Origin of the sequence: Kitasatospora sp. NPDC101447, from assembly GCF_044767225.1 — a bacterium.
Taxonomy (GTDB): domain Bacteria; phylum Actinomycetota; class Actinomycetes; order Streptomycetales; family Streptomycetaceae; genus Kitasatospora.
The window spans coordinates 1-45,111 of sequence record NZ_JBIWNL010000057.1 but is presented as its reverse complement, the minus strand read 5'-3'; the positions used below and the strand labels follow the sequence as shown (position 1 = coordinate 45,111).

Here is a 45,111-nt window from a genome sequence, read left to right as displayed (position 1 = left end):
CCGCCTTCCAGCGGACCCTCCGGGCTTCGTTCTTTCGTGTTTCCAGCTTATCAGACGTTTTCCGCTCCGTTTTCCGGAGTTTCATTCATCCGATTCCCGCTGGCGGGATTTCCTGCAAACTTCGCTCCGAAGCTTATCAAAGCATTCGGTGTGCTCAGTCCGTGGGATTTGCTTCGTCGGAGGGCGCGCATTTCGTGAAACGCGCTCGCCTCGATTCGGCGGTGTCGTAGACACTAACGCCCGGGCCCGACCGTTGTCCAGTCAGTCCCAACCGTTCAAACCTACTAGCCCACCCTCACCACGTCAATGGTTTGGCCGGGATGAGGGAAGAGTAGCAGCTCAGAGGGGTGTCGATCACGCGGCTCACGCCGCGACAGGCTGCAGGTCGGCCCGGTCGGCCGCGTCCACATCGCCGAACTCGCCGTCCTCGGCGGCCTTTCGCCCCAGCACCAGCGCATAGAGGAGGAAGCCCACCTCCGCCAGGACACCGATGGCGATTCGTGCCCAGGTGGGCAGGCCGGACGGGGTCACGAAGGCTTCGAGGACGCCGGAGACCGCCAGCACGGTGGCCAGCCCCATCGACATCCCGATGATCGAGCGGCCCTGTTCGGCGAGGGCCACGGCGCGCGTGCGCGGACCGGGGTCGATGACGGTCCAGCCCAGGCGCAGGCCCAGGCCGCCGGCCACGAACACCGCGGTCAGTTCCAGCAGGCCGTGCGGGATGAGCAGACCGAGGAATACGTCGAGGCGCCCGGCGGAGGCCATCAGCCCGACGCCGATGCCGAGGTTCACCACGTTGGTCCACATCACGTAGACCACCGGAATGCCCAGCGCGATCCCGTAGAGCAGGCACTGCACGGCGATCCAGGCATTGTTCGTCCAGACCTGCGCAGCGAAGGAGCTGGCCGGCCGGTCCGAGTAGTAGGCCTCGTACTGTCCGCCGGGGCGGGTCAGCTCCCGCAGGCGGTCGGGGGCGACGAGGCTGTTGCGGACCTCCGGGTGGGTGGCCATCCACCAGGCGAGCAGTACGGTGCCGAGCAGCGAGAGGACCGCGACCGGCACCCACCAGCGGCGCGCGCGGTAGAGGGCGGCCGGGAAGCTCACCGTGTAGTAGCGGGCGACGTCCTGCCAGCCGTTGGTGCGGGAGCCGGTCACCGCGCTGCGGGCGCGCGAGACCAGGCCGGTCAGGCGGCTCAGCACGGCCGGGTCGGGCGCGGCGGCCTGGACCTTGGCGAGGTGGCCGGTGGTGCGCTGGTAGAGGGTGACCAGTTCGTCCGCCTCCTCGCCGTTGAGCCGGCGCCGGCGGGCGAGGGCGTCCAGCCGTGCCCACTCCCCCTGGTGGGTGGCGACGAAGACGTCCAGGTCCATTCGGCGGCTCCATGATCGGCGGTGGGCGCGGACGTGCGTGCGCGGGCGGGTACGGACGGACACGTGCGGCCCAGCATGCCAGCAGCGCCCCGGGCGACCGCCCCCGGGGATCTCACTTCCCGCGCGCCCGCCGGGCCCCGTATGTTGGCGACTGCGGATCAGACTGCGGAGAGCGGGGCGTTGGGGGGCCGGTCCGGGCCGATTCCCTCCACAGCGCTGCCGCCCCCGGCGGTCCCGGGTCCCCAAGGGCGAGCCGCAGGGGCTCCAAGAGCGTGAACGGACAGGTGTCTTGAGCGACCTGGTGACGGGTGAGGCGGTCGTCCTCGGCCTGCAGACGGCGAAGCTGCCGAGTCGGGCACTGGCGATCGTGCTCGACCTGCTCGTGGAGTTCGCCGCCCTGCTGGTGGTCACGCTGCTGCTGAGCGTCGCGCTGGTCGGCCTCGACGGCGCCGCCCTGGCGGCGACCGTGATCGGCATGATGGTGTTCTTCCTGGTCGCCGTCCCGGTGATGGTCGAGACCTTCAGCCACGGGCGCTCGCTGGGCAAGGCCGCGCTCGGCCTGCGGGTGGTGCGCACCGACGGTGGCCCGGTGCGGTTCCGGCACTCGCTGGTGCGCGGGCTGGTCGGGTTCTTCGAGCTGATCGCGCTGTCCGGCTCCCCGGCCGTGATCACCTCGGCGGTGAACTCGGAGGGCAGGCGGCTCGGCGACATCTTCGCCGGGACGGTGGTCGTCCGGGAACGCACCCCGGGCGCGGGCGGCTCCGCCACCCCGCTGCCGCCGGTGCACCCGCACCTGCTCCAGACGATGGGCCCCGAGCTGGTCGCGATGGACTTCTCGGCCGTTCCGGAGCCGCTCTGGCTCGCTGTGCGCCAACTGCTCGGCCGGATCGGCCAGTTGGACCCTGCGGTGATGAACCGGATGACCGCCCGGCTGGCCGAGGACCTGTCCGCCCGGATCGGCCACCCCGTTCCCCCGGGGCTGCACCCGGCGGCGTACCTCGGCGCGGTGCTCACCGAGCGCCAGCGGCGGGAGTGGACGCGCGCCCAGCAGCAGCTGTGGGCGGCCGGGCCGGTGCCCCCGCAGGTCCCGGCGCCCCGCCCGGCTTCCGGACCGGTGCCCGGCACCGCCGACGGACGGCCGCTCCGGGTCCTCGGCGTTCCGACCGCCCCCGCACCGACCTCCCCGGTACCCACGGCACCGGTACCCATGGCACCGGCGCCCGTGCCGGCCGCCCCCACCCCGGTCGCGCCGGCCGTCCCGTCCTTCGACAAGCCCGCCGCGGGCACCGGCTTCGCCCCGCCCTCCTGAGCCACGGGCCGGCCCCAGCCGCGGCCCGGCCCGGCCCGGCCACCGGCGGTCCCGCGGCCCGCTACTCCTCGTCCTCCCCCACCCGCCAGGCGTTCGGCGGCGACTCCAGCTCCTCCAGCTCGATCCCGCCCGCCGCCAGCACCACGTCCCCCGCCAGGTGGACGACCTGCTGCTCCCCCGTCTCCAGGTCCGCGACCTGGTACCGCTCGACGAGCAGCGGCCCCGAGTCCGTCTCGTGGGTGTCGACGCCCTCCAGCAACCACCCCTGGTCGAGCGTGCGCGGCGCCAGGACCGGTTCGGTGAACGCCACCAGCCGTACCCGTGCGCTCGCCCCCTCCCGCAGCCGCAGCAGCCGGGCGGTGGCGACCAGGAAGCCGGGCGAACGGCCGGTGAAGGCGTGCGCCCGGTCGTGCCCCTCCGCCGCGTGCTCGCCGCCCGGGTCCGCCGGGTCGGTCCGCACCCAGGCCACCCCGTCCACAGCGCCGCCACGCACCTGCCAGCCCCCGGCCCGCAGCTCCATCCGCAGCGGCCGGGCCCGCGAGTCCAGCGTGAGGTCGACGCCGCCGATCACCCGGCCGTCCGGCGCGTAGGTCTTGGACACGTACCGCCACCCGGCCGCCCCGGGAGCGCAGCTGAAACGCTCCTCGCCGAGCAGGACGTGGTCGTGGGTGTCGTGGAGCGAGTACCGGCCATTGGGCATGCCCGAAAGACTACGTGCGCGTTTCCGGGTCCGACTCACGTGCAACGTTCCGCGGTGCCCCGCGCATTAGGGGGGTGGACGGCACCGGATCGGTGCCGCCGCCACTACGAGAGGGGGTGCAGATGGCGAAGCAGACGCGCGACGCGGAGTTCACGGAGTACGTGGCCTCCAGGAGCGGCTGGCTGCGGAAGGTCGCCTATCTGCTGTGCGGGGACTGGCACCGGGCCGACGACCTGGTCCAGGAGACGATCACCAAGCTGTACGTGAACTGGGCGCGGGCCGCACGGATGGAGAACCGGGACGGCTACGCCCGCCGGGTCCTGGTGAACACGTTCCTGGCCGAGCAGCGCTCCCCGTGGTGGCGCCGCACCGTCCGCTCGGAGGCCGACCCGGACGCGGTGGCCGGCGGCGTCGACCTGGACGCCTCCCTCGACCTGCGCCGGGCGCTCGCCGCGCTCCCGCCCCGCCAGCGGGCCACGGTGGTGCTCCGCTACTACTGCGACCTGTCGATCGAGCAGGCCGCCGAGGCCCTGGGCTGCTCCTCCGGGAACGTCAAGAGCCAGAGCTCCCGTGCGCTGGACACCCTCCGCAGCAGGCTCACCGCCCGTCCCGCCGTCGCCGAGAGGATGTCATGACCACCACGGATCCCCACGACCTGGCCAACCGTCTGGCGGCGCTGGCCGACGAACCGGCTCCGCCTCCGGGTTTCGACGCCGGCCGCTCCCTGGCCGAGGGCGCGACGCGGCTTCGCCGGCGCAGGCTGGCCGTGCTCGGCAGCGTCGCGGGCGCGACGGCCGCGGTGGTGGCCGGCGCCGCCCTCCTGCTTCCGGGCTCCGGCACCGCCGCACCCGTGCTGCCCGCCGGACCCGCGGTGGCCACCACCGCGCCCCCGACGCTCGTGCCGTCACCGACCGCCGCACCGACCCGGGCCGGGGCCGACCCCCTGACCCCTGAGCTCCGGTTCGGTTGGCTGCCGGAGTGGGCCGACGGTGACAACGGTGTCGGGTACCAATCCGCCTTCCACGGGTTCGATTTGGAGGCGAACGGCCGGGGCGGGAACGCCCCGCGGCTGCAGCTCAGGCTGTACCCGGCCGGGGCGCGGCCCTCGATGACCGGGACGCCCGGAAGCACGGTCCGGGCGGAGGAGGCCGAGCCGGTCGACGGCCGGAGCGCCTACTGGGTGGTCTCCGACGCGCCGCCGTACGACCACCAGCCCACCCTGCGGTGGCTGACGCCCTCGGGCCGCTGGGCGGAGCTCGCGGGCACCGACGGCCGGCCCGCCGACATCGCCCGGGAGGTCCTGCACAAGGTGGCCGCCGGGGTCCGGTACGGCACGTGGGACGTCCCGCTGCCGGTGCGGATCACCGGACTGCCCGCGGCGTTCGAGGTCACCAACGTCCAGCTGGCGCGTCCGGACGCGAACGCCAAGGTCCCCTGGAGCATGTGGCTGATGCTGGAGGCGGAGGGCAAAACCGTCTGGTTGTCCGTGAAGCCGTCCGTCGCCGGGTCAACGGCGTCGCCGACCGGGAAGGACGGGTCGCCGATCACCGGCCCGTGCTCCGCGGACAACGGGGTGCAGGTGTGCGTCGGAGCCGGGGCCGAGCTGCCGCCCTCGCTGGCGCAGCTCGGCGGGCTGCCGTGGCTACTCGCCCACACCAAAGCCCTCGGCCCGGACCCGAGCACCTGGACCTCCGACGTGATCGTCCGCTGAACGAGCCGGAACGCCGGTGGCCGGCACCCCCGGGCGGGGGTGCCGGCCACCGGCGTCAGAGCATCAGCGCGTCAGCGACACCGCATCAGTAGCGGTACTGCTCCGGCTTGTACGGGCCCTCGACCGGAACGCCGATGTAGTCGGCCTGGTCCTTGGTCAGGGTGGTCAGCTTCACGCCCAGCGCGTCGAGGTGCAGGCGCGCGACCTTCTCGTCCAGGTGCTTCGGCAGCACGTAGACGCCGATCGGGTACTGCTCGGTCTTCGTGAACAGCTCGATCTGGGCGATCGTCTGGTTGGCGAAGGAGTTGGACATCACGAAGGACGGGTGGCCGGTCGCGTTGCCCAGGTTCAGCAGGCGGCCCTCGGACAGCATGATGATGGTGTGGCCGTCGGCGAAGCGCCACTCGTGGACCTGCGGCTTGACCTCGGTCTTCACGATGCCGGGCAGCTTCGCCAGGCCGGCGATGTCGATCTCGTTGTCGAAGTGGCCGATGTTGCCGACGATCGCCTGGTGCTTCATCTTCTCCATGTGCGAGGCAAGGATGATGTCCTTGTTGCCCGTGGTGGTGATGAAGATGTCCGCGATCGAGACGACGTCCTCCAGGGTGGTGACCTGGTAGCCGTCCATCGCCGCCTGCAGCGCGCAGATCGGGTCGATCTCGGTGATGATCACGCGGGCGCCCTGGCCACGCAGCGACTCGGCGCAGCCCTTGCCCACGTCGCCGTAGCCGGCGACGACGGCGACCTTGCCGCCGATCAGCACGTCGGTGGCGCGGTTGATGCCGTCGATCAGCGAGTGGCGGCAGCCGTACTTGTTGTCGAACTTCGACTTGGTGACGGCGTCGTTGACGTTGATCGCCGGGAACAGCAGCTGGCCGTCACGGTGCATCTCGTACAGGCGGTGGACACCGGTGGTGGTCTCCTCGGTCACGCCCTTGATGGTGGCGGCGACCTCGGTCCACTTGTTCGGGGTGTCCTTGAGGGTGCGGTTCAGCAGCTCCAGGATGATCCGGAACTCGTCGTTGTCCGCGGTGGACGGGTCCGGCGCGGCACCGGCCTTCTCGAACTCGACGCCCTTGTGGATCAGCAGGGTGGCGTCGCCGCCGTCGTCCAGGATCATGTTCGGGGTCTTGCCGTCGGGCCAGGTCAGCGCCTGCTCGGTGCACCACCAGTACTCGTCCAGGGTCTCGCCCTTCCAGGCGAAGACCGGGATGCCCTGCGGGTTCTCCGGGGTGCCCTCCGGGCCGACGGCGATGGCGGCGGCCGCGTGGTCCTGGGTGGAGAAGATGTTGCAGGAGCACCAGCGGACCTCGGCACCGAGCGCCGTCAGGGTCTCGATCAGCACGGCGGTCTGGATCGTCATGTGCAGCGAGCCGGTGATGCGCGCGCCGGCCAGCGGCTTCGACTCGGCGTACTCCGCGCGGATCGCCATCAGACCGGGCATCTCGTGCTCGGCCAGCTGGATCTCCTTGCGGCCGAACGGCGCCAGGGAAAGGTCGGCGACCTTGAAGTCACCGGTGATGTCGGTCGACATGCGTCTGCTCCTCGCTGATGGGGGTGGGGCCGAAGGTCCGGATGTGCATCGCGCATGGCAGGCCGTACGGGTGCACGGCCACGCCGGGACCACCGGATCCCCGCGGTGGCGGACCGGCTCCCTGCGCAGCACAAACCGTCGGAGGACCTCTCTCCCTCGACCGGCGCACACCCTACGGGGGCGGGCCGCCGATCGACCGCCATCAGCAGCGACGTTCTGGCTCTGGTGACGAATCTACACCGCCGGCCCCACGAGCCGTCTGCCGATGACCGATTTCGGCCCCCGATCCGACCGGGTCTCAAGCCCGGCCCCAGGGCCTCGGCGAGGCCTCCGGTCGCCCGGGGCCGAAGCCCCGGCCCGGCCCGTCAGTGGCCCGTCAGTGCGAGGCCTCCGGGCCCGGCCCGCCGGGCGTGGCGGCCGGGTCCTCGCCCGCCGCGGCCTTCTCGGCGCTGTAGACGTCGGGCTCCAGGTAGATCGCCCGCGCGATCGGGACGGCCGCCCGGACCCGCTCCTCCGCCGCGTCGATCGCCTCCGCCACCCGGGCGGCGCTGTCCTCGGCGTTGACGGCGATCTTGGCGGCGATCAGCAGCTCCTCCGGGCCGAGGTGCATGGTCCGCATGTGGATCACCCCGGTGACGGACCGGCCGTCCACCAGCGCCTCGCGGATCCGTCGCACCGAGTCCTTGTCGGCGGACTCGCCGAGCAGCAGCGACTTGGTCTCCAGGGCGAGCACCACGGCGATCACCACCAGCAGGACGCCGATGCACAGGGTGCCGATGCCGTCCCAGACGCCGTCACCGGTGATCACCGTGAGCGAGACGCCGAACAGCGCGAGCACCAGGCCGATCAGCGCGCCGGTGTCCTCCAGCAGCACCACCGGCAGCTCCGGCGCCTTGGCGGTGCGGATGAACTGGGTCCAGCTCTGCCGGCCCTTGAGCTTCGCCGACTCGCGCATCGCGGTGAGGAAGGACCAGCCCTCCATCGCGAGCGCGAAGATCAGCACGCCGACCGCCCAGACCCAGGAGTCGAGCGCCTCGGGGTGGTTGACCTTGTGCCAGCCCTCGTAGATCGCGAAGAGACCACCGACGCTGAACAGCACGATCGCCACCAGGAAGGCGTACACGTAGCGCTCGCGGCCGTACCCGAAGGGGTGCTCCTCGTCCGCCTCCCGGCGCGCCCGCTTGCTGCCGACCAGCAGCAGCACCTGGTTGCCGGAGTCGGCCACCGAGTGCACACCCTCGGCCAGCATCGACGAGGAACCGGTGAAGCCGAAGGCGGTGAACTTGGCCGCCGCGATCGCCAGATTCGCGGACAGCGCCGCCACCAGTGCCTTGGTGCCGCCTTCGGTACTCATGCCTGAATGTCCTTCACGGGTTCGGGTCAGCGTCCTCGACCGCTTACCGTACCGGCCGCACGGCCCGGCCCGGTCGACCGTCTCAGGACTGCGCGGCAGCCAGGCCCAGGTAGACGGCGGCGAAATCGGTCAGCGCGACCAGGTCTGCCAGCCCGAGCAGCGCGTCCGGCCGGGTGCTGGCGTACTCGGTCAGCCGGACGTCGTGCGCGGCGGCCAGCCGGTGCGCCCTGGTCACCCCGAAGCTGCGCGGGCCCGCGTCCTCCTCCGACACCTCGACCGGGCCGTCCTGCTCGCCCTGCGTCCCGGCCGCGCCCGGGGTGTGCCGCAGCAGCAGGACCTGCAGGTGCAGCGGGTCCGGCTCCTCGACGCGGTCGCGGAAGAAGTCGTCCGGGTCCGCACCCGCGCCCAACTGCCCGGTGAACATGCCGCGGTGGGCGGTGAGCACCTGCGGCAGCTCCCCGGCCAGCGCCGGCCGCCCGGCCCGGTCGGCCAGCTGGGCGGCGAAGCGGGCGGCGGCGGCCCCGGCGATCGGGTCCTCCGCCCACAGCAGCGGGACCGTCCCGGCCAGCCGCGCCGCCAGGCCCTTCGCCGGGTTGGTGTACGCGGCGGCGTCCGGGCGGCAGCGCACGGCGGTGGCGTCCAGCAGGTCGGCCACGCCCGGCAGCGCGTCGTACGGCAGCTGGGTGAGGCCGATCTTCTGGGCGAGCGCCAGCAGCGGGGTGAGGTGGGACCACAGCGCGGCCGGGTCCTCGGCCGGGAGGTCCGGCTCGGCGGCCGCGGCGGGCGGGCCGTCCTCGGGCAGCACCGAGGTCACGTACGGCAGCGGCAGTGCGCGCACCTGCAGTGCGGCCTCGGCCAGCGGGCTGCCCGCCGGGGCGGTGACGACGATCGAGCAGCCGCGCGCGTAGGCCTGTTCGGCGAGGGCGACCAGGCCCTGCTCGCCGCCGTCGGCGGAGCTGATCGCCAGCAGGTCGAGCGGGCCGGCCCAGCCGGGCAGCTGCCAGCCGAGCCCGGTGGTGAAGGCGGGCGGGGCGCCGGCCCGGTCGCTGCGCGGGGCGGCCGCCTCGGTCGGCGGCAGTGCGACCACCAGGCTCGCCGTGCCGGCCAGCGCGGCCAGCATCCCGGCCGCGGTCAGCGCGCTGCCGTGCCCGGCGACCAGGACGGCCCGCGGGCGGCCGTCCGGGCGCAGCCGGTCGAGGCCGGCCGCGTCGGCCTGGCGCAGCGCGGTCCGGACCCGGGCGCCGGCGCCGGCCAGAGCCAGCAGGGCGCGGTCCTGGTCGGCGCGCTGGAGGGCGGCCGGGTCGTCGAGCAGGGTGTCGTCGAGCATGCGGCGGGCCTCCGGCTGCGGTCCTGAGCGGCTGGCGGGGTGGGGGCTTCGCCCCAAGGATCAGGCCGGGCGGCGGGCCTCGTCCACCAGGAGGACCGGAATGCCGTCGCGGACCGGGTACGCGAGGCCGCAGTCCGCACCGGTGCAGACCAGCTCGGGCTGCTCCTCGGTGCCGCCCTCGGTGAGCGCGGCCCGGCACTGCGGGCAGACCAGGATCTCCAGCAGGAAGGATTCGAGCTTCATGGGGGCTCTCCAAAGTTCGGTGGTGGCGCGGAGGTGCCCCGGCCGATAGGAAACCCTACCGGCCGGGGCACCGGGCGCCGAGGTCAGGCGCGTCCGCTCAGGTGCGTCCGCTCAGCCGCGGACGACGGCGAGCACGCCGTCGCGCAGCTCGGCCATCTTCGCCGGGTCCTTGGCCTCGACGTTCAGGCGCAGCAGCGGCTCGGTGTTGGAGGCGCGCAGGTTGAACCACCAGTCCGGCCCGGCCACGGTCAGGCCGTCCAGCTCGTCCACCTCGGTGCCCTCCAGGCCGGCGTACGCGGCGCGGACGGCGGCGGTGCTGGCGGCCTGGTCGGCGACGGTGCTGTTGATCTCGCCGGAGGCGGCGTAGCGGTCGTACTCGGCGGTGAGCGCGGACAGCGTGCCCGGCTGCCCGCCCAGCGCGGCCAGCACGTGCAGCGCAGCCAGCATGCCGGTGTCGGCGCGCCAGAAGTCGCGGAAGTAGTAGTGGGCCGAGTGCTCGCCGCCGAAGACGGCGTCCGTGACGGCCATCTCCTGCTTGATGAAGGAGTGGCCGACCCGGGTGCGCACCGGCTTGGCGCCCAGCTCGCGGACCACCTCGGGGACGGTCCAGGAGGTGATCAGGTTGTGGATGATCGTGGGCTCGTCCTCGCCGGCGGCGCGGGCGCGGGCGATCTCGCGGGCGGCGACCAGGGCGGTGATCGCGGACGGGGAGACCGGCTCGCCGCGCTCGTCGACGACGAAGCAGCGGTCGGCGTCGCCGTCGAAGGCCAGGCCCACGTCGGCGCCGACCTCGCGCACCTTGGCCTGCAGGTCGACCAGGTTCTTCGGGTCGAGCGGGTTGGCCTCGTGGTTCGGGAAGGTGCCGTCCAGCTCGAAGTACATCGGGACGAGCTCGATCGGCAGGCCGTCGAAGACGGTCGGCACGGTGTGGCCGCCCATGCCGTTGCCGGCGTCGACCGCGACCTTCAGCGGGCGGATCCCGGTGAGGTCGACCAGGCCCAGCAGGTGGTCGGCGTAGCCGCGCAGGGTCTCCTGCGCGGAGAGCGCGCCGGGCTTCACGTCCTTGGCCGGGATCGTGACGGTGTCGTCCTCGGCGGTCCAGGACTCGACCAGCTCGCGGATCTCGGACAGGCCGGTGTCCTGGCCGACCGGGGCGGCGCCGGCCCGGCACAGCTTGATGCCGTTGTACTGGGCCGGGTTGTGGCTGGCCGTGAACATCGCGCCGGGCAGGTCGAGCTTGCCGCTGGCGTAGTACAGCTGGTCGGTCGAGCAGAGCCCGATCTGCACCACGTCGGCGCCGTAGGCCGCGGCGCCCTCGGCGAAGGCCAGGCTGAGCGACGGGGAGGAGGGGCGCATGTCGTGGCCGACGACGATCGCGGACGCGCCGGTGACCTGCACGAACGCGGCACCGAAGGCCCGGGACAGGCTCTCGTCCCACTGGTCCGGGACGACGCCTCGGACGTCGTACGCCTTCACGAGCTGCTTGAGGTCGCGCACTGCGGCTCCACCCTGGTCTCTGTACTGGTCGGTCACGGTACGGCCACCGCCCGTCCGATCGACGGGCGCGGTGGCGGTAGACCGGCAGCGTACCCGGGCCGGACGAACGCCCCGTGCCGGGACAGGCGTCAGTTGTCGGGCGAGCGCAGCACCCGGAGGTGGCCGCGGCGGCTTCCCTCGGTGGACTCGCCCTCGGGCGCGCGGCCCTGACGGGGGGTCTGCGGGCGGGCGGCCTCGCGCACGGCGTTGGCGAGGGCCTCCAGGTCGTCGCTGCTGCGGCGCAGCGGCCCGGCCTCGGCGGCGAGCCGGACGACCTCCCAGCCGCGCGGGGCGGTGAGGCGCTCGGCGTGCTCGGCGCACAGGTCGTAGCAGTGCGGCTCGGCGTAGGTGGCGAGCGGGCCGAGGACGGCGGTCGAGTCCGCGTAGACGTACGTCAGCGTCGCGACGGCCGGCCGGCCGCACGCGGTCCGCGAACAACGACGTACAGAGCTCACGAGGGTGGACGGTACCGCACTCCCCGCCGGGGAGCGAAGACCGCCTGCCCGGAGGGTGTGCCGTGTCGCCCTCCGGGCGCCGGGGACGCGTATCGGCCGCCCCGGGCGATTCCCCGCCGGAGTGGTCCACTTCCGACCGTCCAAGGACTACTCTCGGCAGTGATATGGACAGCTCCGCACCGCAGTCATCGACAGGCCCAGCGCGCCGCCCCCGGCACCGCGACCGGCACGGCAGGGGGATGCGCGGCCCGCTGGCGCCGCCGCAGGTGCCGATCTCGCTCACCCGTTCCGAACTGTTCGACGACTACGTGCGCGAGTCGGTCGAGCGGCTGGAGCGGCGGTGGCCGCAACTGATCGAGGTGGAGTTCGCCGTCCAGGAGGTGCCGCTGCACGAGCCGGACGGCGCCGACGCCGAGGACGGCGTGCCGCTGGGGCGGGTGTCGCCGGGCAAGCAGGGACGCAAGAGCCAGATCGTGGTCTACCGGCGGCCGGTGGAGATCCGGGCGAAGACCCGGGAGGACCGCGCGGCGCTGGTACACGAGATCCTGATCGAGCAGGTCGCCGAGCTGCTGGGGCTCTCGCCGGACGCCATCGACCCGCGCTACGACGAGGACTGACGCGGGGGCGGCACCGCACCGGTGCCGCCCCCCGTCGTCCTCGCCGTCCCGGCCGCGCCGGCCGTCCTCGCTCAGTTCAGGACGACGCCCGGGTCCTGGGCGGCCTGCGGGACCTTGACGGTGCTGCGGTCGTCGCGCAGCGCCTGGACGGTGAACATCGGCACGTCCTTGGTGGGGATGGACAGCATCCGGGCCGCGACCACCGGGCCGCCCGAGACGGTCTCCACGCTGAGCGCGAAGACGCCGTTCAGCCCGGCGGGCTCGGGCGCCGGGAGGGCGACCGTGCCGCCGGCCGGGAGCTGGACCTCCTTGGTGGCCGGGGTGCCGCCGCCGCTGCCCGCCGAGGCGGTGACCCGGACGGTGGCCGCGTCGCCGGTGGAGGTCAGGTAGAGCGTGGAGCCGCCGGCCCGGTTGTCGGCGACGCTGCCGCGGGCGCCGACCGGGTCGCTGCCGGTGAGCCAGGCCGCGTCGGTCTTGCCGTTGGCGGCCGCCCGGTCGATCCGCAGCCCGGCCACGATCGGGGTCGGGTGCTTGGGGTCGCTGGGCGACAGCCGCAGCCCGGCGACCTCGTCCCGGGTGACCTTGCCGAGGTCGACGGCGGCCACCATGCCCGCCTTGACGTGGATCGACTCGTTGCCGGCCGGGGAGAACCAGCCGTTCTTGCCGGAGAGCTGGATCTTCAGGTCGGCGTCGTCCTCCGGCGGCGCCCAGACCACCAGTCGGGCGGCGGAGGTGTCGGCGGGCAGGCCGGCCATCGCCTGGGTGGCGGCCGGGGCGGCCGAGGCCGGGATCCAGTCGGCTCCCTTGCCGCCGTCGGCGGCGTGCAGCGCCGCGCCGACCCGGCCGGAGCGGACCACCACGTGCACCGCGAGGTCGGTGACGGCGCCCTTGCTGAGGGTCGACAGCAGGACGGACTGGGAGCTGCCGGGGGCGACGGTCAGGCCGTTGGCGGCGTCGTTGTCGATCAGGCCCTTGTCGCCGTACAGCTTGATGTCGACCACCGCGGCGGAGGACTCGGTGTTGACCAGGCTCAGGTAGTCGACCCGGTCGGCGGCGGTGCTGGCCCCGGCGAACCAGAAGCTCGTGCCCGCCGGGGTGCAGGTGAGTCCGGACAGGCCGAGGCCGCGCGGCTCGGTGACGACGGTGGTCTGGGTGACGGTGAAGCCTGGGGCGAGGGCGCCGGTGGCGAGCGCCCCGGTGCCGGGTGCGGTGTCCCCGTTGCCCGCCGGTCCGGTGGCCGGGGTGCCGGGCTTGGCCAGCGTCAGCCGGGCGTCGGCGGGCGCGGCGTTCTTGTCCTTGGCCTGGGCGGTCGGGGCGCCCGAGCCGGTCGGGGCCGGGGTCGCGGTCGCCGTCGCCGTCGGGGTGGCCGCGGCGGAGGGGGTGCCGGAGGGCTGGGCGGCCACCGCGGGCGCGGCCGCGTCGGAGAGCCAGCCGGCGCCGCCGGTGGCGGAGCCCGTCCCGGGCGGGGTGTAGGCGGTGAGCGTGGTCGAGCCGGTCAGGCCCTGCAGCGGCTGCGGACAGACCGCCCCCGTCCGCTCGACCTGCGCGGTGGTCGCGGCCGCTCCCCCGGCCGAGGCGGCCGGGGGAGCGGCCGGCGGGCGCACCTGGGCGATGCCGAACACCGCCGCGAGCACCACGGCCGCGGCGAGCAGGGACGGGGTGGTCCTCGTCCCGCCGGCCTTCCCGGCGAACCGGCCGGGACCGGCGGCCGGTTCGGACGCGGCCGGCTCCGGCGCGAAGGCCGTCCCGACGGGCTCGGGGGCCTCGTCGGCGCCGGACTTCTTCCTGAATGCGGGCTTCTTCATCGCGGGTCAGCTCCCCGATCCGGGCTGGTGCGGGTACCGGCCGGTGCCGTTGGGGTCGTTCGGGTCGTAGTAGGGCTGCTCGGACGGCGGCTGCCCCGGCTGCCAGGGCTGCTGGTGGTCCGGCTGCCCGTACGCGTCGTAGCCGTACTGCTGCTCCGACCCGTACGGCTGCTCGTAGCCCTGCTGGGGGTAGGCCTGCTGCCCGTGGCCGTCGTAGCCCTGGCCGTCGTACCCCTGGGTCTCGTAGCCCTGGCCGCCGTACGGCGCGGCCACCGGCGGCTGGGCCGCGTACTGGTCGTAGCTGTACGGGTCGGCCTGCTGGTACGTCTGGTACGGGTCGGTGTACGGCTCGGCCTCCTGGACGGCGGCGGCCGCCTGGACCGCCTCGGTCACCGGTTCGGCGGCCGGCTGCGCCGGGATCGCACCCGGCCGGCCCTCGTACACCCCGGTGTCGTCGGCGCCGGGTTCGCCGCCCTCGCCCCGCTCGGCCATCCGGCGGGCCCGGCGGCTGCCGGGGGCGGGGGCCTGCGCCTGGGCGGCGGCGGCCAGCGCGGCGGCGGCCACCACCTCCTCGGGCAGGTCGTCGTCGTTGTGGTTGCGGCGCCCGGGCAGGGCCAGCACCAGGATGGTCAGACCGAGCAGCACCTGGGCCCAGATCCAGCCGGTGTGGGCGAGGCTGCCCTCCCGGGTGACGGTGAGCTTGCCGCCGCCGGCCGGGAGCTTGAAGCCCTGCGCCCAGCCGTCGACCGTGGTGGACTCCAGCGCGGTGCCGTCCAGGGTGGCCTTCCACTCGGGTGCGGCGGACTCGGCGAGGCGCAGCACCCGGCCGTCCGGGCCGGCCGGGACGGTGGCCGCGAGGTCGCGGGTCCCGGCGGGGACGACCACCGGGGTGGCGCCCGGGGCGGTGATCACGGCGCGGACCGCGGGGGCGCCGTTGACCTGCCAGAGCGCCGTGCCGTTGTCCTGGTTGGCCTTGACCAGGCCGGGCGTGGCGTCCAGGACGTCCTTGAAGGCGTCGATCACCGGCTGCTCGACCAGCACGTAGGCGATGCCGTAGCCGGCCAGGGCGCCGGCCTGGTCGGCGCCGGAGCCGGCCAGCAGGCTGCCGACCATCCGGTTCAGGCCGTCCTGGGTGCCGGTCGCCGGGTCGACGGTGGACTCGGCCTGGCCGAGCGTCAGGCCGGCGCCGCGCAGCACGGTGTAGCGGACGGCGCCGCCGCCCTTCTCGCCGGTGACGACGAGCGTGCGGGACCGGTCGGTGGTGCCGGCCTCCTCCGCGATGAAGGCGGGCACCTGGCCGACCGCGGCGCGGTTCAGCGGCTTGCCGGCGCCGGTCAGCGCCCACCACAGGCCGGTGCCCAGCGGGGCCAGCACGGCCGCGGCCACCACCAGGGCGGCCACCGGCTGGCGCCAGCCGAAGGCGATCCCGGCGACGCGGGCGTTGGCGCCGTCGGCGCCGATCGCGGCCGCGGCCAGCAGGGCGATCCCGGCGACCAGGGTGGCCGGGCCGGCCCAGGCGGGCACCGCCGGGCCGCCGGAGGCCGGGGTGACGGAGGTGCCCGCCACCACGACCGCGAAGACCAGGCCGGCGCCGGCCGCGCCCCAGGCGGCGAGCACCGCGCGGCGGCGGTCGGCGCGCAGCAGCGCGGCGAGCGCGGCGAGGACGACACCCGCCGACAGCCAGATCGGCGGCACGCCGGCGCCGCCCGGGTTGACCAGCAGCAGGCCGGCCGCGCTCGCGCCGGTGCCGTGCAGGCCGGGCAGCCCGGCCTCCAGCAGCAGCGACTGGGGGTGCGACAGCACCTTGAGCGACCACGGGGCCAGCACGCCGACCGGGACGGCGAGGATCACCAGGACGCGCAGGCCGAGCAGCCGCAGCGCCGTACCGCCGGAGCCGAAGGCCCCGCCGCGCAGCACCGCGGCGACGAGCATCGCCAGGCAGAGCGGGACGGCGAGCGCCCAGGTCAGCGGGACGAAGGCGGTGGCCAGGGTGAGCAGCAGGACGGCCATCCAGACCGGCCGCCAGCCCGGGCGGGCGCCCTTGGCGGCGCTCTCGTCCCGGATGCCGAGGCCGGCCGCGATCGCGGCGGCGCGAGCCAGCGGCGGCAGCAGCACGGCGAGGACGGCGGTGCCGATCCGGCCCTGGGCGAGTGCGCCGGTCGCGGCGGGCAGCAGCGCGTAGGTGGCGCTGGCCCAGGCGCGGACCAGCTTGGAGTCCAGCAGCGGGCGGGACACCAGGTAGGCGCTGACCGCGGACAGCGGGACGGTGAGCACGACGAGCACGGTGAGCGCGAGGTCGGCGTGGCCGAACAGCAGCCAGGAGAACACCGCGAGCACGCCGAGGTACGGCGGAGCGGCGGCGGTGGAGCCGGTGCCGACCGGGTGCCAGGCGTCCGCGTACATCGACCAGAGGCCGCCCGCGCCGTCGGAGGCGGGCAGCAGGGCGCCGCCGAACAGCTCTCCGCTGCCGAGCAGGCCGCGGCAGGCGACCAGGGCGAACACCAGCAGGGCCGCGAACAGCACCGGCGCCGGGCGCCGGGCGAGCTTCTTGACCAGCGCGAACTGCTCGACGACGAGGTCCTCGGAGTCGTCGTCGCCGCCGGCCTCGACCGAGCCGTGCCGGCTGCCGGTGTCGTCGCTGCCGCCTATCCCGAGGGAGCTGATGACGCCCTCGACGGCCAGCCGGGTGGTGGCGCCGGGCGCGGGGAAGAGCGTGCGGTCGTCCAGGGCGTCCGCCGCCCTGGTCCGGGAGCGGCGTTTGCGCGCGGCCAACAGCCGTGGGAAGCGGACGAGTTCGTGGCCGAGACCGGCCAGTTCGTCGACCGCCTGGCGCGGGTCCTTGCCGAGCAGGTTGGTGACGGCCCGCAGCAGGGTGCCGAGCACCAGCCGCAGCAGGACGTAGGGGAACAGTGCGCCCCTGCAGTTGGCGAGCAGGGTGTAGACGGCGCCGGCCTTGTCCACCCGGTGCGGGTGGGAGGAGGCGCAGTCGATGGCGCGGCGCTCGCGGCCGGCGGCCTCGGCGTGCCGCAGCACGGCGTCGGGGGCGATCACGACGCGGTGGCCGGCGGCGTTGACCCGCCAGCAGAAGTCGGTGTCGTCCCGCATCAGCGGGAGGGCCTTGTCGAAGCCGCCGAGCTCCTCGAAGACGTCCCGGCGCACCAGCATGCCGGCGCTGGAGACGGCGAGCACCGGACGGACCTGGTCGTGCTGGCCCTGGTCCTGCTCGCGACGGTCGAGGCCGGTCCAGCGTCGCCCGGAGCGGGCGATCGTCACGCCGACTTCGAGCAGCTGGCGGCGGTCGTACCAGCTGCGCAGCTTGGGGCCGACGACGGCGGCGCTGGGGGTGGAGTCGGCGACCTGGAGCAGGCGGCGCAGCGCGTCGGTCTGCGGCTCGCAGTCGTCGTGCAGCAGCCAGAGCCACTCGATCGGCTGGGTCTCGCGCGGGCCGCCGCGGCCGAGGTCGTCCTCCTGGGCGAGCGGGTCGCCGAAGTCGTCCCAGCCGCCGGTGACCGGGTCGTAGCCGGAGGGGTCGAGCCGGTAGGGCAGGTCCTCGGGGCGCAGCGGCGGGCTGTTGAAGACGGCCTCGGCGACGGCGGTGCCGAAACCGGCCCGGCGGCCGAGGACGATCGGGCCGCTCTCGGGGAGCCAGTCGGCGAGGGTGTCGGCGAGCAGCCGCGGGGAGTCGTCGGTGGAGCCGGTGTCGACCGCGAGGACGCGCTGGACCTGGCGGTCCTGCCCGAGCAGGCCGGCCAGTGCCTGCGGGAGCCAGCGGGCGCCGTCGTGCGAGACGATCACCGCGGTGACCAGGTGGCGCGGATAGGCGGGCGGCCTGGAAGCGGTGAGGCCGCTCTGGTGGCTGTAGACGGTCATCGAGTGCGCGGGCCCCAGTTCTCGGTGGACACAGCCGGTGAACGGCAACCGGATGGCGCACCACACTAACGGCTCCCGGTGGACGGTTCGTGCGGGGTGCCGGTGCGGGGACGGTGAAGGCGACCGCCGGGGAGACCGAGGAGGAGGGGCGACGGGGACCGGGACGGAGCCCGCGCGAAGGGGGCCGGGAACACGAAAGCGCCCCACCACCACGGTGAGGCGCCCGTACAGCCGTGCGGTCGTCCGCCGCTGTCGAAGGATCAGCGGCGGCGGGGGCCCACCCCCTCAGACCGCGCTCTTCTTGAGCCGACGGCGCTCGCGCTCGGACAGGCCGCCCCAGATGCCGAAGCGCTCGTCATTGGCGAGGGCGTACTCCAGGCACTCCGAGCGGACCTCGCAGGCGAGGCAGACCTTCTTGGCCTCGCGGGTCGAGCCGCCCTTCTCGGGGAAGAAGGACTCGGGGTCGGTCTGGGCGCACAACGCGCGCTCCTGCCAACCGAGTTCCTCCTCGTCCTCCGCGATGCCGTCCCCGATCAACAGCTCAAAGAGCTCGCTCATGTGGCGCGCCTCCTCTGCCCCTACTTGGCGTCCCCGTGGTTGCCGTTGCCTCGTGCGGCTGACGACACGAGTGAAATTACAGTTGCGTCACTCTGGCCCAGTCAAGCCGAGCTCTGGTATTGGGGCCAGGATTCACTCCCCGGCACCAAGCCGTTACGAATAGTGTACATATCCGGACACAACGGACCTTCTGCTTCAAGGCCCTGAACAGCGCCGAACCGTCCGCAACCATTCGCCAGGTGACGCTCCGTCACCGCCACAGGCCGGTCATCGGCCTGCCTTCCCGGCGATCTTCCCATCGAAACATAGAGAGTGATGAATCACCCCATCAGGGAAAGATCCGGGCCGAACCCACTCGAATGCCGCACGATTCGGTTTGACACCGCCCGCGTGGATGCGGTGTCCTTGCTCCTATGTCAGAGTTCGCCAGCCCCCGGAGCGGTTCCACGCTTCGCCGTGCCGTGAACTCTTGTTGTCGCCTCTGTTCCTGCTGTATCTAGGCGCCCGCGTCCCACCGCGCGCCGCCCCCAGGAAGCACAGAGGCCGCCCGCGAATCCCGCCCCAGGACATCCCGGATCCGGCTGATCCCGACGAACCAGCCGACTCCTCCGAGGACGACTCCCGTGCGCATGATCCGCATCCGCAAGCGGAACCGCGACCGCAACAAGCTCGCCCGCCTGGGCCTCGCGCGTACCGCCCCCACCGCCCGTACCGGCCGTTGGCACGACGGCCTGAGCGACGTCTCCATCGCCGGCGACCCGCTCGCCTTCCCGCACCTGGCCCGCACCGACCTGCCGGCCCACCCCACCACCGTCGCCGAGTACGCCCGGCTGGTCCGCGAGATCGCCGCCGACCGCGCCCGCTGGGAGCCCCTGGTCCGCTACGACGCGCTGACCCGCTGGTACGCCCGGCTGGAGACCGGCCCCGGCTACGAGGTCTGGCTGCTCAGCTGGCTGCCCGGCCAGAGCAGCGGCTTCCACGACCACGGCGACTCCTCCGGCGTGCTGACCGTCGTCCGGGGCGAGCTCATCGAGCGCTCCCTCACGCACGCCGGCGAGGGCGCCCGCACCCTGAAGCCCGGCGGGCAGAGGGTGTTCTCGTCCGGCTACCTGCACGAGGTGGTCAACGGCGCGCTCGAACCCGCCGTCTCGATCCACCTCTACACGCCGGGCCTCACCGAGATGAACCAGTACGGCGCCCACGCCGTCCCCGAGCAGCACGCCGAGCACCAGGCGCAGGCCGGAACGCGCCGAGCGCACGGCTGACGGACGGTCGGACCGTGGCAGGATGACCCCATGCGCATCGTGGCACTGGCAGGCGGAATCGGCGGAGCGCGCTTCCTGCGCGGACTCCTCGCGGCGGTCGGACCGCAGGACGAGATCACCGTCATCGGCAACACCGGCGACGACATCCACCTCTACGGCCTCAAGGTCTGCCCCGACCTCGACACCGTGATGTACACCCTCGGCGGCGGCATCCACGAGGAGCAGGGCTGGGGCCGGACCGACGAGACCTGGTCGATCAAGGCCGAGATGAAGGAGTACGGCGTCGGCCCCGAGTGGTTCGGGCTCGGCGACCGCGACTTCGCCACCCACCTCGTCCGCAGCCAGATGCTCACCGCCGGGTACAGCCTCAGCCAGGTGACCGAGGCGCTCTGCGTCCGTTGGAAGCCCGGCGTGCGGCTGCTGCCGATGAGCGACGACCGGGTCGAGACCCACGTGCGGATCACCGACGAGCAGGGCACCCGGGCGATCCACTTCCAGGAGTACTGGGTCAAGCTGCACGCCGCCGTGGACGCCGAGGCGATCATCCCCGTCGGCGCGGACACCGCCAAGCCCGCGCCCGGCGTGCTGGAGGCACTCGCCGAGGCCGACGTCATCCTCTTCCCGCCGTCCAACCCGGTCGTCTCGATCGGCACCATCCTCGCCGTCCCCGGCATCCGGGAGGCCGTCGCCGCCGCCGCGGCACCCGTCGTCGGGCTCTCCCCGATCATCGGCGGGGCGCCGGTGCGGGGCATGGCCGACAAGGTGCTCGCCGCCGTCGGCGTCGAGGCCACGGCCGAGGCGGTCGCACTGAACTACGGCTCCGCGCTCATCGACGGCTGGCTGGTCGACACCGCCGACGAGGCGTCGGTGGCCGCGGTCGAGGGCGCCGGGATCGCCTGCCGGGCCGTCCCGCTGCTGATGACCGACGTCGAGGCCACCGCCGAGATGGCGCGGGCGGCGCTGGCGCTGGCGGAGCAGGTCCGCAAGTGACCGAGCCGCTGCGGATCCTGGGGATCGAGGGGATCCCGGAGGTCGACGCCGGCGCCGACCTGGCCGCGCTCATCGCCAAGGCCGGCACGTACCTCGACGGCGACATCCTGCTGGTCACCTCGAAGATCGTCAGCAAGGCCGAGGGCCGGCTGCTGCACGACGCCGACCGCGAGGCCGCGATCGACGCCGAGACCGTCCGGCTGGTGGCCCGGCGCGGACCGATCCGGATCGTCGAGAACCGCAACGGCTTCGTCATGGCCGCCGCCGGGGTCGACGCCTCCAACACCGCCCCCGGCACCGTGCTGCTGCTGCCCGAGGACCCGGACGCCTCGGCCCGCGCGCTGCGGGCCCGGCTGCAGCAGCTCACCGGCCGCCGGCTCGCCGTCCTCGTCACCGACACCTTCGGCCGGCCCTGGCGCAACGGACTCACCGACGTCGCGATCGGCGCCGCCGGGCTCTCCGTGCTGGAGGACCACCGCGGGCGCACCGACAGCCACGGCAACGAGCTGGAGATGACCGTCACCGCGACGGCCGACGAGCTCGCCGCCGCCGCCGACCTGGTGAAGGGGAAGGCCACCGGAGTCCCGGTGGCGGTCGTCCGCGGACTCGGGCACCTGGTCACCGCCGAGGACGGCGACGGCGTCCGGCCGCTCGTCCGGCCCTCCACGGACGACATGTTCCGGCTCGGCACCTCCGAGGCGCTGCGGCAGGCCGTCACCCTGCGGCGCACCGTCCGCTCCTTCACCGCCGAACCCGTCGACCCGGCCGCCGTCCGCCGCGCCGTCGCGGCCGCCGTCACCGCGCCCGCCCCGCACCACACCACGCCCTGGCGGTTCGTGCTGCTGGAGTCGCCCGACACCCGCACCCGGCTGCTCGACGCGATGCTCGCCGCCTGGCAACGCGACCTGCGCGAACTCGACGGCTGGGACGACGCCAGGATCGCCCGCCGCACCGCGCGCGGCGACGTCCTGCGCGACGCGCCGTACCTGGTGGTGCCCTGCCTGGTGATGGAGGGCTCGCACGACTACCCCGACGCCCGGCGCGCCGCCGCCGAACGGGAGATGTTCACCGTCGCCGCCGGCGCCGCCGTGCAGAACCTGCTGGTCGCCCTCACCGGCGAGGGCTACGGCTCCGCCTGGGTCTCGTCCACCATGTTCTGCCGCGACACCGTCCGCACCGCCCTGGACCTGCCGGCCGGCTGGGACCCGATGGGCGCCGTCGCTGTCGGCCGCCCCGCCGAACCCCCGCGCCTGCGCCCGGAGCGCAGCGCCGACGCCTTCGTCGAGGTGCGGTAGGGAGGTCAGAGGCCGCGATAGATCTCGCGACGGTTGCCCACCTTCACGACGAGGATCACCAGCACGTCGTCATGGATCTCGTACGCCACGCGGTAGGCGCCCACGCGGAGGCGGTAGAGCCCCGCGTGGCCCGTCAGCTTCTTGACGTCCGGGCCGTCGGCATACGGGTCGTCGCCGAGCCGGGTGAGCGCGGCAAGAATCTGCATGGCATCGACCTGTCCGATGCCGCGCAGCTGCCTCCCGGCGTGCGCGGTGAACCGGAACGCGTACTTCACGCGGCGCTCCCGACGGCCCCCGGCGGGTCCGAGAAGAGGTCCGCCAGGAGTTCGGCCATGCTCACGGTGGGTTCGTTCCGGTGCTTCTCCGCCTCACGGGCAAGGATCTCGTCCTCCGCCTCCTCTATGGCGTCGAGGATCTCGATCGGCACGATCGCTCCCACTCGCTCGCCCTTGCGAGTGATCACGGTGATCTCGCCGGCCTCGGCCTGAGTGACCACCTCGGCGAGGTGCGCGCGCAGTTCCCGGATGCTCATGGCGTCAGTCATGACTCAAGCGTACACACGGGTGCGTACACCGGGTGTGCGCTTGGCGTCAGCGATGGCGGTGGTCGTTGGGGGTGAGGCGGGGGCCGTAGCGGGGGGCCCGCGTGCCGGTGGCCAGCAGGAGGCGGCAGACGCGGTGGCGGTGCGGGCGGTAGGGCTCCAGGAGGGCGAGCATCTGGGCGTCGTCGCTGCGGGGGCGGCCGGCCAGGGCCCAGCCGACCAGGTTGGGCAGGTGGAAGTCGCCGACCGAGACCGCGTCCGGGTCCCCGTTGCTGCGCTGCAGGGTCTCGGCCGCCGTCCAGACGCCGATGCCCGGGACGGCGGTGAGGCGGGCGAACGCCTCCTCGTGGCCCATCGCGGAGGCCTCCTCCAGGCGCGGCGCCAGCCGGACGGCCCGCATGACGGTCGCGGACCGCTTCGGGTCCACGCCCGCCCGGTGCCACTCCCAGCTCGGCACCATCGCCCACTCGCGGGCCGACGGCGCCACCCGCATCCCGTCGGCCGGGCCCGGCGCCGGGGTGCCGAAGTCCCGCAGCAGGGTGCGCCAGGCGCGGTAGGCCTCGTCGGTGGTGACCTTCTGCTCCAGGATCGCCGGGACGAGGGACTCCAGCACCAGGCCGGTCCGGGTCAGCCGCACCCCGGCCGTACGGCGCTGGGCGTCACGCAGCGGACCGGGCGGCAGCACCAGCGCCTCCGGCGTGTCCTCCGCGCCCAGCAGCGCGGGCAGCCGGTCGAGCAGCCAGTCCGCGCCGGGGCCCCAGGCGGTCGCCTCGATCTCGCCCGCGGCGGGGTGCGGCAGCACCCGCAGGGTGCCGACGCCCGCCGGGGTGCGGGAGGCGCGCCACACCGCGCCGTCCCCGGCGGTCCGGTACGACGGGTCGGCGGGACCGCGGCGCAGCGGCAGCAGGGTCCGGGCCGTGTCCAGCGGGAAGCCCGGCCGCCAGCGCCGCGCCGAGCCGCCGCCGGTGCCGTCCGTCCCGCCCGTCACTGCCGTCGCCTCCTGCGCCGCCGTCGTCGACCATGGGTACATGAACGATACGCGGCTGCCGGAGCTGCCCTCCGGGGACGAGATCGCGGTGCGGGGGCTGTACCGCCGGATGCTGGAGGGGTGGAACCGACGGGACGGCGCGGCCTTCGCCGGGCCGTTCGCGGTGGACGGGCAGGTGATCGGCTTCGACGGGAGCGGGCACCGGGGCCGGTCGGTGATCGCCGCCGAGCTGGGGCGGATCTTCGCGGACCACGCGACGCCCCGGTACGTGGCCACCGTGCGGCGGGTACGGGCGCTGGCGCCGGGGGTGGCGCACCTGGAGGCCGCCGCCGGGATGGTGCCGGACGGCGCCGGGGAGCTGGACCCGGGGCTGAACGCGGTGCAGACGGTGATCGCGGTGAACGCGGGGGCGGGGTGGCGGATCGCGCTGCTGCAGAACACCCCGACGCGGTTCGACCTCCGGCCGGATCTGACCGCGGGGCTGACGGAGGAGCTGCGGGCGCTGGTCGGGCCGGGACCGGAGCCGGGGTAGCGGCGTCCGGTCCGACCGAGGGGGTGCCGACGGGGGTTCAGCGGCCCTGGAGGTGCGCGGCCCAGGAGCGGATGTCGTCGAGCCGGGCGTAGAGGCCGTCGCCGGGGCACTCGGTGGCGAAGGCGTCCCGGTGTCCGGAGACGGTGTCGAAGGAGACGACCGTGCCCTTGGGGTAGCGGCTCTGCGAGGAGCCGGAGGTCAGGTTGGTGTGGCCGGCCGCGTCCTGGCCGGTCAGGCCGAGCTTCCAGGCCGCGATCTTGCTGATGCCGTCCACGATCTCCTGCGGCGGGCCCTCGGTGGTGAAGGTGCCGAGCGCGGCGACGCCGGCCGAGTCGCTGTTGAAGCCGAGGGTGTGCGCGCCGAGGACGGGCTGCGAGACGCCGCCGGCGCGGCCCTCGTAGATGGTGCCGCAGCGGTCGACCAGGAAGTTGTAGCCGATGTCCCGCCACCCGTTGCTCTGCACGTGGTACTGGTAGATCGCGCGGATCATCTGCGGTGCGTCGCTGCACGCGTAGTCGGTGGCGGTGTCGGTGTGGTGGACGAAGACCGCCTTGACCGTCCCGGTGTAGACGAAGCCCGTCTCGCGCAGCGACTCGTCGGCCCCCCAGCCCGCCCGGGTGACGATGCCCGGCCGCGGCGCCTCGTGGTCCTGCGGTGTCCGGGCGGCCGCGGTCTCGGCCGGGAGGACGCGCACGGCGGACGCGGAGGCGGCGCCCCTGCCCGGGTCGACCAGTTCGACGCGGAGCCCGGCGGGCAGCCCCTTCGGTCCGGGGGTGACCTCGATGGCCACGCCGTCGCTGGGGCCGGTCCACAGCGGTGCCGTGGAGCCGCGGATGCCGGAGCGGCCGTCCCGTTCGTCGGGGGCGTCCTCGTTCTCGACGGCGAGCGGACGCCAGGCGGTCCAGGCGCCGGTGGAGACGCGGTGGGTGCGGACCCGGATCGAGGTGCCCGCGAGGGACTGCCGGGGGTCGTCCCAGCTCACCCCGATGAGCGAGAAGGGCTTGGTGGCGCGTTGGGTGACGGTGTGTTCGGCGGCGGTCAGCGACATGCTCGTCACGGTGCCGCCGCCGGCGGAGGTCTGTTCGGCGGGTGCCGGGTCGGCGACGGCGGTGGAGACGGCGGTCGACTGGAGCAGCAGGACGGCGACGCAGCTCGTGGCCGCGCCGGCGAGAAGTGAGATACGCATAAAACGGATATTGACGACAATTCGCTACTGTCGCCACGTCAGCGTACGCCGCTCGCGCGTGCCGCCCGCCACCCCTCCCGACCTCCCACTCGAAGGCCGTAGGCTGGGGCGCACCATGACTGCGCCTTTCGCTGCCGATGCCCGCACCCCCGTCGAGCTGCTGCACGCATTCCTGCGCGGCGGCACCCCTTCCGTCGATCCCGCGGCCCCGCTGGTCACCTTCTACGACGACGCCACCGGCGAACGGGTGGAGCTGTCCGCCCGGACCTTCGACAACTGGGTGGCCAAGACGGCCAACCTCCTGCAGGACGAGTTGAACGCCGGCCCGGGCGACCGGGCGGCACTGTTGCTGCCCGCCCACTGGCAGAGCGCCGTCTGGCTGCTCGCCTGCTGGTCGGTCGGCGTGGCGGCGGTGCCGGGCGGCGCCCCGGCCACCGCGGACCTGGTGGTCAGCGGCCCGGACGGCCTGGAGGCCGCCCATGCCTGCGAGGGCGAGCGGGTGGCGCTCGCCCTGCGCCCGCTCGGCGGACGCTTCCCGCAGCGCCCGGACGGCTTCCTCGACTACGCCGCCGAGGTGCCCGGCCAGGGCGACCGCTTCGCGCCGTACTCCCCCGTCGCCCCGGACGGCCAGGCCCTGGAGACGGAGGTCGACGGGCTGCCGCTGAAGCTGACGGGCGAGCAGACCGTCGCGCTGGCCCGGGAGGGGGCGGTCCGCCTCGGCCTGAAGCCCGGCGACCGGGTCCTCTCCACGCTCTCGTACGACGACTGGGCGGGCCTGGAGGCCGGCCTGCTGGCGCCGCTGGCGGCCGGCGCCTCGGTGGTGCTGTGCCGCAACTCCCAGGCACTGGGCGCCGAGCAGTGGGAGAAGCGGATCGAATCCGAACGGGTGACACTGCACCTCGGGTGACCCACTGGCCCCGGCCGGGCGGGTAGGGATGCCTGCCATGGCCGAGGACGACACCGAGCACCCCCCGACCGACACTCCCCCGACGGACGCGTTCCCCGAGGACGCTCCCCCGAACGGGACCGGACGCCCGCGCAGGCGCCGGCGGTGGCTGATGATCACCGCCGGCGTCGTCGCGTTCCTGCTGGTCGCCAGTGGGGTGCTGCTCTGGATCGCCTACCGCAAGCTGGACGGCAACATCCGGACCGACTCGACCACCGACCGGCTGCTCGCCAAGCTGGAGGCCGAACGGCCGAGCCGCACCGTCGGCGCGCGGGGCGCCGAGAACATCCTGCTGATCGGCAGCGACGACCGCTCCGGCTCGAACGGCTCCTACGGCGGCCAGGCCGGCACCGAGCGCTCGGACACCACGATCCTGCTGCACCTGGCCGCCGACCGGAAGCACGCGACGGCGGTCTCCGTCCCGCGCGACGTCATGGTCTCCGTCCCCGCCTGCGAGCAGCCGGACGGCACCCGCAGCAAGCCCGTGCTGATGCAGTTCAACCGGGCCTTCGAGACGGGCGGCCCGGCCTGCTCGATCCGCACCGTCGAGCAGCTGAGCGGGATCCGGATCGACCACTACGTGATCCTCGACTTCAGCGGCTTCAAGACGATCGTGAACGCGATCGGCGGCGTCGAGGTCTGCGTGCCGCAGCCGATCCACGACAAGGACGCCAAGCTCGACCTGCCCGCCGGCCGGCAGACCCTGCACGGCGAGCAGGCGCTCGGCTACGTCCGGGCCCGGGAGAGCCTGGGGGACGGCAGCGACACCCAGCGGATGGGCCGTCAGCAGCAGTTCCTGGCGGCGCTGATCCGCAAGGTGGAGTCCCAGGGGGTGCTGCTGAACCCGACCCGGCTGTGGCCGGTGCTGGACGCGGCGACCTCCTCGGTCCGGGCGGACGGCGGGCTGTCCTCGCTCGGGGCGCTGTACGACCTCACCCAGGACCTGCGCGGCATCCCGTCGGCGAACGTGGTCTTCCTGACCGCGCCGCGCCGCCCCTACCGCTACGACTCGGACCGGGACGAGTTCGTGCAGCCGCAGACCGGCCAGCTGTTCACGGCGCTGCGCGACGACCAGCCCGTCACCGTCCGGCCGCCCGGGTCGGCGCCGTCGTCGGGAGCGAGCGCGAGGGCGGGCGCCGGGGCCGGCTCGGGGTCGAGTGCCGGGGCGAGTCCGGGGCCGAGTGCGGCGCGGACCACCGGAGCGAACGCGAGCCCGGGCGCGGACTCCGGCGAGGCGGCCGGAGCGACGACCACGGCGGCAGCCACGGCCACCGCGTCACCCTCGGCGGGCGCCTCGCCCACCTTCGAGGGACGCACCGCCGACGTGGACGCCTGCGCACAGCACTGAGCGGGCCGCGCGGGGCCGGGTACGGCCTGACTCCGCCACGCCGCAGGTCGGCGCCGGTGTGACCGCCAAATGCGGACAGGTGAACGTAATTTACCTCCGCTTTGTTCAAACATGATGCAGATCACACCAGGAACGATTCCCCCATTCGGCTCGTCTACTGTGTCCGGATCGGCCCGTCACTACGGGCGGGCCGGAGCCGTGACCGGTCGAACGTAGGGAACCCCGTGCACGAGGAGCAACCGGAAACCGGCCGGTACCGGGTGGACCCGGCGCCCGGTGTCCCCCGGCAGCGCCGCCGCCGGGCAGCCGAGGCGCCCGAGGCACCGGCCGGTGAGAGCCGTCGGGACAGCCGGCGACGGGCGGCCGCCCTCGCCAAGCGGCAGCGCCGCCGCCGGGCGCTCAAGTGGACCGCCGGCGCCGGGGCCCTGGTGATGGTCGCGGGCTGCGGCGGGGCGTACTACCTGTACCGGCACTTCAACAGCAACCTGACCTCGGTCAAGGTCCAGCTGGGCGACGAGGCCGAGCGCCCCAAGGCCGCCGGGGAGGCGCTGAACATCCTGGTGATCGGCACCGACAGCCGGGAGGGCCTCGGACGCGCGTACGGCGACGAGGGCAGCGTCGGGCACGCCGACACCACGCTGCTGTTCCACATCTCCAAGGACCGCTCCAACGCGACCGTGATCAGCCTCCCGCGCGACCTGATGGTGCCGATCCCGGACTGCCAGAACGCCCAGGGCAAGAAGGTCCCGGGCTCGCAGCGGAACGAGTTCAACAACAGCCTCGGCCAGGGCGGGCGGGACGCGGGCTGCACCTGGAAGACCGTCGAGAAGAACACCGGGATCCGGGTCGACCACTTCGTGCAGGTCAACTTCGAGGCGGTGAAGACCCTCTCCACCGCCGTCGGCGGGGTCGAGGTCTGCGCGGCCAAGGACATCAACGACTCGGGCTCCCACCTGAAGATGACCAAGGGTCGGCACGTCGTCCAGGGCGAGGAGGCGCTGGCCTTCGTCCGCACCCGGCACGCGGTCGGCTTCGGCGGCGACCTCAGCCGGATCCCCCTGCAGCAGCAGTTCATCAGCTCGATGATCCGCAAGATCAAGAGCGATGACACCCTGACCAGCCCGACCAAGCTCTACAAGCTCGCGGACGCCGCCACCAAGGCGCTGACCGTGGACTCCGGCATCGGCAGCGTGGACAAGCTCAAGGACCTCGCGCTGGACATCAGCAAGGTCGACACCAAGAACATCACCTTCGCCACCGTTCCGGTCCTGGAGGACCCCCAGGACAAGGACCGGGTGATCTTCAAGCAGCCGGACGCCGGGCAGCTCTTCGCGATGGTCGCGGCCGACCGCTCGCTCACCGAGACCGCCGCCCCGGCCGCGCCCGACGGCGCGGCGCCCACGACGCCCGCCGCCACCGCCCCGGCGGTGGACACCAAGGCCGTCCAGGTGACGGTCCGCAACGGCAGCGGGAAGCGCGGGCAGTCCGGGCCGACCGTGGACAAGCTCCAGGCGAAGGGCTTCGCCAAGGCCGTGGTCGGCAGTGACGCCCCCGTCGCCGAGACCACCACGGTGTCCTACCAGCCCGGTCAGGAGGCCGCGGCCGGCGCCCTGGCCGCCGCCCTCGGGCTGCCGGGCGACGCGGTCAAGCCGGCTGCGAAGGCGGACCCGAAGGCCGGACTGCTGCTGGTGCTCGGCAAGGACTTCCTCGCCGCGCCCGCCGGCCCGGCGGCGGCGCCGACCGCGGCGCCCGAGGACCTCCAGCGGGTGCAGGCGGACGACACCGACGCCTGCGCCAAGTAGGCCGCCGCGGGCGGACCGGCACGGGGCCGTCCGCCCCGCAGGCCGGGGAAAGCTGCCGGGCCGTCATCCGGAGCGGATGACGGCCCGTTGGTCGACGGCCGGGCCTGGGGCGTTCTCGCGGAGCGGCCCTCGCGGAGCGGCCCTCGCGGAGCGGCCCGGCCCTCGCGGGGCGTCAGCCGGTCTTGGAGAGCACGTCCTTCGCGGACGGATCCACGCTGGCGATCACCCGGCGCGCCAGCGAGCGCGGCGAGGTGAGGAAGCCGAAGCCCCAGCTGAGGTGCATGGTCGCGAAGGCCACCGGCAGCATCGTCCTGGCCTTGAAGGACAGGCCGCGGCCCTCGGTCACGGCACCGCCGACGATGCCCAGCAGGTAGGCGCCGGGCACCGCGAGGAAGGCCGGGTGGACGGCCGCGCCGAGCACCAGTCCGAGGGTGACCGCCAGCAGCGCGGCCGGCGGGGCGAGGTAGCGCAGGTTGACCGAGCCGCGGTGGTAGCGGGTGACCACCCGGCGCCAACGGCCGTAGTCCTTGTACTGCTTGGACAGCGCCCGCACCGAGGGCCGGGGCCGGTACGTCACCTTGAGCTGCGGGGTGAACCAGATCAGGCCGCCGTCCTGGCGGATCCGGTAGTTCAGCTCCCAGTCCTGGGCGCGGATGAACTCCTCGTTGTAGCCGCCGAGCTTCTCCAGCACCTCGCGCCGGAACACGCCGAGGTAGACGGTGTCCGCCGGGCCGGCCAGGCCACCGGTGTGGAAGGCGGCGTTGCCGACGCCGAGCTTGGAGGTCATCGCGGCGGCGACCGCGTGCTCCCACTCGGTCTCGCCCTCGGCGTGCATGATGCCGCCGACGTTCGCCGCGTCCATCTCGCCCAGCAGCCGGACGGCGGTCGCGATGTAGCCGGGGGTGAGCAGGCCGTGGCCGTCCACGCGCACCACTATCGGATGGCGGGAGCCCCGGATCGCGGCGTTCAGTCCGGCGGGCGTCCGGCCGGTGGGGTTCGCCACCGTCCGCACCCGCGGGTCCTCGGCCACCAGCTCGGCGGCGATCTCGTCGGTGCGGTCGCCGGACGGACCGAGGGCGATCACCACCTCGATCGGCCCCGGGTACTCCTGGTCCAGGATGCGCCGGACGGCCGTGCGCAGGTGACGTTCCTCGTTGAGCACCGGCATGATCACGGAGACAGCCGGCAGCTCCTCAGCAGCCTTGGTGTTCATCGGGGCCCACCGTACCGGTGCGGACGCGCCCCCGTCTCGTCCCGGTCCGGGCGGCCGCGCGCACCTCGCGGCGCGGCACCGGCACTGTGATCGAGAACACCGCACTCCCCGGTCGGAGCGGTTCCCCGCCGGGGTGGCGCGGTGCCGGTCCGGTGCGGATCCGGTGCCGGCCGGTGCCGCTTCAGAGCGCGTAGTGGGCGACGGTAAACACCGCGTAGCCGGCCAGCGCGATCCGGTTCACCAGGTGCTGGGGGCCGCCGAGGCGGTCCGGCAGCGCGCGGTCCGGGCGCAGGTCGGGCCGGTGGGCGGCGGTGGCCACCGTGCGGGCCAGCGCCTCCGGGTCGTACCGGTCGCCGAAGAGGCCGGCCAGCCAGACGGCGGGACGGCTGGCGAAGGAGAACTCCCGCCCGCCGCACAGCCGGATGGTGAGCAGGTTCCGGTGCACCGCCGCCGCGCTGATCTCCGCCCACCGGAAGCTGCGGGTGCGCAGTGCGGTGGCCACCCGCAGGCCGTTGCGGTCGGCCACGATCTGCCAGGACAGCGTCTGGGCGCAGGCGAGGATCGCCAGGGAGCCGATCCAGAGCGGCCGCACCAGGTTCTCCCACCAGCCGTCGTCGTCCAGCAGCACCACGGCGGCCGCGACCAGCAGCGCGGCCAGCGGCCCGGCCGCCGCCCGCAGCGGCGCGGGCATCTCCCAGCGGCGGGCGGCCACCGGCTCGGCGTCCGGTCCGGCCGCGGGGGCGGCGGCCACGGTCTCGGCGGTCAGCGCGGCGACGGCGAGTTCGCGCCCGCGGTAGCGCTCGGTGAGCCGGCTGAACCGCGGGGCCCGGGCGGCGGGGTCGGCCACCGCCGCCACCCAGTACGGGTCACCGTCCAACAGGCCCGGCCGGACGAGGAGTTGGTGGTCGGTTCCGTCCGGGCCGCGGTACAGCACGGCGGGCACGCTGCGGCCGGCGTGGGCCAGCCGGGCGGCGGCCTGGGCGGGGGTCGCGCGGTCGTGGAACTCCTCGTCGTCCTCGCCCAGCAGGGCGTCGACGTCGTCCGGGTCGTCGTCGAAGCCGTCCGGGTCGTCCGGGTCGGGGTGGGCCAGCGGGTCGGGGTAGTCGGCGTCCTCGTCGCCGGTCGGCAGGTACTCGGGCACCCAGGCCGGGCCCTTCCCGTCCGGCGCGCCGCCGCCGGCCCAGCGGTAGCGGTCGCGCTCGACCAGCCGCCAGAGGCCGGGGCCGTCCGGCGGCCCGTCCAGCGGTTGCACCAGCAGGTCGCCGCGGGCGTCGGCGCGCACCCGCACGGCGAGCGCGGGGGCGGAGCCCTCGAAGGCCGGCCGGTCGCGGCGGGCGGCGGCGACGGCGGCGGAGCCGAGCATCACCAGGCCGGGCAGGGCGATCAGGCCGCCGGCGCTCAGCTGGCCGGAGAGGTCGTAGTCGTCGCCCAGGGCGCGCACGTAGTCGCCGTCCACCAGCAGCGGGACGGGCTCGCCGGGCTGCGGCCGCCGCTGCCACCAGACGTCGAGGGCTGCGGTGCGCTCGGGGCCGCCGTCGGGCGGCTGGAAGCGGACGGTCAGGACGCCGTCCCGGTCGGCGGTGCCCGCGGTGCCGGTCACCCGGGCGGCCTGCTCGGCGGCGGCGTCCGTCCGGGCCTGCGCCCAGAGCCCGTACAGCGGGAAGGCCGCGGCGACGACGAGCAGCAGGACGCCGAGGACCCGGCGCCGCACGGACGGTCCGTCGCGGTGGACGGGCGAGGGCGCCCCCGCGGCCGTCCACGGGAAGGGGACGGGCGGCGCCATCAGCTCGTCCAGTTGCTGGCGGGCGCGGCGGCGGCCGGCCTCGGCGCCCAGCAGGACGGCGGTGAGCAGCACGTGGAGCAGCACCGCCGACCAGCGGGCGAGCGGGGTGACCAAGCCGTCCGGCAGGTACCAGAGCAGGGCCAGGACGACGGGCGGGACGAGCGCCCGGGCTCGGATCCTGGTCGCCAGCAGGACCACCTCGGCCAGGACCGACCAGCCGGCCAGGGCCGAACCCCAGGTGTCCCGGCAGACGCCCGCGGCGTTGCACCGGGCGGCACTCGGCTCCACGGCGGTGGCCAGCACGGCGAACGCGAGCGGCAGCAGCGCGAGCCAGCGGCCGTCCAGCCGCCAGGCCGTACGGGCGGCGCGCCAGCGGGCGGCGGCCGCGGCGGTGAGGGGCGCGGCGCTGGGCAGCGGCGGAGCGTCCGAGGGGAACATCGGACGATCATCTCAGCCGTCCGGAGGCCGAACCGGCGTCAGGGGCACCGCTCGCAACAGGCTCCCGACGGCCCGGGGGACGGCCCGCCTCCGCATGCCGCAGGGGCCGGGTGCTGTGCGCACCCGGCCCCTGTCCCCGCTCCTGCTCCGACGCCCCCCGGCGCCGGATCAGTCCGTCGCGATGGCGGCGAGGACGTTCATCCGTCCGGCCCGGAAGGCCGGGACGAGGGCCGCGACCAGACCGATCACCACCGAGGAGACCAGGGTGATCGCGATCGTGACGGCCGGGACGGAGAGCGTCCCGAGGCCCTGGTCCCGCAGGACCCCCTGGACGGTGACGCCCCAGGCGAGGCCCAGCCCGGTGCCGAGGACGGCGCCGAACACCGCGATCACCACGGACTCCAGCCTGATCATCCGGCGCAGCTGGCGGCGGGAGAGCCCGATCGCCCGCAGCAGGCCGATCTCCCGGGTCCGCTCGACCACCGACAGCGCCAGGGTGTTGACCACGCCGAGCACGGCGACCGTGATCGAGAGGGCGACCAGCCCGTAGATCAGGTACAGCAGGGTGTTCACCTGGGACTGCACCAGCTCCTTGTAGCCGGCCTGGTCCTTGACGACCAGCTGCGGGTACTCCTTGAGCCCGTCCTGCAGGGCGGCCAGCGTCCTGGCGACGTCGGCGCCGGGGGCGGCCTTGGCGAAGAAGGTCCACACCGGCGGCTGCTCGGCGGCCGGGACCACCCGGGCCATGGTGTCCATGGCCACGAAGGAGCCGTCGCCGAACAGCTCGCCCTTGGCGAAGACCGCGCCGACCGGCAGCTCCTGGGTGCGGCCCTTGCCGTAGTCGACGGTCACCCGGTCGCCGACCTTCAGGTTGTGGTCCTTGGCGAAGGCCTCGCCGATCCCGAGTGAGCCGCGGGCGATCGAGTCCACCGCACCGGTCCTGACGGTCGGCCGGAAGTCGGTGCCGAAGAAGGCGGACGGCACTGCGGTCAGGTCGCTCTTCGCCTGCCCGCCGTCCGGCAGCCGGACCTTCGACAGGAAGGACTTCTGGGTGGTGACGTGGTCGATGCCCGGGGTCCGGCGCACGATGTCCAGCATCTCGGGGGTGACCTCGGTGCGGCCGCCCTGGATGATGTAGTCCACGCCCACCGACTTGTCGATCTGCGCATTGGCCGAGGTGACCGCCGAGGAGCTGAACACCGAGGAGGCGATCACCAGCGCCAGGCCGATCATCAGTGCGGCGGCCGTGGCGCCGGTGCGGCGCGGGTTGCGCATCGCGTTGCGCTGGGCCAGCTTCCCGGACGGGCCGAACACGGCCGGCAGCACCGCACCCAGCACCCGGACGATCGCCGAGGCGAGCAGCGGGCCGAGCACCACGGAGCCGACCAGGGTCAGCAGCACGCCCAGGCCAAGGTACCGGCCGCCGGTGGCCGCCTTCTCCGACTGCGCGCCGAGCACCAGCAGGGCGCCGCCGCCCGCCGTCAGCAGCAGGCCGACGACCGTACGGACCAGGTTGGCGCGGCCCTCGGCCGGGGTGCCGTGGTCGCGCAGGGCGGCCATCGGCGAGATCCGGCTCGCCCGGCGCGCCGGGAACCAGGCGGCGACCAGGGTGACCACGATGCCGAGCGCGTAGCCGGCGACGAAGACGTCCGGCCCGATCTGCAGGTCGGCCGCCTTGAGGTCCATGCCGATCGCGTTCATCAGCTTGATCAGGCCCACCGCGACGCCCAGGCCCGCCGCGACCCCGAGGGTCGAGCCGAGCACGCCCAGGATCAGCGCCTCGACCAGCACCGAGCGGTTGACCTGCGAGCGGCTGCCGCCGATGGCGCGCAGCAGGCCGATCTCCCGGGTCCGCTGGGCGACCAGCATCGAGAAGGTGTTGATGATGAGGAAGCCGCCGACGATCGCCGAGACGAAGGCGAAGCCGAGCATCGCGTACTTCATGAAGTCGAGGCCGCTGCCGACCTGCTTGGTGTTCTCGTCCTTCTGCTCGGCCGCGGTCTTGACCTGGTAGCCGCCGCCGATCCTGGCCGCCGCGTCCGCCTTGAGCTGGTCGTTGCTGCGGCTGCCGTCGCCGAAGGCGTCGATCGAGGTGTAGGCGGGCTCGCCGATCAGCAGCTGCTGGGCGGTCGGGGTGTCCAGGAAGCCCAGCGCCGCGCCCGGGTTGGTGGTGGTGAAGGTGGCGATGCCGGCGATGGTGAAGTCGTGCTTGCCGCCGGAGTTCTCGACCCGGACCTTGTCGCCGAGGCCGAGCTTGGCCTTCTTCGCGGTGTCCGCGTCCAGCACCAGTTCGCCGGGGCCCTGCGGCGCGTGGCCGGAGGTGATGGTGACGGGGTTGCGCGGCGTCTCGGTCCAGTTGCCGAGCATGGTGGGCGCGCCGCTGGTCGGGCCGACCAGCTTGTTGGTGGCCGGGTCGACCAGGATCGCGTTCTGGACCATGACCCGGCCGACGGCCTTCTTCACGCCCGGCACCGCGGCGATCCGGTCGGCGAGCGCGGCCGGAACGGTCGGCGGCTTGACGGCGGCCTGCTGCTCCTCGTCCTCGGCCGGCTTGGGCGGCTGGACGGACACGTCGGAGGCGGTCGCGGCGAAGAGCCTGTCGAAGGTGCTGGTGGCGGTGTCGGAGAAGACGAGGGTGCCGGAGACGAAGGCCACCGACAGCACGACGGCGATGAGCGAGAGAGCCATCCGGCCCTTGTGGGCGAAGAAGCTCCGCAGGGAGGTCTTGAGCAGCATGGTGGTGTGGCCCGCCGCTCAGCTGGTGCGCTTGCCGTCGAAACGGCGCATGCGTTCGAGGACGGAGTCGGCGGTGGGCGCGTGCATCTCGTCGACGATCACGCCGTCGGCGAGGAAGAGCACGCGGTCCGCGTAGCCGGCGGCGACCGGGTCGTGGGTGACCATCACCATGGTCTGGCCCAGCTCGTCCACCGAGCGGCGCAGGAAGGTCAGCACCTCGGCGCCGGCCCGGGAGTCCAGGTTCCCGGTGGGCTCGTCACCGAAGATGATCTCGGGGCGGGCGGCCAGCGCGCGGGCCACCGCGACGCGCTGCTGCTGGCCGCCGGAGAGCTGGGTCGGGCGGTGCTTGAGCCGGCCGGCCAGGCCGACGGTCTCCACCACCTGGTCCAGCCAGGCCTGGTCGGGCCGGCGGCCGGCGATGTCCATCGGGAGCGTGATGTTCTCCAGCGCGTTCAGGGTCGGCAGGAGGTTGAACGCCTGGAAGATGAAGCCGATCTTGTCGCGGCGCAGTCTGGTCAGCTGCTTGTCCTTGAGGCCGGTGATCTCGGTGTCGCCGATCCAGATCCGTCCGCCGCTGACCGTGTCGAGCCCGGCCAGGCAGTGCATCAGGGTGGACTTGCCGGAGCCCGAGGGGCCCATGATCGCGGTGAACCGGCCGCGCTGGATGTCGACGTCGACCGCGTCGAGCGCGGTGACCTTGGTCTCGCCCGAGCCGTACGCCTTGGTGACCTGACGTGCCGATGCGGCGACGGCGGAGGCTCCGCCGGGAAGCTGGGGGTCGTACACGGCTGCTGCTGCCGTCGTCACTGGAGTCTCCTCGTGGAAGGTGCGCTCACCCGTTGGCCCCAGCCTCACGGGCCCGCCCGCCTCACGACATGGGGCAGGCCGTAGTCCTCGACCGGGAGTAAGCCCCACCTTCCCGGTGGACCTGGCTGCCGGACCCGACGTTTCCGGGCCGCTTCCCGGCGGGTGGGGATGTGTGAACCACGTTAGGAGTGGACGGCGGACGGCTCGTCATCCGACGGAATGAAGCGCCTCAACCAAGGTTCTACGGGGCACGGCGCGCCTCCCCCTAGGGGTCACCGCGGCCCGTCTCGGGGACGCCCCGTACGGGCCGTGGCGACGGTCGCCCGGCCGGTCAGCAGCCGGTCAGCACCGGTGCGGCCAGTCGCTCCAGGGCCGTGGCGAAGCCCTCGACGACCGGCTCCAGCAGGATCCGGCTCTCGCGCTCCAGCAGGGTCGAGCCGTCCTCCCCGGCGGTGATGTGGCGGTCGAGCACGAACCAGCCCTGGGTGATGTGGCCGGCGCCCATCGAGCTGAGCACCGGACGCAGCGCGTAGTCCACCGCGAGGACGTGCGCGGGCGAGCCGCCGGTGGCCAGCGGCAGGACGGCCTTGTCCGCGAGCGCGTACTGCGGGAGCACGTCCAGCAGGGCCTTCAGCAGCCCGGAGTAGGCGGCCTTGTAGACGGGGGTGCCGATCACCACGCCGTCGGCACGGGCGAACAGCTCGGTGACCGCGACGATCTCGGGGTGGTCGAAGTCGCCCGACAGCAGCGCGTGCGCGGGCAGGCTGCGGGCCTCGAAGGGGACGACGTGGTGGCCGCGGTCCGCCAGCCGCGCGTCGACGTGGCGCAGCAGGCGGGTGGTGCGGGAGGTGGCAGACGGGGAGCCGGAAACGGACAGGACGACGGCCATGGGTTCACCTCTGGCTGGAAGCGGGGCGGCGCTGCGCAGCGGGGGGAGGCGCTGCGGCGGGGTCACCGGGGTGGGGCCCGGCGCCGGGGCGGCACGTCGGGGGACGTGCGGGTCTCGACGGGCGCGCGTCAGCCGCGACAGAGCGAACAGGCCACACCACGCCGAAGGTCGACGTGCCGCCGACGCGTGAGTGCAGGCTGATCCATGCCTGGCATGCAAGCACGGCCTGTTCGAGCCGGTCAAGAATCGTTTCAGCCGCTGGACCGCGGGGGGTGTCCGGACGTTACGGCGGAACGATCCGGTACGTGCATCAAAACTGCTACAAGAGGCCCGGTGGGCCCCCCGGGGGGAGTCAGCCCGACCGGGGTCGGGCATCCTCAACGGCATGAACACGTGGCAGGAAGGCCGCCCGGGGGGCGGCGGGAACCCGTACGGCGGCAACGGCGGAGGCGGCGCGGCGGCCGAGCCGCCGCTTCCGGCTTCGCTGAACCCGCGCGGGCCGGGGGCGTCCGCGCCGCGGCCCGCGGGGCAACCGGGGCCGTCCCGGCTCGGTGGTGTTCCGCAGCAGGGGTCCGGCGCCCCGGGCGTCCACCCCGGCGCTCCGGCCGGCCACCCCGGCGCTCCGGGCAGCCACCCCGGTGCTCCGACCGGCCCCGGGCGGCCGGGTGGTCCGGGCGGCCCCGGCGGCCCTGGTGGCCCCGGCGGTCCGGCCGGCCCCACCGGCGCCCGGCCGGCCGGTGCGCAGGCCACGCGCTGGCCGCGGCGCCGGATCGTCAAGTGGACGGTCTTCGGCCTGCTGATCGCCGTCATGGTGACCGCCGTCTCCACCTGGTTCTGGGCGGACTCCAAGCTCAACCACGAGAACGTGCTCGCCGACTACCCGGGCCGCCCGGCCGCGGGCAAGGGCACCAACTGGCTGATCGTCGGTTCGGACAGCCGCCAGGGCCTCACCGAGGGCGAGCAGGACGACCTGCACACCGGCCACGACGAGGGCAAGCGCAGCGACTCGATGATGATCCTGCACGTCGGGGACAACGGGAACACCCTGATGAGCATCCCGCGTGACTCCTGGGTGCCGATCCCCGAGCACGCGGGCAGCAACGGCAAGCCGGTCAAGGGCACCACCGCGAAGATCAACTCGGCCTTCGGCGCCGGCGGCGGACGCCTGCTCGTCCAGACCGTCGAGCAGAACACCGGCATCCGCATCGACCACTACGCCGAGATCGGCTTCGCCGGTTTCGTCGGGATCGTCGACTCGATCGGCGGCGTCGAGATGAAGATCGACCAGCCCGTCAAGGACAAGGACTCCGGGCTCGACCTCCAGGCCGGCGACCAGACCCTCACCGGCAAGCAGGCCCTGGCCTTCGTCCGCCAGCGCCACCAGATGGCCGACCAGGACCTCGGCCGGATGCGCAACCAGCAGAAGTTCCTCGGCGCCCTCGCCCACCAGGCCGCCTCCCCGGGCAACCTGCTCGACCCGTTCACCTTCTACCCGCTGGTCGACTCGGCGCTCGGCACCCTGATCGTGGACGACGACTGCGGGCTGACCGACCTCGGCTCGCTCTTCCTCGCCATGAAGGACGTCAACGGCGGCAGCGGCAAGACGATCACCGTGCCGATCGGCAACGCGGACTTCCGGACCAAGACCGGCGAGTCCGCGGTGCTGTGGGACGCCAACAAGTCCAAGCAGGTCTTCGACGCCTTCAAGAACGACACCGCGGTGCCGGACGTCAAGTAGGCGCTCGCCCCGCTCCACCGTCGACGCCGCCGCCTCCCCGACCGCCCGGTCCGGGAGGCGGCGGCGTTTCCACGGGACGGCGGCGTTTCCACGGGACGGGGCCGCCCAGGGGGCCCTCCGGGGGCGGCGTCCGGCCGACCTCCCCGGTCCCCGCCGGGTCAGCCCGCCTCGGCCTGACCGGCGTACGGCAGCAGGCCGGTGCCGCACTCCGGGAAACGGACCAGCCACTCCCCCTCGCCGCCCGCGTCCTCGGTGGCACCCGAGTAGCCGTAGTGGATCGGCTGCCCGACGCCGCCCAGCCAGCGGGCGTGCGCGAGCTGCACCGACAGGGCGGCCGGGCGGTGCGGCGCGGCCTGCTCCAGCACCAGTTCGTGCTCGGTCTCGCCGGGCCGGAAGATCACCGCGGTCTCGGTGCTGGGACGCCGGGTGAAGACCCGCGCCCCGTCCGTCCAGTAGGCGGCGACCGTCACGGCCAGCGTGCCGTCCAGGCTGCCGGTGCCCGGCCGGACGTACTCCTCGTCGGCGACCCAGCGGGCGTGGTGGCGGAGCTCGTCGCCCCGGCGCTCGTCCCAGCGCACCCAGTAGCCCGCCACCCGCTTGACGGTCATGCCCTCGCGGACCACCCGGACCGCGAACCGCGCCGGGCCGGTCGGCTCCCCCGCGGCCGGCTCGCGGGAAGCCGGCTCGCAGGAGGCCAGGGAGACCACCGTCACCTGCTCGTAGGTCACCTCGCCGTCGTCGGCGCCCTGCTCGATCATCGCTGAACCACCTTGCCGGGAAGTCGGGTTCGGCCGCGGCTCGGCCCACGTCCGAGGAGAGCGTAGGGCGGCGTCGGCGCGGGTCGGGACGATTGGGCGGTTCCGGCCCGGCGGCCGCCCGCCCGGGCTATCCTGCCCCTCCCGCGACCCGGCCGGCCCCGACCCGGCGGCGACCCGACCTCAGCCGGGCAGTCGGTCGAGCGTGATGCCGAAGTGCTCGCGGTAGGCACTCAGCGCCTCGGCCCCGGTGAGCTGCCGCTCGGTGCGGGTTCCGTCGGCGGCGGAGCGGATGAGCCGGGTGCCGCTGAGCGTCGTCCGGCCGCCGTCCTCGGTGAGCACGGAGCAGGTGGTCGAGCGGGTGAAGTGCGAGTCCGGCGAGGTGCTCTGCCACCAGCAGGTCGGACCGAAGTCGGCGAGCGGGTACGGGCGCGGGTCGAGGCGGTACTGCGGGGCGCCGTCCAACCGGACGTCCAGCTCGCCGTGGGCGCCGTACGGGACCACGGTGAACGTGCCGTGCGGGTCGGGCTGCGGGGCACGCCCGTCCAGGCGCAGCGGGAGGCGGCTGAACCGGCCGAAGCCGACGTCGACCAGCCAGGGCTCGTCCAGGTCGACCCGCAGCGCGAGGTGGTCGAACGGCGGGCCGAGGCGCTCCCCGTCGAAGACCCGGCCCGACAGCAGGCTCACCCGGTAGCCCAGGGAGCGCAGCAACTCGGCGAAGGCGCCGTTCAGTTCGTAGCAGAACCCGCCGCGCCGCCGCTCCACCACCTTCGCCACCAGGGCCGCCGGGTCGAGCACCACGGTCTCGCCGAGGTGGAGGCTCAGGTTCTCGAACGGGACGGCCCGCAGGTGGGCCTCCTGCAGCCGCGCCAGCGCCTGCGCCGACGGCTCCCCGGGGTCCGGCACTCCGATCCGCGCCAGGTAGGCCGCCCGTGCGGCGGGTGTCAGGCCCTCGTACGCCTTGTCGTCGTCCATCCGCCCATTCCAGCCGGGCCGGGGGCGCCGGACCATCGGTCCTTGGGCCTAGGACCCTGGTTCGTGGGCGGTCGGCGGGAAACGCCACCGCCCCGGAGTGGGAAGTCGGCGGATCCGACTTCCCACTCCGGGGCGGTACGCGTGCCTCAGACGGCGGTGATTACTCGACCACGCCGGACTTGGCGATCTTGATAACGGCCGAGGTGCGGCCGCTCTGCGAGCCGAGCGACTCGATCTTCTTCACCAGGTCCATGCCCTCGACGACCTCGCCGAAGACGACGTGCTTGCCGTCCAGCCAGTCGGTCACGATGGTGGTGATGAAGAACTGCGAGCCGTTGGTGTTGCGGCCGGCGTTGGCCATCGACAGCAGGCCCGGGCGGTCGTGCTTGAGCTGGAAGTTCTCGTCCGCGAACTTCTCGCCGTAGATGCTCTTGCCGCCGGTGCCGTTGTGGTTGGTGAAGTCACCGCCCTGCAGCATGAAGGCCGGGATCACGCGGTGGAAGCCGGAGCCCTCGTAGCCGAAGCCGTTCTGGCCGGTGGCCAGCTCGCGGAAGTTCTGGGCCGTCTTCGGGACGACCTCGTCGAACAGCTTGAAGACGATGCGGCCGGCCGGCTCGTCGTTGATGGTGATGTCGAAGAAAACGTTGGAACTCATGCAGGGATCATGGCACGAGCGGTCCGCTCCCGCTCGGTACCCCCGGGAGCGCGCAGGCCGGAGGCGCCGTGTTATCCGGTCTGCCGGCCGCTCAGCGCGGGGTAGTCGGTGTACCCCTCGACTCCCCCGCCGTACATCAGCCCGTCGCGGAGCGGATTGAGCGGGGCGCCGGTGCGCAGGCGCTCGACCAGGTCGGGGTTGGCGAGGAAGCCGCGGCCGAAGGAGATCAGGTCCGCCCCCGCCGCCAGCAGCCGCTCGGCGGCGGCCCTGCCGCCGTCCTCGGGCAGCGGCCCGCCCCAGCCGAGCACCGGGTTGGCGATCAGGGTGCCCGGCCAGGTCTTGCGGAGCTCCTGGAAGACGGCGTCCTCCGGGTCCGCGAAGACCACGTGCAGGTAGGCGAGGCCGTCGTCGGCGAGCTCGCCGACCAGCGCGCGGTAGATCTCGGCGGTGTCCCCCTCGTCCATGCCCTGGCCGGTGAAGCCGGGCGAGACCCGCAGGCCGACCCGCTCGGGGCCGATCTCCGCCGCGACCGCCCGGACCACCTCGACCACGAAGCGGATCCGGTTCGCCACCGGGCCGCCGTACGCGTCGGTACGCCGGTTGGTGTTCCGGGCGAGGAACTGGTGCAGCAGGTAGCCGTTGGCGCCGTGCACCTCGACCCCGGCGAAGCCCGCCTCGACGGCGTTGCGGGCGGCGGCCGCGAAGTCGGCCACGGTCTGCCGGATCTCCGCCCCGGTGAGCTCCCTGGGGACGACGGCCTCCCGGTGCCCGCTCGGCGTGTGGACGGTCTCGGGGAAGGCCACCGGCGAGGGCGCCACCGGGTGCAGCCCGCTGTTCTCCGGGTGGCCGATCCGCCCGCCGTGCTGGAGCTGCAGGAACATCCGGCCGCCGGCCGCGGCGACGGCCCCGGTCACGGTGCGCCAGCCGGCCACGTGCTCGGGGGCGTGGACGGCGGGGGTGCCGGCGTACGTCCGGCCGACCCGGTTCGGGGTGGCGGCCTCGGCGATGATCAGCCCGGCGCCGGCGCGCTGCGCGTAGTACTCGGCCATGATCGGCTGCGGAACACCGTCGGCGCCGGCCCGGGTGCGCGTCATCGGTGCCATCACCAGGCGGTTGGGGAGGCGGAGCGGGCCCAGGTCTGCGGGCTCGAAGAGACCGGCGGTTCCAGTGTTCGTCGTCATGCCGGAGACCGTAGAAGCTAACATCGGTGTCAGGTTCAAGTCCCTACGGGGCGAAGCCCTTTCGGGGCTCGGATCGGACGACGGGGTGGACGGCATGCGGATCGGCGAACTGGCCCGGCGGACGGGCGTCAGCGAGCGCTCGCTGCGCTACTACGAGCAGCAGGGCCTGCTGGTGGCCCGCCGCACCGGCGGCGGCCACCGGGAGTACCCGGAGGCCGCCGTCGACCGCGTGGTGCACATCCAGGAGCTGTTCGCGGCCGGGCTGCACAGCCGCACCATCTACAAGATCCTCCCCTGCATGCGGGACTCCGACGGCAGCCCGAGCGAGATCGCCACCCCGCTGCTGGTCGAGGAGCTCACCGCGGAGCGGGAGCGGATCGACCGGACGATCAACGACCTGCTGCGCTCGCGCGAGGTGCTGGACGAGGTGATCGTGACCGCCTCCGGGGCGCCGTCACAGCCGGCCCGGCCCGCGCAGCCGTCCGCGCCCGAGGCCGCCTAGGACGGCCCGGCCGGGCCGCCGACGGACGGCTGGCGGGTGGCTGCGGGCTTGCGGGCCAGCAGGTAGGCCTGCGGGGTGCTCTCCTCGCCGTCCGGCTCGCGGACCGTACGGGAGGTCATCACCAGGCCGGCCCCGCGGACCAGCTCCTCGACGCGCTCCGGCCGCAGGCGGCGGAAGTCCAGTGACACCGGGTGGCCGAAGGGCCGCTCCAGGCGCAGGGGCTCCTCGCCGACCTGGAAGGCGAGCAGCAGTCGGCCGCCGGGGGCGAGCACCCGGGCGAACTCGGCGAACACCTCGGGGAGGCGCTCCCCCGGGGTGTGGATGATCGAGTACCAGGCCACCGCGCCGGTCAACTCGCCGTCCCGGAACGGCAGTTCGAACAGCGAGCCGACCTCGAACGGAACCTCCGGGTAGGCGGCCCGGGCCAGCTCGACCATCCGGGGCGAGAGGTCGATCCCGCGCACGTCCAGTCCCAGACCGTGCAGGTGGCTCGTCACGTAGCCCGGGCCGCAGCCGAGTTCGGCCGTCCTGGGGTCCGGACGCTCGGCGCGGACCAGGTCGGCGAAGAGCGCCAGCACGGCGCGGTCCGTCGGCCTGGTGTCCATCGCGCGGCTGAAGCGGTCGGCGTAGTCGGCGGCGATGGTGTCGTAGAACGCCCTGGTCGTGGTGAGGAAGTCCGGCTCGGTCATGGCCCGGCACCCTACCCGCCGCCCTCGGAACGTAGCATCACCTTTCGTCAACCAGCGGGAGGGGAACGGACGATGAGCACGATCGGGGTCTACCTGGCGCACCCGCGCCCCGGCAGTTTCAACCACGCCCTGTACGAGGCCGTGGTCGACGAACTGCGGGGGCGCGGCAGCGAGGTACGGGCGCACGACCTCTACGCGGAGGGCTTCGCGCCGCTGCTGACCGCCGAGGAGACCGGCACGGTGGACGCGGCGGACCCGTCCGCCGATGCCGGCCTCGCCCTGCACCGCGCCGAGGTGGCCACCCTGGACGCGCTCGTGCTGGTCCACCCCAACTGGTGGGGCATGCCGCCCGCCGTCCTGGCCGGCTGGGTGCAGCGGGTGCTGGCCCCCGGCGTCGCCTACAAGCTGGGCACGGCGGACGGCGAACCGGCCGGGCTGCTGCGGGCCGGGCGGGCCCTGGTGCTCAACACCTCGGACACGCCCGAGGACCGCGAGCGCAGCGAGTTCGGCGACCCGCTGGAGCGGATCTGGGCGGCCTGCGTGCTGCCGTACGTCGGCGTCACCGACATCCGGCGGACGGTGTTCCGCACCGTCACCGACTCGACCGCCGCCGACCGCGCCGAATGGCTGCGGCGGGCGCGGGCGCAGGCGGCGGCACTGCTCGACTAACCGGCTCCCGGGGACGGGCCCCGGGAGGCCTCAGAGCTCCAGCTCGGCCACCGTCTGGTCGCCGCTCAGCTCGCCGGTCGGGCGGAAGCCGAGGCGGGCGTAGAACTCCGCCGGGCCGTGGGGGCCGGGCACGTAGGTGACGGTGGCCCGGGTGCCGCCGCGGCGGCGGATCTCGGCGCAGACCTGCTCGACGGCGAAGCGGCCGTAGCCCCCGCGCTGCTCATCGGCGTCGACCAGCAGGCGCCACAGGCCGGAGCGCGGGTGGTCGTCGGGCTGCTCCGGGTGGAAGCGGATGTCGAAGAAGGCCATCACGAAGCCGACCGGCTTCCCGTCGTCCAGGATCAGCCGCGGCCACGCGGTCTCCCCGTACGCGTACGCCTCGGCCAGCGACTTCACCACCGGCGCGACCAGGCCCTCCTGGTCGGGGCGCACCCGCAGGGCGAGGGCGGCGTCGATGTTCGCGGGGGTGACGGCGGCCAGGCTGAGGGTGGACGGCGCGGGGGCCGTGGCGGAACCGGAGGCCGTGGCGGAGGCGGAGGCCGTGGCGGAGGCGGGCAGGGCGGACACGGAAGGTGCTGAGGACATGGCGGGCAGCCTAGGGAGCGGAGCTTCCCGCCGTCGCCCGGATTTCCTCCGGCCGCGGCTGCCCCCGACCGCGGACGGGCGGTCGGGGGCCGTGGGTGCCCGGGCCGGACGGGGCCCGTGGCCGCCTTACGGGAGGTTGCGGGCCATGACGATGCGCTGGACCTGGTTGGTGCCCTCGTAGATCTGCGTGATCTTCGCGTCCCGCATCATCCGCTC

41 protein-coding genes are annotated in these 45,111 nt (G+C 74.0%); 14 read left to right on the top strand and 27 right to left on the bottom strand.

Features of this window, described 5'->3' with window-relative positions; all coding sequences use genetic code 11:
• Positions 1 to 363: 363 nt before the first annotated feature.
• Positions 364 to 1,368: a stage II sporulation protein M gene (locus tag ACIRST_RS40445; RefSeq protein ID WP_402809362.1), complete on the bottom strand. Its 1,005-nt coding sequence runs from the start codon at positions 1,366 to 1,368 to the stop codon at positions 364 to 366.
• A gap of 289 nt (positions 1,369 to 1,657) precedes the next feature.
• Between ACIRST_RS40445 and ACIRST_RS40440 the strand changes: the two genes are divergently transcribed.
• Positions 1,658 to 2,677, top strand: a complete 1,020-nt coding sequence (locus ACIRST_RS40440; protein WP_402809359.1) for an RDD family protein — start codon at positions 1,658 to 1,660, stop codon at positions 2,675 to 2,677.
• A gap of 61 nt (positions 2,678 to 2,738) precedes the next feature.
• Here ACIRST_RS40440 and ACIRST_RS40435 read toward each other — a convergent pair whose 3' ends face one another.
• Positions 2,739 to 3,377, bottom strand: coding sequence for a hypothetical protein (locus ACIRST_RS40435; RefSeq protein WP_350520089.1), 639 nt, complete (start codon positions 3,375 to 3,377; stop codon positions 2,739 to 2,741).
• A 122-nt stretch (positions 3,378 to 3,499) separates the two neighbouring features.
• On the opposite strand from ACIRST_RS40435, the gene ACIRST_RS40430 reads away from it, so the two are divergent.
• A complete protein-coding gene (locus tag ACIRST_RS40430; RefSeq protein WP_350520088.1) occupies positions 3,500 to 4,012 on the top strand; it encodes a SigE family RNA polymerase sigma factor in 513 nt (170 codons plus the stop codon).
• Complete coding sequence (locus ACIRST_RS40425) at positions 4,009 to 5,088, top strand: hypothetical protein (RefSeq protein ID WP_402809356.1); 1,080 nt, start codon at positions 4,009 to 4,011, stop codon at positions 5,086 to 5,088. Before ACIRST_RS40430 ends, ACIRST_RS40425 begins: the two co-directional genes overlap by 4 nt.
• A gap of 85 nt (positions 5,089 to 5,173) precedes the next feature.
• Here ACIRST_RS40425 and ahcY read toward each other — a convergent pair whose 3' ends face one another.
• The 6 genes from ahcY to ACIRST_RS40395 form a co-directional block, all read right to left on the bottom strand.
• The gene (gene ahcY, locus ACIRST_RS40420) at positions 5,174 to 6,622 is read right to left on the bottom strand and encodes an adenosylhomocysteinase (RefSeq protein WP_350520086.1); all 1,449 of its coding nucleotides are present in this window, start codon (positions 6,620 to 6,622) and stop codon (positions 5,174 to 5,176) included.
• Positions 6,623 to 6,998: 376 nt separating this feature from the next.
• Positions 6,999 to 7,976, bottom strand: coding sequence for a cation diffusion facilitator family transporter (locus tag ACIRST_RS40415; protein ID WP_402809354.1), 978 nt, complete (start codon positions 7,974 to 7,976; stop codon positions 6,999 to 7,001).
• Positions 7,977 to 8,058: 82 nt separating this feature from the next.
• Positions 8,059 to 9,303 carry an SIS domain-containing protein gene (locus ACIRST_RS40410; protein WP_402809352.1) on the bottom strand — a complete coding sequence of 415 codons (1,245 nt, stop codon included), beginning with the start codon at positions 9,301 to 9,303 and terminating at the stop codon, positions 8,059 to 8,061.
• A gap of 60 nt (positions 9,304 to 9,363) precedes the next feature.
• Positions 9,364 to 9,546 carry a Trm112 family protein gene (locus ACIRST_RS40405; protein WP_280686052.1) on the bottom strand — a complete coding sequence of 61 codons (183 nt, stop codon included), beginning with the start codon at positions 9,544 to 9,546 and terminating at the stop codon, positions 9,364 to 9,366.
• A 111-nt stretch (positions 9,547 to 9,657) separates the two neighbouring features.
• Entirely contained in the window at positions 9,658 to 11,043 is a 1,386-nt protein-coding gene (locus tag ACIRST_RS40400) for a phosphomannomutase/phosphoglucomutase (RefSeq protein ID WP_350520083.1), read from the bottom strand.
• A gap of 128 nt (positions 11,044 to 11,171) precedes the next feature.
• The gene (locus ACIRST_RS40395) at positions 11,172 to 11,537 is read right to left on the bottom strand and encodes a DUF3499 domain-containing protein (protein WP_350520082.1); all 366 of its coding nucleotides are present in this window, start codon (positions 11,535 to 11,537) and stop codon (positions 11,172 to 11,174) included.
• Between the two features lie 164 nt (positions 11,538 to 11,701).
• Between ACIRST_RS40395 and ACIRST_RS40390 the strand changes: the two genes are divergently transcribed.
• Complete coding sequence (locus ACIRST_RS40390) at positions 11,702 to 12,154, top strand: metallopeptidase family protein (RefSeq protein ID WP_350520081.1); 453 nt, start codon at positions 11,702 to 11,704, stop codon at positions 12,152 to 12,154.
• A gap of 71 nt (positions 12,155 to 12,225) precedes the next feature.
• Here ACIRST_RS40390 and ACIRST_RS40385 read toward each other — a convergent pair whose 3' ends face one another.
• The 3 genes from ACIRST_RS40385 to ACIRST_RS40375 all read right to left on the bottom strand — a co-directional run bounded on the left by ACIRST_RS40385 (position 12,226) and on the right by ACIRST_RS40375 (position 18,387).
• The gene (locus tag ACIRST_RS40385; RefSeq protein ID WP_402809349.1) at positions 12,226 to 13,959 is read right to left on the bottom strand and encodes a DUF5719 family protein; all 1,734 of its coding nucleotides are present in this window, start codon (positions 13,957 to 13,959) and stop codon (positions 12,226 to 12,228) included.
• Positions 13,960 to 13,965: 6 nt separating this feature from the next.
• Positions 13,966 to 17,829, bottom strand: a complete 3,864-nt coding sequence (locus tag ACIRST_RS40380) for a glycosyltransferase (protein WP_402809346.1) — start codon at positions 17,827 to 17,829, stop codon at positions 13,966 to 13,968.
• Between the two features lie 285 nt (positions 17,830 to 18,114).
• Positions 18,115 to 18,387, bottom strand: coding sequence for a WhiB family transcriptional regulator (locus ACIRST_RS40375; RefSeq protein WP_030062195.1), 273 nt, complete (start codon positions 18,385 to 18,387; stop codon positions 18,115 to 18,117).
• Between the two features lie 623 nt (positions 18,388 to 19,010).
• Between ACIRST_RS40375 and ACIRST_RS40370 the strand changes: the two genes are divergently transcribed.
• Genes ACIRST_RS40370 through ACIRST_RS40360 form a run of 3 tightly spaced genes read left to right on the top strand, consistent with a single transcriptional unit; the run spans position 19,011 to position 21,937 of the window.
• Positions 19,011 to 19,652 (top strand): cysteine dioxygenase, encoded by a 642-nt coding sequence (locus ACIRST_RS40370; RefSeq protein ID WP_402809343.1) that lies wholly within the window; start codon positions 19,011 to 19,013, stop codon positions 19,650 to 19,652.
• Between the two features lie 30 nt (positions 19,653 to 19,682).
• Positions 19,683 to 20,642 carry a 2-phospho-L-lactate transferase gene (gene cofD, locus ACIRST_RS40365; RefSeq protein ID WP_402809340.1) on the top strand — a complete coding sequence of 320 codons (960 nt, stop codon included), beginning with the start codon at positions 19,683 to 19,685 and terminating at the stop codon, positions 20,640 to 20,642.
• Entirely contained in the window at positions 20,639 to 21,937 is a 1,299-nt protein-coding gene (locus ACIRST_RS40360) for a coenzyme F420-0:L-glutamate ligase (protein ID WP_402809337.1), read from the top strand. Before cofD ends, ACIRST_RS40360 begins: the two co-directional genes overlap by 4 nt.
• A 5-nt stretch (positions 21,938 to 21,942) precedes the next feature.
• Here ACIRST_RS40360 and ACIRST_RS40355 read toward each other — a convergent pair whose 3' ends face one another.
• The 3 genes from ACIRST_RS40355 to ACIRST_RS40345 are packed head-to-tail and all read right to left on the bottom strand — an operon-like array spanning position 21,943 to position 23,508.
• Positions 21,943 to 22,212, bottom strand: a complete 270-nt coding sequence (locus ACIRST_RS40355; RefSeq protein WP_402809334.1) for a type II toxin-antitoxin system RelE/ParE family toxin — start codon at positions 22,210 to 22,212, stop codon at positions 21,943 to 21,945.
• Positions 22,209 to 22,481, bottom strand: a complete 273-nt coding sequence (locus ACIRST_RS40350) for a type II toxin-antitoxin system Phd/YefM family antitoxin (protein WP_396553230.1) — start codon at positions 22,479 to 22,481, stop codon at positions 22,209 to 22,211. The genes ACIRST_RS40355 and ACIRST_RS40350 overlap by 4 nt, the downstream gene beginning before the upstream one ends.
• A 46-nt stretch (positions 22,482 to 22,527) precedes the next feature.
• Positions 22,528 to 23,508 carry a DNA-3-methyladenine glycosylase family protein gene (locus tag ACIRST_RS40345; RefSeq protein ID WP_402809331.1) on the bottom strand — a complete coding sequence of 327 codons (981 nt, stop codon included), beginning with the start codon at positions 23,506 to 23,508 and terminating at the stop codon, positions 22,528 to 22,530.
• On the opposite strand from ACIRST_RS40345, the gene ACIRST_RS40340 reads away from it, so the two are divergent.
• Positions 23,507 to 23,998, top strand: a complete 492-nt coding sequence (locus tag ACIRST_RS40340; RefSeq protein ID WP_402809329.1) for an SgcJ/EcaC family oxidoreductase — start codon at positions 23,507 to 23,509, stop codon at positions 23,996 to 23,998. The two genes, ACIRST_RS40345 and ACIRST_RS40340, sit on opposite strands and share 2 nt — an antisense overlap.
• 37 nt (positions 23,999 to 24,035) lie before the next feature.
• Here the strand turns inward: ACIRST_RS40340 and ACIRST_RS40335 are convergent, their stop codons facing one another.
• Entirely contained in the window at positions 24,036 to 25,184 is a 1,149-nt protein-coding gene (locus ACIRST_RS40335) for an N-acetylmuramoyl-L-alanine amidase (protein ID WP_350520072.1), read from the bottom strand.
• Positions 25,185 to 25,299: 115 nt separating this feature from the next.
• Here ACIRST_RS40335 and ACIRST_RS40330 point away from each other — a divergent pair, with 115 nt between their 5' ends.
• The 3 genes from ACIRST_RS40330 to ACIRST_RS40320 all read left to right on the top strand — a co-directional run bounded on the left by ACIRST_RS40330 (position 25,300) and on the right by ACIRST_RS40320 (position 29,280).
• Entirely contained in the window at positions 25,300 to 26,091 is a 792-nt protein-coding gene (locus ACIRST_RS40330; RefSeq protein WP_402809326.1) for a TIGR03089 family protein, read from the top strand.
• Positions 26,092 to 26,128: 37 nt separating this feature from the next.
• Positions 26,129 to 27,478 carry an LCP family protein gene (locus ACIRST_RS40325; RefSeq protein ID WP_402809324.1) on the top strand — a complete coding sequence of 450 codons (1,350 nt, stop codon included), beginning with the start codon at positions 26,129 to 26,131 and terminating at the stop codon, positions 27,476 to 27,478.
• Positions 27,479 to 27,702: 224 nt separating this feature from the next.
• Positions 27,703 to 29,280 carry an LCP family protein gene (locus tag ACIRST_RS40320; protein ID WP_402809321.1) on the top strand — a complete coding sequence of 526 codons (1,578 nt, stop codon included), beginning with the start codon at positions 27,703 to 27,705 and terminating at the stop codon, positions 29,278 to 29,280.
• Between the two features lie 172 nt (positions 29,281 to 29,452).
• Here the strand turns inward: ACIRST_RS40320 and ACIRST_RS40315 are convergent, their stop codons facing one another.
• The 5 genes from ACIRST_RS40315 to ssuE all read right to left on the bottom strand — a co-directional run bounded on the left by ACIRST_RS40315 (position 29,453) and on the right by ssuE (position 37,146).
• Entirely contained in the window at positions 29,453 to 30,493 is a 1,041-nt protein-coding gene (locus tag ACIRST_RS40315) for a glycosyltransferase family 2 protein (protein ID WP_350520068.1), read from the bottom strand.
• A gap of 181 nt (positions 30,494 to 30,674) precedes the next feature.
• Complete coding sequence (locus ACIRST_RS40310; RefSeq protein WP_402809319.1) at positions 30,675 to 32,714, bottom strand: hypothetical protein; 2,040 nt, start codon at positions 32,712 to 32,714, stop codon at positions 30,675 to 30,677.
• Positions 32,715 to 32,882: 168 nt separating this feature from the next.
• A complete protein-coding gene (locus ACIRST_RS40305; RefSeq protein WP_402809317.1) occupies positions 32,883 to 35,450 on the bottom strand; it encodes an ABC transporter permease in 2,568 nt (855 codons plus the stop codon).
• An 18-nt stretch (positions 35,451 to 35,468) separates the two neighbouring features.
• Positions 35,469 to 36,257, bottom strand: a complete 789-nt coding sequence (locus ACIRST_RS40300; RefSeq protein ID WP_350520065.1) for an ABC transporter ATP-binding protein — start codon at positions 36,255 to 36,257, stop codon at positions 35,469 to 35,471.
• Between the two features lie 331 nt (positions 36,258 to 36,588).
• A complete protein-coding gene (gene ssuE / locus ACIRST_RS40295; protein WP_350520064.1) occupies positions 36,589 to 37,146 on the bottom strand; it encodes an NADPH-dependent FMN reductase in 558 nt (185 codons plus the stop codon).
• Positions 37,147 to 37,531: 385 nt separating this feature from the next.
• On the opposite strand from ssuE, the gene ACIRST_RS40290 reads away from it, so the two are divergent.
• Positions 37,532 to 38,884 (top strand): LCP family protein, encoded by a 1,353-nt coding sequence (locus ACIRST_RS40290; RefSeq protein WP_402809314.1) that lies wholly within the window; start codon positions 37,532 to 37,534, stop codon positions 38,882 to 38,884.
• Between the two features lie 158 nt (positions 38,885 to 39,042).
• Here the strand turns inward: ACIRST_RS40290 and ACIRST_RS40285 are convergent, their stop codons facing one another.
• The 4 genes from ACIRST_RS40285 to ACIRST_RS40270 all read right to left on the bottom strand — a co-directional run bounded on the left by ACIRST_RS40285 (position 39,043) and on the right by ACIRST_RS40270 (position 42,450).
• Complete coding sequence (locus ACIRST_RS40285; RefSeq protein WP_402809311.1) at positions 39,043 to 39,642, bottom strand: hypothetical protein; 600 nt, start codon at positions 39,640 to 39,642, stop codon at positions 39,043 to 39,045.
• Between the two features lie 180 nt (positions 39,643 to 39,822).
• Positions 39,823 to 40,614 carry an arylamine N-acetyltransferase gene (locus ACIRST_RS40280; RefSeq protein WP_402809309.1) on the bottom strand — a complete coding sequence of 264 codons (792 nt, stop codon included), beginning with the start codon at positions 40,612 to 40,614 and terminating at the stop codon, positions 39,823 to 39,825.
• Between the two features lie 160 nt (positions 40,615 to 40,774).
• Positions 40,775 to 41,269, bottom strand: a complete 495-nt coding sequence (locus ACIRST_RS40275) for a peptidylprolyl isomerase (RefSeq protein ID WP_350520060.1) — start codon at positions 41,267 to 41,269, stop codon at positions 40,775 to 40,777.
• Between the two features lie 71 nt (positions 41,270 to 41,340).
• On the bottom strand, positions 41,341 to 42,450 hold the full coding sequence (locus ACIRST_RS40270) for an alkene reductase (RefSeq protein ID WP_350520059.1): 1,110 nt from the start codon (positions 42,448 to 42,450) through the stop codon (positions 41,341 to 41,343).
• Positions 42,451 to 42,544: 94 nt separating this feature from the next.
• Between ACIRST_RS40270 and ACIRST_RS40265 the strand changes: the two genes are divergently transcribed.
• On the top strand, positions 42,545 to 42,952 hold the full coding sequence (locus ACIRST_RS40265) for a MerR family transcriptional regulator (RefSeq protein ID WP_402809365.1): 408 nt from the start codon (positions 42,545 to 42,547) through the stop codon (positions 42,950 to 42,952).
• Here ACIRST_RS40265 and ACIRST_RS40260 read toward each other — a convergent pair.
• A complete protein-coding gene (locus ACIRST_RS40260) occupies positions 42,949 to 43,641 on the bottom strand; it encodes a class I SAM-dependent methyltransferase (RefSeq protein WP_402809304.1) in 693 nt (230 codons plus the stop codon). The genes ACIRST_RS40265 and ACIRST_RS40260 overlap by 4 nt on opposite strands.
• A 72-nt stretch (positions 43,642 to 43,713) precedes the next feature.
• On the opposite strand from ACIRST_RS40260, the gene ACIRST_RS40255 reads away from it, so the two are divergent.
• The gene (locus ACIRST_RS40255) at positions 43,714 to 44,310 is read left to right on the top strand and encodes an NAD(P)H-dependent oxidoreductase (protein WP_402809301.1); all 597 of its coding nucleotides are present in this window, start codon (positions 43,714 to 43,716) and stop codon (positions 44,308 to 44,310) included.
• A gap of 30 nt (positions 44,311 to 44,340) precedes the next feature.
• Here ACIRST_RS40255 and ACIRST_RS40250 read toward each other — a convergent pair whose 3' ends face one another.
• Positions 44,341 to 44,895, bottom strand: coding sequence for a GNAT family N-acetyltransferase (locus ACIRST_RS40250; RefSeq protein ID WP_402809298.1), 555 nt, complete (start codon positions 44,893 to 44,895; stop codon positions 44,341 to 44,343).
• Positions 44,896 to 45,021: 126 nt separating this feature from the next.
• Positions 45,022 to 45,111 (bottom strand): acyl-CoA dehydrogenase family protein (locus ACIRST_RS40245; RefSeq protein ID WP_144385854.1); only part of this gene is annotated, 90 nt, incomplete at its 5' end.

Excerpts from the sequence above, each read along its gene's own strand:
- ACIRST_RS40445 (WP_402809362.1), bottom strand. The coding sequence starts at position 1,368 with ATGGACCTGGACGTCTTCGTCGCCACCCACCAGGGGGAGTGGGCACGG.
- ACIRST_RS40435 (WP_350520089.1), bottom strand. The coding sequence starts at position 3,377 with ATGCCCAATGGCCGGTACTCGCTCCACGACACCCACGACCACGTCCTG.
- ACIRST_RS40430 (WP_350520088.1), top strand. The coding sequence starts at position 3,500 with ATGGCGAAGCAGACGCGCGACGCGGAGTTCACGGAGTACGTGGCCTCC.
- ACIRST_RS40425 (WP_402809356.1), top strand. The coding sequence starts at position 4,009 with ATGACCACCACGGATCCCCACGACCTGGCCAACCGTCTGGCGGCGCTG.
- ahcY (WP_350520086.1), bottom strand. The coding sequence starts at position 6,622 with ATGTCGACCGACATCACCGGTGACTTCAAGGTCGCCGACCTTTCCCTG.
- ACIRST_RS40415 (WP_402809354.1), bottom strand. The coding sequence starts at position 7,976 with ATGAGTACCGAAGGCGGCACCAAGGCACTGGTGGCGGCGCTGTCCGCG.
- ACIRST_RS40410 (WP_402809352.1), bottom strand. The coding sequence starts at position 9,303 with ATGCTCGACGACACCCTGCTCGACGACCCGGCCGCCCTCCAGCGCGCC.
- ACIRST_RS40405 (WP_280686052.1), bottom strand. The coding sequence starts at position 9,546 with ATGAAGCTCGAATCCTTCCTGCTGGAGATCCTGGTCTGCCCGCAGTGC.
- ACIRST_RS40390 (WP_350520081.1), top strand. The coding sequence starts at position 11,702 with ATGGACAGCTCCGCACCGCAGTCATCGACAGGCCCAGCGCGCCGCCCC.
- ACIRST_RS40385 (WP_402809349.1), bottom strand. The coding sequence starts at position 13,959 with ATGAAGAAGCCCGCATTCAGGAAGAAGTCCGGCGCCGACGAGGCCCCC.
- ACIRST_RS40380 (WP_402809346.1), bottom strand. The coding sequence starts at position 17,829 with ATGACCGTCTACAGCCACCAGAGCGGCCTCACCGCTTCCAGGCCGCCC.
- ACIRST_RS40375 (WP_030062195.1), bottom strand. The coding sequence starts at position 18,387 with ATGAGCGAGCTCTTTGAGCTGTTGATCGGGGACGGCATCGCGGAGGAC.
- cofD (WP_402809340.1), top strand. The coding sequence starts at position 19,683 with ATGCGCATCGTGGCACTGGCAGGCGGAATCGGCGGAGCGCGCTTCCTG.
- ACIRST_RS40350 (WP_396553230.1), bottom strand. The coding sequence starts at position 22,481 with ATGACTGACGCCATGAGCATCCGGGAACTGCGCGCGCACCTCGCCGAG.
- ACIRST_RS40340 (WP_402809329.1), top strand. The coding sequence starts at position 23,507 with ATGAACGATACGCGGCTGCCGGAGCTGCCCTCCGGGGACGAGATCGCG.
- ACIRST_RS40345 (WP_402809331.1), bottom strand. The coding sequence starts at position 23,508 with ATGTACCCATGGTCGACGACGGCGGCGCAGGAGGCGACGGCAGTGACG.
- ACIRST_RS40335 (WP_350520072.1), bottom strand. The coding sequence starts at position 25,184 with ATGCGTATCTCACTTCTCGCCGGCGCGGCCACGAGCTGCGTCGCCGTC.
- ACIRST_RS40330 (WP_402809326.1), top strand. The coding sequence starts at position 25,300 with ATGACTGCGCCTTTCGCTGCCGATGCCCGCACCCCCGTCGAGCTGCTG.
- ACIRST_RS40325 (WP_402809324.1), top strand. The coding sequence starts at position 26,129 with ATGGCCGAGGACGACACCGAGCACCCCCCGACCGACACTCCCCCGACG.
- ACIRST_RS40315 (WP_350520068.1), bottom strand. The coding sequence starts at position 30,493 with ATGAACACCAAGGCTGCTGAGGAGCTGCCGGCTGTCTCCGTGATCATG.
- ACIRST_RS40310 (WP_402809319.1), bottom strand. The coding sequence starts at position 32,714 with ATGTTCCCCTCGGACGCTCCGCCGCTGCCCAGCGCCGCGCCCCTCACC.
- ACIRST_RS40305 (WP_402809317.1), bottom strand. The coding sequence starts at position 35,450 with ATGCTGCTCAAGACCTCCCTGCGGAGCTTCTTCGCCCACAAGGGCCGG.
- ssuE (WP_350520064.1), bottom strand. The coding sequence starts at position 37,146 with ATGGCCGTCGTCCTGTCCGTTTCCGGCTCCCCGTCTGCCACCTCCCGC.
- ACIRST_RS40290 (WP_402809314.1), top strand. The coding sequence starts at position 37,532 with ATGAACACGTGGCAGGAAGGCCGCCCGGGGGGCGGCGGGAACCCGTAC.
- ACIRST_RS40285 (WP_402809311.1), bottom strand. The coding sequence starts at position 39,642 with ATGATCGAGCAGGGCGCCGACGACGGCGAGGTGACCTACGAGCAGGTG.
- ACIRST_RS40280 (WP_402809309.1), bottom strand. The coding sequence starts at position 40,614 with ATGGACGACGACAAGGCGTACGAGGGCCTGACACCCGCCGCACGGGCG.
- ACIRST_RS40275 (WP_350520060.1), bottom strand. The coding sequence starts at position 41,269 with ATGAGTTCCAACGTTTTCTTCGACATCACCATCAACGACGAGCCGGCC.
- ACIRST_RS40270 (WP_350520059.1), bottom strand. The coding sequence starts at position 42,450 with ATGACGACGAACACTGGAACCGCCGGTCTCTTCGAGCCCGCAGACCTG.
- ACIRST_RS40265 (WP_402809365.1), top strand. The coding sequence starts at position 42,545 with ATGCGGATCGGCGAACTGGCCCGGCGGACGGGCGTCAGCGAGCGCTCG.
- ACIRST_RS40260 (WP_402809304.1), bottom strand. The coding sequence starts at position 43,641 with ATGACCGAGCCGGACTTCCTCACCACGACCAGGGCGTTCTACGACACC.
- ACIRST_RS40255 (WP_402809301.1), top strand. The coding sequence starts at position 43,714 with ATGAGCACGATCGGGGTCTACCTGGCGCACCCGCGCCCCGGCAGTTTC.
- ACIRST_RS40250 (WP_402809298.1), bottom strand. The coding sequence starts at position 44,895 with ATGTCCTCAGCACCTTCCGTGTCCGCCCTGCCCGCCTCCGCCACGGCC.